Genomic DNA, 57,671 nt, shown 5'->3' on the forward strand with positions numbered 1-57,671 from the left:
GATATCGGCGAAACCGCGGCAATACGCAGCGGTATTCAGCAAATACCCACAACGCGGTTGACGTGGAATAACGGTTTCATTACGTTCGCCCGCTGGGAGTGCCGAACGTCATGACCCGTATGTAACGGCCGTGATTTTGGCGACTCAGGGTACGCGGAGGGGTCCGCCGTCCTGGGGTTGTAACGAAGTGGGGTGTTCGCGCTTGAGGGAGCGCATGGGGCTGGCGGCGGTTCGCAAGAACCGCCGTTCTCTTCGCTCGCGTCGTCGTCGTCATCTCCTCCAGTTCTTCTCCTAACCGGCGACAGGGGCCGGCTCGTCGTGCTCGCGCACGCTTTCGCGGGGTACGCGGTTCAGTACCGCGGTACACAATTGGAGGAGTCACCATGTCCACGTTGACACACGGCCGGAGCGGGCGTTCCTTCCGGCGTTCCGCCCTTGTCCTCGCCCTGGGGGCAGTTATTGCCAGCGGCGCCGCACTGGCCCAGAAAGCCACCGGGGAAATCTTCGGTCACGCAGGCGCTAATGCCAGCGTCACGATCGAAAACACCGATACTGGCCTGACGCGAGAGATCACCGCCGACGCCAGCGGTCGGTTCAGCTTCAGCCAGCTGCCGACGGGCCATTACCGGGTCACGAGCGACGGTGCGACAAGAGATGTCCAGGTCAAGGTAGGCACCGGCAGCGAGGTCAACTTCGCCGACAAGGACTCCCAGAAGCTGGAGGCCATCGAAGTCACGGGTAACGCCATCAATCCGATCGACGTGTCGTCTGTCGAGTCGTCAACGGTGTTTACGGCAGACCAGATCGCCGCGCTACCTGTCGCGCGCGACATTTCCTCCGTGGCGCTGCTGGCGCCCGGTACGGTCCGGGGCGACAGCGGATTCGAATCGCTCGGCGGTGGTCCTCTCGCGTCCTTTGGTGGTGCGTCGGTCGCCGAGAACGGCTACTACATCAACGGCTTCGACGTCACGAACATCCGCAACTTCACGTCCTTTGCGAACCTGCCATTTGAGGCGATCGGCGAGCAGCAAGTGAAGACCGGCGGCTATGGCGCGGAATTCGGCCGCTCGCTGGGCGGCGTGATCAATATCGTGACCAAGCGCGGCACGAATGAATTCAAGGGGGTGTAAGCCTCTACTGGGAGCCCAACTCACTCAGGGAGCAGGCGCCGGACGTTCGTGACGCCGAAAATCCGGACGACTACTACAAATACACCTCGCACGACACCGAAGACTCCATCACCTACAACATCTACGGCAGCGGACCGATCATCAAGGACAAGCTGTTCTTCTTCGCGCTCGCGGAAGGTCAAGACGTAGACCTGGGCAACTACGCAGCTGATGACATCGCGTCGCGGAATCGCTTCCGTCACAACGACAAGCCGCACGGAATGGTCAAGTTGGACTGGAACATTACGGACAGCCACATCGTAGAAGTCACCGCGATCTCCAACCGCAACTACTACGACACGGTGATTTACGAAAACGACGAGCCCTACAGCCTCGTCAATGCGACCCGGCTGGACAAGTACCAGCTTCGCTACGGCGGCGAAGTATACATGGCCAAATACACCGGCTATCTGACTGACAACTTCACGGTGAGTGGGCAGCTTGGCCAGCTGGAATACCTCAACGCGTCGCGTGTCGGGATTCCACCGGGTGCTGATTGTCCGCGCGTCCTCGACGGTCGTGCCGGCGGCGCCCTTGTCGAGCTGGGATGCTGGACCGCCGCAACGGTCGATGACGCCAACGCGCCGCCTGCCCGCGACCAGCGACGCGCCGGTCGCCTGGATGCCGAATGGCATGTAGGAGACCACGCTATCCGCTTCGGTTACGACAAGGAAAAGTTCAATTCCACCAATGTCGGAACGACACAGTCAGGCGGTGAGTACTGGCGCTATTTCGCGCGGCCGGCAAATGGGATGGTCAATGGTGCCGCGTTGCCGGCAGACGCCACAGCCTACGTGCGACGCTGGGTGCGCAATACCGTCAGCGGGGCCTACGACGTCCACAACACGGCCGCCTACGTCGAAGACAGCTGGCAGGCAACAGACAATTTTGTGGTCTATGCCGGTATCCGCGCAGAAACCTTCGATAACCGTAACGCCGAAGGTGAAAGCTTCGCCAAGGCCGACAATCAGATTGCCCCGCGCATCGGCTTCTCCTGGGACGTCAACAACGACAGCACCCTGAAAGTCTTTGGCAATGCGGGGCGCTACTTCATCCCGGTAGCCGCCAACACGAATATCCGGGCTGCCGCTGCGGAATACTTCAACACGGACTATTTCACCTTCACCAGCATTGATCCGGTGACCGGTGCGCCGGTGGGGCTCGGCCCCCAGTTGGGGCCGGACGTGCTTGCCAGCAGCGGGGTAGCGCCGGTTGCCGCGACCGTGACCGCCGCCAACCTGAAGCCGATGTACCAGGACGAGCTGATCCTGGGCGTGCAACGCGCATTCTCCGACTCGTGGTCGGGCGGTGTGCGTGGCGTCATGCGCGAAGTCAAGAATGGCATGGACGACTTCTGCTACGCCGGTCCGTTCGCAAAATGGGCGGAAGACAACGGATTTGATGACTTCGACTATCACACCGTCCCGGACTGCGTGATTCTCAATCCCGGCAAGGACGCAGAGTTCGCACTCGATCTGCAGGACGACGGCACTCTCACAAATGTCGTGATCCCGGCACGCTATTTCGGCCTTCCGCAGTATCGCCGCAAGTACACAGCCATCGAGTTCTTCTGGGAAAAGGTATGGGATGGAAAATGGTACCTGCAGGGGTCGTATACGATCGCGCACAGCTTCGGCAACGTGGAAGGCTATGTGAATTCAACGCTGGAGCAGGACGACGCCGGCCTGACACAGGACTTTGACTTCGCGTCCTTTACCCATGGCACCTACGGCAATCTGCCCAACGATCGCCGCCATGCCATCAAGCTGTTTGGCACCTACCAGCTGACCGATGACTGGCGCATCTCCAGCAACTGGATCTTCCAGTCCGGCCGTCCGCGCAGCTGCTACGGTTTCGTTCCGGATACCGTCCCCGATTTCAACGCTCCCGACGGGACAGCAGCCAACGGATCCGGCAGGTACACCTCCGCCTCCAGCCTGTACTGCCTCGACGAAAACGGCAATTCGGTTCTGCGTCCACGTGGTTCGTTCGGCACGACACGCTGGATCACACAGATCGACCTGTCAGTGGCCTGGACGCCGAAGATCGGCGAAGGCAACCTCATTCTCAAAGCTGATGTGTTCAACGTGTTCAACGCGAAGCGTCCGACGGATTACAACGAGATCGGCGATCGCACGCGCGCCACTCCCGAGCACAACCCGAACTTCGGATTGCCCGCGAGCTACCAAACCCCCCGCTACTTCCGCTTCACCGCCCGCTACGACTTCTCACTCTAGCGCGGGCACCCCGCGGTGGCAGACCCGCCGCGGGGCAGCAAAGCACTCTCCATTAGGCCGTCGCGGGATGCGACGGCCATTCTTTCCGGGTAGCGGCCTGTAGCCATCAAGGCACTCCGGCGTGCGACGGGAAGATGGCGCACCGGTGACAAAATGTCACGGGTTTGACGAATCCCTCTTCGACGACGCAGGTGGCCGCCGCGATGTTCAGCTGGCAGCTACTTAGCATCGCTGGGCCGAAGAGCCGGACAGGCGACATTGCTGCGATGTCGCGACCGTCTAACCCTGGAGGAGGGGAAAATGCAAGGACACAACAAAGGATCTGGTGCGCGCCGCACCGGAAGCGTCTGGTGCTGGGCGATTGCCGGGCTGCTCGCCGCGCCGCTCGCTACGACAGCGGCCACCAACGCCAGGCAAGGTTATCGCGAGGAAGCCACGCCGCACGTGCAGGTGGGAACCATCACGCCGGATCGCTTCGTACCACACACGCAATCGTTCGACGTCCATATCGACTACGACCTTCCGCCACCGGCGGTCGAGCGCAGCAGCCTGGCCTGCGACATCGCGCCGTTCACCACGGCCAGCGGCACGGCGCTGGTCGACCTGGTCAAGGCATCAGATGTCACCGGCTGTATCTACAGTCTCTTCGACCTCACTGGCACCACGGCCGGCCAGGTGTTCAACGAGGCCAAGATGATCACCGTCGCCAACGCGCTGACGGAGATCGCGCCGGCCTATCCGGGCAACAACACCACCAAGATGTGGCAGCTGGTGATGTTCCTGCGCGCCGGCTTCTATGTGCAATACAACAATGCCACGGCCGTCGGCAACTACGGGCCGTCGCTCGACCAGGCCGTGAACGCTGCCCTCGATGCGTTCGCGCTGACCGAACACCTCGACGCCATCAACGCCGAGAACGGCACGCAGCTGTATGAGCTTCTGGTTCTGGTCGACAGCGCCGATCTCACCGGACGCCAGTTCAACCTGTTCAAGCGCGTGCTCACGGACTACTCGCCGGCCTACCACCCCCAGGCGAAGATGGTGACCGCGGTCAATCGCGTGTTCACGGACCTCTACTATGGCCAGTACAAGCCCGGATTCCAGAGCGATGTCGAATCGGATCCGAGCATCATCACTGCGCTGAGGGCCTTCATCGAAACCAACACGGCCAACGCGGGCACGACCTATGAGTACCTGCTCGTCAACGCGACCAACGAGTTCGGCCGTTTCATCCGCTACCCGGGCGTGTACACGACGGTCAAGGAAAAGCTCAAGTCCATCCTCGATACCTATCCGATGATCGGCCTTGGCGGCGGCATCTGGATGGCGGCGGCCGGCATGGTCGACTATTACGACGGTGCCAACTGCGCGTACTACGGCGTCTGCAATTTCAAGCAGACGGTGATGGCGCAGTTGCTGACGATCACGCATCCGTGCAGCCCGACGCTGGCGCTGCGCGCGCAGAACCTGACCGCTTCGGAAATCGCCGACACCTGCGCCAAGGTGGCGGGCGAGGAAACCTACTTCCACCAGGTGATGCAGACCAACAACACGCCGGTCGCCGACGACCAGAACACGTCACTGACCATGGTCGTCTACGACAGCAGCTACTACTACAAGGCGTATTCCGGCGTGCTGTTCGGCCACAGCACCAACAACGGCGGCATTTACATGGAAGGCACGCCGTCCTCGGCGGGCAACCGTCCGCACTTCTACGCCTATGAACGCGCTGCGACGGCGAACTCACCCTGGGAGATCTGGAACCTCACCCACGAGTACATCCACTATCTCGACGGGCGCTTCGACATGTACGGCGGTTTCGGCAGCTACCCCACCAGCGCGCCAAACTCCGCGGTCTGGTACATCGAAGGCGTCGCCGAGTACTTCTCCTATACCTATCGCCAGCTGACCTATGCCGGTGCCGTCACCGAGGCACTCACCCAGCGCCTGCGCTTCCGCGACATGCCCGCGACGATCTACAACACGGACTACAACCGCATCTACGGCTGGGGCTACCTGGCGGTGCGGTTCCTGATGGAGCGCCATCGCGGCGATATCGACAGCCTGCTGGCCCTCTTCCGCCAGGGCAATTACGCGTCCTACCCGCAGTGGGTCAGCACGATCGGCGGGAACTACGACGTGGAATTCCGCCAGTGGCTCAGCTGCTTCGCCGGCCACAACGGCGATACGAGCCAGTGCACGGATCTGGACAAGCTGTTCGCCAACGGCTTCGAGAATCCGACGCGCCATTGATAGCCCCACGGCGTGCGGGAATGGCCGTTTCGCCGGCCATTCCCGCGTCCGCCCGTTCCGGCGGCCACCTTGCACGCGCCAGCGGCTACACTGCGTGTCGTTGTGACTACCCCGGCGTGCCGGCATGGCGTTGATTGAAATTCTCGCGGCGACGGCCGTCGTGCTGCTCCTGCTCGTGGTGATCCTGCAGGCGATGGCATTGCGGCGACACCAGGATTCGTCCGATATCCTCAAGCCCGCCATGGAGTCGCTGCGGTCAGACAGCGATCGCCTGGAGCGGGTCCTGCGCGACGAACACCGCGCAGCGCGCGGCGAGCAGTCGGTGGGCATGGAACAGCTGCGCGACAGCGTGCAGCATCAGTTCGCGCAGCTGGCGCAGGCCCAGCACCTGCGTATCGAAGGGTTTGCGCAACGTCTCGACCAACTCACCACGCGGACGGACTCGCGGCTGGAGTCCCTCCGGCTGGCGCTGCAGGAGGACGCGCGCAAGGCGCGTGAAGAGGGTGCGCAGTCGCTGGCGCGGTTCGGCGACCTGCTGCAACAACGCCTGGCTCAACTCTCCGAGCACAGTCAACAGCGCTTGGCTGAAGTGCGCGGCACGCTGGAGACGAAGCTGGCGGAACTCCAGGCCGACAACGCGCGCCAGCTCGACGCCATGCGCGTGACCGTCGACGAAAAATTGCATGCGACGCTGGAAACCCGGCTTGGCGAATCGTTCAAGCTCGTGTCAGAACGGCTGGAAATGGTCCACCGTGGCCTGGGCGAAATGCAGGGCCTCGCCGCCGGCGTCGGCGACCTCAAGCGCGTGCTGAGCAATGTGAAGACGCGCGGCATCCTGGGCGAGGTGCAGCTCGGCGCCCTGCTCGAACAACTGCTTACCACCGACCAGTACGCCAGCAACGTAGCCACTGTGCCGGGCTCGACGGAACGGGTGGAATTTGCCATCCGCCTGCCCGGCCGCGACACCGATGCGCCGGTCTGGCTGCCCATCGACGCCAAGTTCCCGCGCGAGGACTACGAGCGGCTGCTGGATGCGCAGGATCGCGCCGACGCCGAGGCCAGTGCCGCAGCGGCGGCCGCGCTGGAGCGCCGGGTACGTGAAGAATCCAAGCGCATCCGCGACAAGTACATCGCGGTGCCGGCGACCACCGACTTCGCGATCCTGTTCCTGCCGACCGAAGGGCTCTACGCCGAAGTGATCCGTCGTCCCGGATTGTTCGAGGCGCTGCAGCGGGATATGCGCGTTGTCGTCACCGGCCCCACGACGCTCAGCGCCACGCTCAACAGCCTGCAGATGGGATTTCGCACGCTGGCTATCGAAAAGCGTTCCAGCGAGGTCTGGCTGCTGCTGGGCGCGGTCAAGACCGAGTTTGGCAAGTTCGCCACTGTGCTGGAAAAAACCCGCAACCAGCTGGATACGGTGCGCAACAGCATCGACGCAGCCGGTGTGCGCACGCGTGCGATCGAACGCAAGCTGCGCAGCGTCGAGCGCGTATCCCAGGAGCAGAGCCAGGGCCTGCTCGGCGAGGGGGCCTTGGCCGAGCCGGACGAGGGCGTCAACGCCGACGCCTGAGACAGCGTTGGCGTCGGTCTGACGCACGGGCAGGCTACCATCGGGTGCCGACCCCGTTCCGGATGCTGGTCCGTTCCCAGCCCGTGCCTGACCCTGTCCGTTCCTGCCTGGGAGTCCCTATGCGCTACCTGCTCGCCTCTGCCATTGCTGCCAGCCTCAACGCGGTTGCCGCCGATGCCCCCGACTATTCGCTCACGGTCTACAGTTCAGCCCGGCCCGGGCAGGTGAACACCGAATCGCTGGCCAACTATGGCGGCAACTTTCCGGGCTTCGCCCTCGTGCGCGACAGCCGCAAGATGACCTTGCAGGCGGGCGCCGGCGTGCTGCGGTTTACCGATGTTGCCAAGCGCATCGATCCGACCACGGTCGCATTTGAAAGCGTCACCGATCCGGCGGGCACCCGGGTGCTCGAGCAGAACTACCAGTTTGATCTGGTCAACCGCGAAAAGCTGCTGGAGCGCTATGTCGGCCAGGCCATCACCGTCGAACAGGAGCGTGGCGACACGGTCGAACGCCTGTCGGGCACGTTGCTCTCGGCAGCCGACGGCACGCTGATTCTGCAGCGCGATACTGGGGAGGTGGTCAGCATCGGCGCCTACACGAATGTGCTGTTCCCCAGCCTCCCCGGCGGCCTGATCACGCGGCCGACCCTGGTGTGGCTGGTCAACGCCAAGCAGGCGGGTACGCATGACACCCGCGTCAGCTACCGCACAGGCGGCATGACCTGGTGGTCCGACTACAACGTCACCCTCCGCGAGCAGGGCGACAACTGCACGATGGACCTGTCAGCCTGGGTGACGATCGTGAACCAGTCCGGCGCCAGCTATCCCGCGGCGCAGCTCAAACTGGTGGCGGGGGACGTCAACCTGGCGCCGGGCCCGCAGGCGCCGGCCGCGCCGCGCAAGATGGTCATGATGGACCTGGCCGCCGCCGGTGCAGAGGCCGATGGTTTCCAGGAATCGCAATTGTTCGAATACCACCTGTATACACTGGGGCGTCGCAGCGACCTGCCGGATAACTCCACCAAGCAGCTGGAGCTGTTTCCGTCAGTGTCCAACGCGGCCTGCCGCAAGCAGCTGGTCTTCACGGCGGCGCCGCAACCGTGGGCGTTCTGGTCTTCGCCGATCACGGATCAGGGTTACGGCGCGACGACGTCGGGGACCGTCGGCGCCTATCTCGAATTCAAGAATGACGAAGCCAACAGGATGGGCATGCCGCTCCCCGCCGGGCGCCTGCGGGTGAACCAGGCATCGGTTGACGGGAATCTCGAGTTCGTCGGCGAAGACGTCATCAAGCACACGCCGCGCAACGAAACATTGCGCGTGAAGCTGGGCAACGCCTTCGACATCGTCGGCGAGCGCAAGCAGATGAGCTTTAACGTTGATTCCGGCGCCAAGCACATCGACGAGAGTTTCGAAATCAGCGTTCGCAACCGCAAGAAGACACCGGTCAAAGTGGTGGTCCGCGAATATCTGTATCGCTGGAGCCGCTGGGAAGTGACCTCAAGGAGCCACGAGTTCGCCAAGCGCGATGCGGCGACGATCGACTTCCCGCTCGACATTCCCGCGGACGGGGAGGTGACGGTGAAGTATGGGGTGCGGTATAGCTGGTGACCGCGTGATCCACATTCCCGGAGCCGGAGCGTTTCGCCTGTCCTTTGGCCAGCCGACCGCCCTCCTGGCCCTTGCACCAGGCGGGCGCACCTCCGTGTGCGTCCCGTTCGGGAGCCGATCTGCTAGCGCCTGACCGACTCTCATCGGATCAGAAGCGGCGCGTCATCTTTGCGCGCAGCAGCAGCAACGGCAACGGCAACGGATGCGTTGGTCCTGTACGGGGCTGTGCGGCATGCAGTGGGACGGATGTCCGGAACCGCGATTTCGACGGGTGGCACCAATTGCCATGGCCATACGGTCAAATTTGATGGCTGGCACCATTTCGTCGCGCGTGCGATTCGATGGTGGCACCAATTGCCATTGCCATACGGTCAAATTTGATGGCTGGCACCATTTCGTCGCGTGTGCGATTCGATGGGTGGCACCAATTGCCATTGCCATACGGCCCAATTCGATGGCTGGCACCAACCTCCCCGACCCCAACCTCCGTCCGGCACCAACCTCCTGATCCGGGCTGATGGCGCGCCGCCCGGGAGGACCTCAATCCGCGCTCGTATCCTTCATCGCCACGGCCTTGACACCGATTTCGACGAGCGACTTCTGTGCACTTTCCACATCGCTGGCACTGGTGTACGGGCCGACGCGGACGCGGTACCAGGTCTTGCCGTTGAGGTCGGCGGCCTGGATCTTGGCGACAAAGCCGGAAAGGGCGAGCTTGGCCTTGAGTTCCTCGGCGGACTTGGGTTCCGGATAGGAGCCTGCCTGGAGGATGTAGCGTCCGGCGGGAGCGACCGGTTCGGGCGGCGTGGTGGCACCAGGGTTCTGGGCGGCAGCCTGCTGGCGTTGCTGTTCGGCGCGTGCCTTGGCACTGAGCTCGGCATCGGGAATGGTGACTTCCTTCTCGGGCAGAACCGAGTAGAAGTCATAGGTCTTCTTGGCGCCGGACTTGCGCGCCTCGTCCGCGACGGCCGGGTCGCTGGCCTTGGGGGCGACGGCTTCGGCGTTGGGCTGGGGCAGGTTCGACTTGCGCAGTTCCGGCAGCCAGTTCTTCATCCACATCACACCTGCCAGGCCCAGGCCCAGCAGCACGCCGACGCCGACCCACACCCATGCGGGCCAGGCGCTGCTTCCGCCGCCGGTGCGTGTGGCCTGCTTGCGTTTGGCTGCCATTCTCTCGAACTCCACAATGCCGCTTTGTCGTCGTCGCCGGCTCCGGGCGACGCGATTACATGCTTTCCGGTGCGCTGACGCCGAGCAGGTCCAGGCCGTTGGCGATCACGACGCGGGTGGCCTCGGCCAGTGCGATGCGAGCATCGCGCACGTCGGCATCATCGACGATGAACTTGCTGTCGTCGTGGCGGCTGGCGTGGTACCAGCCGTGGAACGCCGCGGCCACTTCGCTGAGATAGGTCGCCACCAGGTGCGGCTCCAGATTGAGCGCTGCGGTATCGACCACTTCCGGGTAGCGCGACAGCATGACCATCATGGCCAGCTCGAATTCATTCTCGAGACGGTGCAGGTTGGCCAGCCCGTTCTCGTGATTCCACGCCAGGCCCTGATCCGCCAGCTGGCTGTGCACGCGGCAGACGCGCGCATGGGCGTATTGCACGTAGTAGACCGGGTTGTCGGTCGACTGGGAGCGCGCCAGGTCGATGTCGAAGGTGAGCTGGGAGTCGGTCTTGCGCGCGGCGAGGAACCAGCGCGTCGCGTCACGTCCGACCTCGTCGATCAGGTCGCGCAGGGTCAGGTAGCTGCCGGCGCGCTTGGAGAGTTTCACCTCTTCGCCGCCGCGCATCACGGTGACCATCTGGTGCAGCACGTACTCGGGCCAGCCCTTGGGAATGCCAATGTCCAGCGCCTGCAGGCCGGCGCGCACGCGCGTGACGGTCGAGTGGTGGTCGGCGCCCTGCTCGTTGATCACCCGCACATAACCGCGCTTCCACTTGGTGACGTGGTAGGCGACATCCGGCAGGAAGTAGGTGTATCCGCCCTGCGCCTTGCGCATGACGCGGTCCTTGTCGTCGCCGAAGTCCGTGGTCTTGAGCCAAAGGGCGCCGTCCTGTTCGTAGGTGTGACCGGCGGCGATCAGCGCCTGGACGGTGCCTTCGACCAGTCCGTCGGAATACAGCGATGACTCCAGGTAGAACTCGTCGAACACCACGGCAAAGGCACGCAGGTCCAGGTCCTGCTCGCGGCGCAGGTAGGCGACGGCGAAACGCCGGATTGCGTCGGCGTCTTCGGGATCGCCGGCCCCGACGACGTCTTTGCCGTCGGCGTGAACGGTGTCGCCGGCGAGGTAGCTCTTCGCCACGTCGAGGATGTAGTTGCCCTGGTAGCCGTCCGCCGGCCAGCCCGGTTCGCCGGGGGCGACGCCCTTGACGCGCGCCTGTACCGACAGCATGAGGTTTTCGATCTGCTGGCCCGCGTCGTTGTAGTAGAACTCCCGCGAGACCTTCCAGCCCGTCGCATCCAGCAGGCGGGCCAGGCTGTCGCCCACCGCGGCGCCCCGGCCATGGCCGACATGCAGCGGGCCGGTGGGATTGGCCGACACGAACTCGATCTGCACGGCCTTGCCGCCGCCGGTGTCGTTGCGACCGTATGCGCGGCCGGCGGCCAGGATGTCGCGCACCTGCGCGCGGTAGGCCTCGGGGCTCAGGAAGAAATTGATGAAGCCGGGACCGGCAATCTCGACCTTGGCAATCTGGTCGGTGGCGGGCAGCGCATTCACCAGGGCCTGGGCCAGGTCGCGCGGCTTCTTGCCGGCCGCCTTGGACATCAGCAGGGCCGCGTTCGCCGCGAAATCACCGTGATCCTTGCTTCGCGTGCGTTCAATGACGAACGCCGTGGAAACGTCGGTCGGCACCTGGCCGTCACGCTGCAGCGTTGCAACCGCCTGCAGCACCTGGTCGCGGAGAAAATCTTTCACGGGAATCGCCAGTGCGGATAAAGACCGGTCATTGTATGTCGGCCGTCGCCAAGCCCCAAATCAATCGCACCGGAAAGTGGGTGATGCGTTGCAACAATTCCTTCATGGACGATGCCTTGCCGGTCACAGCTGTCGCTGGCGACAGCTACATGCGCCAACGAATTGATGCGTGTCGGAAAATGCCGGGCTGTGGAGCGGCTTGTGGATAACCCTGTGTGCAATCGCCGCCGCCGAACCGGCGGTCCGCCTGAAGACCGGCCGGTGCTTTCGTAAAGCATGTGTCAAAATCATTCAAAAACAGTGACTTATGGCACGACTCCGGTCAGCGCAACGAAGTCGATGCAAGATCGCGGCACACCCCTGTCTCCATGTGAATAACTGCGCAAACGTACAGCTTGCGCGGGGGTGGAAACCGCGGATTTGCCGGGCCCGCCGGCCGGATGCTGTCGTGCAACTGTCATCTGTCGCTCGACGGCTTGTAACAGCCGGGGTCTACGCTTCCCCGGGTCACCAGCCGGCCACGGCGAGGCCGGAACCCTCCGCAAGGACCCGCGGTCGAGCCTATCCATTCGGTCGCTGACGCAGGATGCGGTACCCGGCACAGGGACGTGCCGCAAGGATGCAGCAAGGACAGAAGCAAGGCCCGGCGTGCGGGATGCGCACGGCGCGCCGCGGTGCACGGAAGCGCCAACATTCAGTGGCCCGGGCCGGAACAGGCGGCCCGGGCCGGACGGTCACGACGTGTTTGAAAGATTAGTCAGCTCGCGCTGGGCTTCGGCCAGAAAGGCCTTTTCCTTGCGGCGGTAATAGGCCGGTGACACCTTGGCCCGCTTCTGCATGCTTTCAAACACGTTGCGCGCCTCGGCCAGGCGACCCAGCCGCTTGAGCAACTGGCCATAGCGCAGACGCGCCTCCTCGCCCGGATAGCTCGTCGACAGTGCCTCGTACTCGCGCACCGCGCGATCGTTCTCGCCCAGCTCTTCCAGGCAGCGGGCCATCATGAAGTGCACGTCGACCGACTGGTGCTGCGGGTTGGACTGGATCAGCGTATCGAGCGTGTCGCGCGCACCGGCGTACTGCTCCAATCCGATCTGGGCCTGCGCCAGCGAATACAGAAACAGCGGATCTGTCGCGTAGAAACCCTTGAGGATGGAGCGATACAGCTCCGCGGCATTGGCGTAGTCGCCCAGGCGCAGGCTTTCCTCGGCCAGCCGGCGCCGATTCTCGACGGTGTCCGCCACTTCCAGTTCCTGGGCGATCCGGCGCCGTTCGCGCTCCGGATCGATGCGTCTGGCAACGTCGCGCACCATGCGGCGGCTGGACGGGTCGTTGCGCAGGTCCGGAATGATCTGGGTGATGATGTAGACGGCGGCCCCGAGGAACTGGCCCAGCATGATCAGCCAGATCCACCAGTAGGGACGGCCAGTACGCACCAGGTGGATCAGACAGACGAACTGCAGGGCGACCGAAATGGCGATCAGGAAAGGCATGGCACGGCGGAAAAACGGCGACGAGGCGCGTGATCTTGGCCGCCGTCGGCCCCGCACGCAAGCATAGGCGCACGGGGCCGGCGTACTGTTTACTTTTTCAGTGATGCTTCGCGGGCGGCGCGGAATTCACTGTCGGCCGACCACTGTGGCCAGCCCGTTTCCCCGGCCAGCTTCTTGCCGACGGCGTATAGCGCCTGCACGTCGGCGATCACGCCGTCGAGCGGCAGGTCGTCGCGGAATTCATCGCTGACCTGGTGGTAGCGGTTCTTGGTGTAGTCGTCGAACGCGACGCGGCCGGCACTGTCCCCGCCCTGTTCGAGGTCGGTGCCGCCCTTGGCGTAGAGTGCCGGTACGCCCTTGCGCGCGAAGTTGAAGTGATCGGAGCGGAAGAAGTGCCCCTTCTCCGGCGTCTCCTCGGCTGTGGCAACACGGCCCTGCGCCGCCAGCGCCTCCTTCATGTAGCCGTCGAGTTCCGATTGGCCGAAGCCGACGATGGTCATGTTTCTCGCCTTGCCGACCAGGTACATCGCGTCCATGTTGATATTGGCCACCATGCGCGCGGGCGGCACCGGCGGATGAGCCGCGAAGTACTTGGATCCGAGCAGGCCCGACTCCTCCAGCGTCACGGCGACGAACAGCACGGATCGCTCCGGCGGGGGCTGCTGACCACCGAAGGCTTCGGCGATTTCGATCAGTGCGGCAACACCCGTTCCGTTATCCACGGCACCGTTGTAGATCTGGTCACCCTGCAGCGAGGTGTCCTTGCCCAGGTGATCCCAATGCGCGCTGTAGACGATCGTCTCGTCGGCACGCTGGGAGCCGGGCAGCAGGCCCACGACATTTTCCGAGCTGCCTGTCGTGATGGTGCTGGTCAGGTTGACCGACAGTTTCGATTTGAGCGGAATCGCCTTGAAACCGCGTACATCCGCGGTCTTGCGGATCTCATCGAAATTGAGCCCGGACTTCTCGAACAATCGGTGCGCGCTCTCGTTGGTCAGCCAGCCGGCCACTTCCATGCGGGGCGCCGGATCTTCGCTGCTGGGCAGGTCGTGCTGCGGGCCGCTCCAGCTGTTCTCGATCACGCCCCATCCGTAACCGGCCCCGGCCGTCTCGTGCACGATGAAGGCGGCGGCTGCGCCGCGGCGGGCGGCTTCTTCGAACTTGTAGGTCCAGCGGCCGTAGTAGGTCATCGCACGGCCCTTGAACAGGTCCGGATCGTTATTGGCAAATCCCGGATCGTTGACCAGGATGATGACCGTCTTGCCCTTGAGAACGAGGCCGTGGTAGTCGTTCCAGTCCTGCTCCGGCGCGTTCACGCCGTAGCCGACGAAGACGATGTCCGAATCCTTGAGCGATACCTGCGGCTTGGCCGCCAGCGTACCGACCACCATGTCCTTCTTGAATGCGAATTTCTCCACGCCCGATGGCGTGGTCACGTCCAGGGTGAGGTCGGTGTTGGTGAGCCGCGTGGACACGGTTGGCACCGACTGGAACCAGGACCCATTGTTGCCGGGCTTGAGGCCGGCGCGCTCGAACTGGTCCTTGATGAACGCGGTGGTCAGGCGTTCGCCCAGCTCGCCCGGTTCGCGTCCTTCGAACTCATCGGAGGCGAGCTTCTTCAGGCGGGCACCAAAATCGGGTGCGGTGATCTCGGGGCTGTAGCGATGGTTGATCGCGTCCGGCGCCGGCGTCGGAGCGGGCTTGACCTCGGCTGTAGGAGCCGGTGACGGTGGTTCAGCCGGAGGCGGCGCCTCGTTGGTGCAGGCGGCGAGGAGCAGGGCGATCGCGCCCGCCAGTGACAAATGGCGCATGAAGCCTCCCAGGTCGAGCAAAAACTCGAGTGTAGGAGGCCTCGACGGGTGAGGCCAGACCAGAAGTCATGGCCTGGCCCAAAAGCGGGGCGACCCGGCGAAACGGGCCGCCCCGCGGAAAGCGCTTACTTGGGCGACGCACCGCTGAACGGCTTGGCGGTGGCGCCGCTGATCGCCCCCACCTTGGCAGTGTCGCTGACGTAGAGCTCGACTTCGCGGCGGAAATCCAGCCGTCCTTCCACCACCGCATTCGGCCCAATCACGATGCGCGGGGTCTTCTGCTTGCCCCAGTTGAAGCCGCTGGGCTTCTCAACCAGGATGCCGCCCTGGATGTGCGAGTCGGCGCGGATGTCGATGTCACCGGCGACCGTCTCCACGCGGCCCTTGACCCGCGCCGCGTCGATGTCGATATGGCCGTTGACGTTGCTGACATCGCCGCCAATATCGGCGCCGCGCCTGGCTTCGATCGAGCCGTTCACCGCCTCGACGCTGTGGCGGACCGTGGTGCGCTGGCCGATCGTGATGCCGCCATTGACGGTTTCCAGCGAGTCGGCGCTGGCGTCATCACCCAGGGTGACCTCGCCGTTGACGGTTTCGATGGCGTCTGCCTTGGCGTTGTCGCCCAGCGTGACCGAACCGTTGACGGTTTCCAGGTCGCCGCCGGCCTGGCCGGATTCGATGCGGATGGAGCCGTTGACCTTGTCGATGTCAGGCCCGGTCACACCCGCCATGGCGGCGGTCGACAGGGCGGCGGCAAGGGCAAGGACGAGGGCGCGAATGGTCATGGCGGACTCCTGCAGCAAGATGCGTTGGGTGTGGATCCGAACCGGCGGCGGCCAGTTCGGGTTGCAGCCTTCGATGCGCCCTTCGCCAAAAGGGTTGCAATGCGGCGCGCGGGATTTTCGTTACCATGCCTGATCCTTTCCCGCTGTCTGCCTGCCGTGACCACTCCCAAGCCGGTTCTTCTCCTGATTCTCGATGGCTGGGGCCATCGCGTCGAAGCCGATTACAATGCCATCGCGCTGGCCCGCTGCCCGAACTGGCGCCGCCTGGTCGCCACCTGCCCGCACGCCCTCGTCGACACCCACGGCCTTCATGTGGGGCTGCCGGATGACCAGATGGGCAATTCCGAGGTCGGCCACATGAATATCGGTGCCGGCCGGATCGTCTACCAGGACCTCACGCGCATCGACCAGGACATCCGCACCGGCGACTTTGCGCAGAACGAAGCCCTGGTTGGTGCCTGCACCGCCGCGCGCGCCGCGGGCGGAACGCTGCACCTGTTTGGCCTGGTGTCGCCGGGCGGCGTGCACAGCCACGAACAGCACATCCTCGCCATGATCGACATGGCGGCGAAGCAGGGCGTCGAGCGGATTGCGGTGCATGCCTTCCTTGACGGTCGCGACACACCGCCGCGCAGCGCCGAGCCATCGCTGCGCCTGCTCGAGGAACGCTGCGTGCAGACCCCGGGCGCGTCCATCGCGACCGTCAGCGGCCGCTACTACGCCATGGATCGCGACAAGCGGTGGGATCGCGTGCGGCTCGCCTTTGATGCGATCGTCGATGCCCAGGCGGAATTCCACGCGGCCTCGGCCGTGGGCGCGCTGGCGGCCGCCTACGGGCGCGGCGAGAACGATGAATTCGTCAAGCCGACCATTATCGGCAGTGGCGCGTCCTTCCGGGACGGCGACGCGGTCGTCTTCATGAATTTCCGCGCGGACCGCGCGCGCCAGTTGTCGCAGGTCTTCACCGATCCGGGCTTCGACGGGTTTGCGCGTACGCGCCTGCCGGTGCTCTCGGCCTTCGTGACGCTCACTCAGTACAGCGCAGACCTTGCCGTCACGGCCGTGGCCTACCCGCCGCAGTCGATGGCCAACACCCTGGGCGAATACCTGGCGGACCTGGGCAAGACGCAGTTGCGTATCGCCGAAACCGAGAAGTACGCCCACGTCACGTTCTTCTTCTCCGGCGGACGCGAAGCGCCTTTCCCGGGCGAGGAGCGCATTCTCGTGCCGAGCCCGAAAGTGGCCACGTACGATCTCAAACCCGAAATGAGCTGTCCGGAGCTGACAGACCAGCTGGTCGCCGCCATCCTTTCCGGGCGCTTCGACTTTATCGCCTGCAACATCGCCAACCCCGACATGGTCGGCCACACCGGCCTGCTGGACGCCGCGATTGCCGCCGTGGAAGCAGTCGACGTCGCCCTGGGACGGATTGAGGCGGCGATTCGCCAGGCTGGCGGCGCCCTGCTGATCAGTGCCGATCACGGCAACCTTGAACAGATGCTCGACGAGAACGGCCAGCCGCATACGCAGCATACGGTCGGACCGGTGCCGCTCGTCTACGTCGGGGCGGGCAACGCCCGGGTTGCCAGCGGCGCACTGCGTGATCTGGCACCCACCGTGCTTTCCCTGATGGGCCTGCCGCAACCGGCGGAAATGACCGGTCGCCCGCTCGTGACTTTTCAGTAGGAAACGTCGTGACGACGGACCCTGCGCTTGAGTCCGCCGGACCTGCGGGATGGCGCGCGTTGTCACGATCGCGCGAACAGCAGCCGGGCCCGCTGCCAAAAGGCGACAAAGTGGCGATTGTCGAGTCCGGTGTGCATCGCCCTTCACCCTGCGTCGACATGTCATCCGTTCACGAATCCCGACGGGGGAACGGCTCTTGCTTTCTCCTACGTGAAGGCCGCATCAACGTCATGAAATTGACACGGACGCTGGTGCTGTCAGCGCTAATGGTGATGGGCAGCTCGGTCGTGCTGCCGGTGCGGGCGCAAGATGGCACCGGAAGTGGCGCGTCAGCCGCGACGACATCGGACGATGCAGCGAGCCGCCAGCAGGAAGAGTCGCAGACGCAGCAGAAGCTGCAGGCCCTGCGCGAAGAGATCCGCGCACTGGCCGAGCAGCAGAAAGCAACGGAGGCGCAGAAAGGCGGCGTTGTTGCGGAACTGCGCGAAAGGGAAGTCCGCATAGCCGCAGTCGCCAAGGAAGTGCGTTCATTGGATGCACGACTGGGCGAACAACAGGCCGCCCTCGCCGTTTCGCAACAACAACGGGGAGAGTTGGAACAGAAATTGAACGTACAGCGGGACGCCTTGGCAACGCTGCTTCGATCAGCCTACGCGCTGGGACGGCACGAGGAGCTCAAGCTGATCCTGCAGCAGGATGAAGTATCGACCGCGTCGCGGGTGCTGGCATATCACCGCTACTTCCAGCGCGCACGCATCGATCGCATCCGGCAGTTGCTGGTGGACCTGGCTGATCTTGCCCGGGTGCAGCAGATGATCGAAGCGCAGACGGCAGCCATTGTCGCCACGCGTACGGAACGTGCGACGGAAACGTCCACCCTGCAGCGCGAGCGGGTTGAGCGCCAGGCGCTGATCGATCAGCTGGACCTCACGCTCAAAGGCCAGGCGGAACGGATCGCCGCGTTGGGCAAGGATGAAAAAGCCCTGGTGGAACTGCTCGAGCGGCTACGCGATGTCTTTGCCGATATCCCGAAGCAGCTGGCAGGAGCCGAACCGTTCGCCGACCGCCGCGGCCGACTGGCCTGGCCGGTGACGGGGAAGATCTCCACCGGGTTTGGCGCTGTGGACGACAGCGGCCGGGCTATCACGGGAATCGTCATCGCCGCGGGAAACGGCACCGAAATTCGCGCCGTCGCGCGAGGCCGGGTGGCCTACGCGGACTGGCTGAAAGGGTATGGCCTGCTGGTGATCCTGGATCACGGCGATGGCTACATGAGTCTGTACGGATATAACGAGACACTGCTCAAGGACGTGGGCGACTGGGTGGATGCCGGTGAGGCGATCGCCACCGCAGGCGCCAGCGGCGGCCGCAAGGCCACTGGTTTGTATTTCGAGTTGCGCAACCGGGGAAAACCGCTTGACCCGCGCGCGTGGCTAAAGACGGCGAGCAATTGAACTTTTGTATCGACGGCGCTTCTACAGGGACACCCGGTCAAAGGACACCGACATAGCGGTATAGTCAAATCGAGTCTTGGGGAGTTGTTTCAATGTTGTCCCGGTCCTTGCTCTTCGTGGCGCTGTCGTGCGCCGCCGTCGGCGCCAGCGCCGACTCCGTCCCCTCCGTCGAGGCGACCACGCTTCCGGTCGTCACGGCCAAGTCGGGCCTCACGATCGAAGACGTCCGCACCTTCACGTCGGTCTACAACCTCGTGAAACAGGCGTATGTCGAGGATGTGGGTGACAAGCAGCTGATGGAGGCTGCGATCAAGGGTCTGCTATCCGGGCTCGATCCCCACAGCGAATACCTCACCCAGCGCCAGCTCACCGAGCTGACCGAGGACACCAGCGGTTCCTACGCGGGTCTTGGTCTGGAAGTGCTGACGGTCGACGGTCTTCTGCGCGTCGTGGCGCCGATCGACGACACGCCGGCTGAGCGCGGCGGAATCAAGCCGGGCGACGTCATCACCCGCATCGACGGCAAGACAGTCACCGCCGAGAACGTCAACGATTCGGTCGATCTCCTGCGCGGCCATCCGGGCAGCAGCATCACGCTGACCGTGATGCACGAAGGCGCCGACGAACCGGCTGACATCACGCTCAAGCGCGAAACGATCAAGGTGTCGAGCGTGCGTGCCAACTGGCTTGAGCCCGGTTATGCCTACCTGCGCGTTGCGCAGTTCCAGGAAGACACCGGTGCGGAACTCAAGCGCAAGCTGGGCAAGCTCAAGGCCAAGCTCAAAGGAAAGGACGCGGCGCTCCGCGGCGTCGTGCTCGACCTGCGCAGCAACCCCGGCGGTCTTCTGACCGCGGCCGTGGAAGTGAGCGATGCCTTCCTGGAATCGGGCACGATTGTCTCCACGCGTGGCCGGCTCAATGAGAACGACCTCGCCTTCAGTGCCACCGCCGGCGACATGACCGACGGTGCGCCGCTGGTCATCCTGGTCGACAAGGGTACGGCGTCCGCGGCGGAAATCGTTGCGGGGGCACTCAAGGACAACCACCGCGGCGTGATTCTTGGCCAGCGCACCTTCGGCAAGGGCTCCGTGCAGACGGTCCTGCCGCTGGATGACGGCCATGCGGTGAAGATCACCACGGCGCGCTACTACACACCCAGTGGCACCTCGATCCAGGCCACGGGCATCGTGCCGGATATCGAGCTTCGCGATCTCAAACTCACCCTGCGCGATTCCGCGCCGACCTTGATCAGCGAACGCGACCTGCCCAATCACCTCAAGGGCGAGAACGAGTCGAGTGATGCCGAAGCGACATCGGACACCAAGCCGGCCTCGCTGGATGACTACGCGCTCAATGAGGCCATGCACGTGCTCAAGGCGATTGCCTTGCGGCCGGGCAAGACCACCAAGGGCTGATCAGTCGGACCGGCCCCTGCAAACCCTGCGGCCCGCCCTGTGCGGGCCGCAGTATTTCCGGTCACCGCGTGCCGGGCTTGGGCGGCATCGGGAAGAGCGCGACTTTCTCACCGTTGCTGGCGTCCCGGATTGCTGCCGGTCCACGCTTTTCCACTTCTTCAATCTTGACGATAGACTGGATCGGCAGGTGCAGCACCCGCGTCTGGCCGAATTCTTCGCGCAGGCGTTCTTCGGTCGGATCGACCACCAGCCCCTCGCCGCGCGACTCGAATACCAGATCGCTGATCTCGGTGAATCCCCACAACGCACTGGAGCCGACGCGCTCGGCGTAGAGCTCGTAGCTTCGTCCCTGGTTGATGAAAGTGATTTTGTAGAGCGTTTTCTTCGACATGTTCAGCAGTGGGGAAGTGACGGGACGAGGCTCGGCGCTCAGTTGCGCCAACGCCGGGCGATGGCCGGACGCGATACCAGGGCAAAAAGGACACCCAGCAGAAAGCCGCCGATATGGGTCCACCACACGACGGCCCCGAAGCTGGGGCCGACGTAGGTGAAGAGCAGCTGCAACAGCACCCAGAATCCGATCAGGAGTGGCGCCGGTACCTTCACGAACTCGAGGAACAGTCCGAGCGGCAGGACCAGGCCCAGGCGCGAACGCGGAAACAGGGCCAGATAGGCGCCGACGATGGCGGATACCGCGCCGCTCGAGCCGACGATCGGCGCATTGACGCTCGACAGCGTCAGCGCGCCGACCAGATTGGCCGCGGCGCCACCCAGCAGATACAACAGCAGGAAGCGTCGGGAGCCAAGGACGCGCTCGGCCGCCACTCCGAAAATCATCAGGAACAGCAGGTTGCCGGTCAGATGCAGCCAGTCGGCGTGGACGAGCAGTGCGGTGAACAGCCGGGCGGCGCGCAACTCCAGCAATTGGCGGATCAGGGGCGCGTCCGGATCGAACAACCGTGCCGGTACCGTGCCCCAGCGGTTGAGCAGCGCGAGGCGTTCATCGAGCGGCGCCGCCGCCAGCCACATGAAGGCCAGCACGCTCAGCACGATGATGCTGATGGTCGCCCAGGGGGACGTCGGGCGACGGCGCGACTCAACGTGGGTCAACAGGGGCATCGGGCGTCCTCCTGCGATGGCTTTGCCGTGGCGGTCGGTGGCGCGGAGTCGCGACCAGGCAGCTCCGCGGCATGGGCGTCAGGAACCGCCGCGCGGCAGCAGGAAGCGTTGGCCGTGAAATTCCAGCACCGCGCCGTCCGATCGAATCTCGACGAGCTTCACATCGGTGCCGAAGCTGTCACCTTCCACCTGACGCACACCGTTCACGACGACAAAGCGCTGCGCCGGCGTGGCGCTGTAGACATGCATCGACAGCTTCAACTCCGGCAGCTCGCGACGCACATCGAAGGGCAGCTGCCAATACATCGGCAGGCTTTCCAGCGGGGCCGCCGCCGGCGGATTCGCGGCGGCCGGCTGGCTCGCCTGGACTGCCGCGGGCGGTGGCGGTGCCGGTGCCGCAGCTGATGCTGGCGCCGCGTTCACTGGTGGCTGAGCGGGCGGTTGTGGCGGAGGCGGCGGTGGTGGCGCCGAGACCAGGGCGGGCTTGGTCGCCGCCGGTGGGCGGATCGCTTCGGTGGGAATGCCGTGCGGGCGCGGCTGCACCGCCGCCGGCAGCCGCGCGGCTTCCGGATGACCCGGAGCGAGCGGTGCGCTTGCGGACTGCCGGGCCTTCGCTGCCGATTTCGCCTGGACGGCGTCGGGATCGTCGATCGCGTCTGTCGCGGCGGGATCAGCCTGCGCCAGCATCGTCGGCGCGGATTCCCCCGGGGCCAGGGGATTGGTTCCGTCGGGGTGTGACTCGGATTCGCGTTCGGCCACGTCGCGCACCGTCGGTGCCTGGGGCGCAGGAGCCTGGTTGTGTACGGGCGGCGCCGGCGCCAGCGTGTCGACGACGTTCGGGTTCGGAACCGCCCCGGCCGCCATCACGGGTTTGCGCGACGCGGCTGTGCTTTCGGCCACAGGATTGGAAGGGCTCGCTGCCGGCGCCGCGGTGCCTTTGGTGGCCGGTGTCGCGGCTGGCGCCGCTGTGGTTGCGCTTTGCCTGGCGTCCGGTGTGGGCGGTGCGGGGACCCGGGAGGTCCACCAGCCGATGCCCAGCGCTGCCACGATGGCGATGGAAAGGAAGGGCAGCAGGGGCCGCCGGCGGCGACGCGTGGCGAAGGCCGTGCCCAGGGTCGGCGGTTCGCCGAGCTGGCGCTGCTGTTCTGCCTTCTTCAGGGCTTCGTGTATCAACGACATGGGTATGGTTGTCCGTCTATTCCACATTGCGAGCCAGATGCGGGCCCTCGGGCGACAGCGCGGCCAGCGCAAACAAGGTTTCCGGGCCGACGATGCCGTCGGCCGTCAAGCCGTAGGCCACCTGCAACTTGCGCACGCGTTCTTCCAGTGCCGCATCGAAGTAGGCTGGGCCGAAGTTGCCTTCGCCATGCCCATCCAGCCGCGCCAACTGGCCTTTCACCCAGGCGACGCCCGCGCCGGCATCACCTTGCTTGAGGCGTCCCGGCACGTCGGCCGGCAAGCGCCACGTCGCATAGAATCCGCCTTGCCACAGGCGCGTCACGGCGCTGCGATCGAGCGTATGGCTGGTGCCGGCGAAGTCTAGCTGAACCTTGTCGCCGGAAATCCCGCGCAGCAACGCCAATCCATGCTTGCCGCCTGCTTCCAGCTCCAGCAGCAGGGGGCGGTCGAAGCGGGCCAGCTGCTCCAGGGTGGCGCGGCCGCGCAGACAGTCGAACCCCGGGAAGATCTGCGGCTGGCAACGCGCGGCCTCGGCTACGCTCACTTCGCTCGAACTGACCTGCCAGCGGGAAAGAAGTTGCGTCCAGGCGGCAAGGTCGGTGGCCGCGCCGCCTCCCAGTTTTGCCACCAGTTCTTCGGAGGGATCGGCCTGCGTGGCGGCCGGAGCGACCGGGGCCAGCACCGGTGGCGCGGGTGCGGGAACCGGCCGGTTCGCCCACCATGCCGCCGCGCTGGCCGAGGCCACGGCGATACCCAGGGCGGCCCAGCGGCCGTAGCGGCGGACGTAGTACCGGGCGTGCCCGGGCAGCGTCTCGTCGGCCGCCAGGTCCACCAGGCGTTCACCGATGGCATCTGTCTCCCGGGCGAAACCGGCCATCAGCGAGCGATCGGCGATGATGTTGATCAACCGCGGCACGCCGCCCGACCGCTGGTAGAGCGCGCGCAGACCCAGTCGCGTGAAAGGCAGCTTGCGCGATCCGGCCACCGCCATGCGATGGCGCACATAGGCCTCGCACTCGTCGGCATCCAACGGCATCAGGTGGTAACGGGCAGTGATCCGCTGGGCGAGCTGGCGCAGATCCTGGCGTTCGAGCAGCGTGCGCAGCTCCGGCTGACCGAGCAGGATGATCTGCAGCAGTTTCTGGGTCGGCGTTTCCAGGTTGGTCAACAGCCGCACCTGCTCAAGCGACTCGACCGACAGGTTCTGCGCCTCATCCACGATCAGCACGACGCGCAGGCCCTGGGCGTAGGCATCGAGCAGGAAGGTATTGAGCGTGTCGACCAGCGCCTTGAGGCTGCCCCGCTTGCCCTCGATATCGAGCTTGAGCTCCTCGCAGACCGTCTCGACCAGTTCGACCGGGGAGACCTTTGGATTGAGCACCAGCGCAACGCGGGTGTTCTCCGGCAACTGCTCCAGCAGTAGCCGGCAAAGGGTCGTCTTGCCCGTGCCTACTTCGCCCGTCAGTTGGACGAATCCGCCGGATCCGCCCTTGCCGATGCCGTAAAGCAGGTGCGCCAGAGCGTCCCGATGGCGTTCACTGAGGAACACGTATCGCGGGTCCGGCGTGATGGAGAACGGGGACTCCTTGAGTCCGTACTGCTCCAGGTACATGCGGCGTGGTTCCTCGGTCGGCCCGGGCCGGTCTATCCGTACAGGACATGCAAGCTTAACCCATCGCGCGTTACGCACCGGTCGTGGGCCGGGACGCCGGGTTGCCGCCCCGGTCACCCGGTGGCGTCGCCGCCGGACGCGCTACGAAAAAACGAGCTGCGCCCGAATTGGGGCCAGCCACGAATTGGGGCCAGCCATGAATTGGGGCCAGCCACGAATTGGGGCCAGCCACGAATTGGGGCCAGCCATGAATTGGGGCCAGCCACGAATTGGGGCCAGCCACGAATTGGGGCCAGCCACGAATTGGGGCCAGCCACGAATTGGGGCCAGCCACGAATTGGGGCCAGCCACGAATTGGGGCCAGCCACGAATTGGGGCCAGCCACGAATTGGGGCCAGCCACGAATTGGGGCCAGCCACGAATTGGGGCCAGCCACGAATTGGGGCCAGCCACGAATTGGGGCCAGCCACGAATTGGGGCCAGCCACGAATTGGGGCCAGCCACGAATTGGGGCCAGCCACGAATTGGGGCCAGCCACGAATTGGGGCCAGCCACGAATTGGGGCCAGCCACGAATTGGGGCCAGCCACGAATTGGGGCCAGCCACGAATTGGGGCCAGCCACGAATTGGGGCCAGCCACGAATTGGGGCCAGCCATGAATTGGGGCCAGCCATGAATTGGGGCCAGCCATGAATTGGGGGCGCCACCGTTATGCCACCGGGCAATCGGTCAGTGCCAGGGAACGCTCACCACGCCTCGGGGCAATAGAGGGCGGTGCCAGCCATCAGGCCTCCAGGAAGCGTCAGGGTGAGCCGCCGTAACGACGTATTCGGCGGCGGTGTCGCAAACGGTGCCGCCGGTCCCGGTCAGCAAGGCTGCATGACAGGCGAGGATGGTGCGCACCTCGTCTGTCAGCCATTTCCGTGGCCGAGGTTCGGGAATCAGGCCGAGCCGGTTCATGGTGGCGGCGACGGCGGCGGGATCCTGTCCGAGTCCGCGGTGCAGGGCCACGAGCTGCTCCCGCAATGGCCAGGTCCAGGGATCACGCTCCAGCCCATTCGCGCCGATGGTGCAGCCGAACAACGCCACGGGCGTGCGCAGCCGCGAATCGGCCGGCATGACCAGGGGCTGACGTGCCCGTATCGGCGGGGTGGGCTCGATGAAGCAGGCGGGCAGGTCCAGGTAGGGCAGCAGCGGCGTCAGCGCAGCGGCCGACTCGACGCCGAAAACGGCGTCAGGCGCCAATGCAAGCAGGGCGTCAGCCCCCGTTTCCCGCAAACACGTGATGAGACGCGCACCGGCAGGGCGCCGCAGCAGGCCTCGCGTTCGGGGTGATTCGAGATCCGCCAGGCACTCGACCAGCCGCTGGTCAGTGCTGCGCGCAAACCGTCGCAGGCGGCGGGCGCCGTCCCTGGCCTCGTGCGCCGAGGGGGCGCAGACATAGCCGAGCAATCGCATGGAACTCCTTTTCCACGAACTCTTTCCCTTCCCTGGCGCACAATGCCATCAAAGCGCGGCCGACAGCGCAAATCAGAATTGGCACGATCGGTATTGCAACGCGAATTCGACGGGCGCTCACTCGCCCGAATCGCAATCCGGAATCGTATGGAAACGCGGCGGTACGGGATGGATCCGGCTAACTGCAATCGCCCGAAATACACACAAGTGGACATGTGTGTCTGTGTAGAAAATCAGTTGCCAATCTGAAATTGTCTGTAAAAACAATCAATTGTTGGCCATGGCATCGAAGCGCAGTGACAGAATCGGAATCCCCATCCCACCAGAGGGTGTGGCTCCCGGATGCGCCGTCGGAATGCCATGCAAGATCCAAAGCTGGACCCCAAATTCGCCCAACGATTGGACCAGGCTCTGACCGCAGCCGGCATACCGGCCGATCGTACCCGCGTACGTCGCGTGGCCGTGATGTTCGACGTGACCCGGGAAACTTCACGCCTCTGGACCAAAGGCCGCGTGCCAGGTCTGGAGACATTGCGCACCGTGGCCAGCCGGTTGCAGGTGTCGCTCGACTGGCTGGGAACCGGCCGCGGCTCCTCGACTCCGTCCAAGGTCAAGGACGACCACGAGATCTACAACGCCGATTCCACCGAGCTGGCGCTGATTGGAAAGATCCGCACCATGTCGGCCAAGCGACGCCGCGCGTTGCTCAATCTGCTCTCCGACGACTAATCACCCGCTCTGCCATCCCCCAAACGTCACCCTTGGCCCCTGGTGACCGTTACCCCATATCGACCCCCACGGCGTGATGATCAGCGGCGGGGATTGTCGTAAACATCGGTCACGCAGGATCGCCTACACTTCGGTCCATTGCGCGATATGGGGAGATCGCATTGAGCAAGTTCTTGCGTGCACTGCAGAAAGCGGGCCTGGTGGATCTGGAAGACGACACGCCCGTCGCCCCGACCGAGCCGGTCGCGGAAACGCCGTCTGAGCCGGTGGCCGAGCCCGCACCGCCGGAGGAACCCCTGCCGCCGCCGCCCGTTTCCGGCACTGGCGAACTGGTCGAGCAACGTCCTTTCGACGCGATCTACGCCGAACAGGCCGTGCCCGCTAGCAGTTTCCCGGCGGAAAAACTCCTGAAGATTCTCGACGGCCTCGGCGCGCTGGATCCCGCCGCGCGTATCGCGGCCGTCCGGGCGCTGGATGCCGCCGACGATTCCTGGACCATCGACGACGCCCTGCTCGACGCCGAGCGCAAGACCCGCGCCCTCGGCGCCGCCCGAGCCCAGCTGGAACAGCACGCCCGCACTGCGCTGGAGCAGGCCCGCACCGCGATCGCCGAGCGGGATCAGCGCCAGCAGGATGCGGTGACCCACATCCGCACGCAGATCGCGGAGCTCGAGGCCCTGCTGGAACGGGAGGTCACGCGCGCCACCGAGGAAAAGGCCGCCATCGAAGGCGCTGCCCGCGGCACCAAGGAAGCCTGCCTGCGCGAAGTCAGCCGGCTGGAGGGCGAGGTCGCGCGGCTGAAACGAATCGCCGAGATCTTCGGCAGCGCGGGCCCTGTCTCCGCGCCGCAATCCTGATTTGTCCTCGCCCACTGGAGCCCCCATGGCAAAGTTGACCCCGCTCGCTAAAGGTTTGATGACGCTGGTGATTCTCGGCGGAACCGCCGCCGCCGGCTGGCATTTGGGCCTGAAGGAGATCGTCCAGGGCAAGAAGGCCGCTGATCCGGCCAGCCCCGGCGTGACGCCGGCCGCGACCCCGTCGACGCCGGCCAAGCCGGGCGTGTCGCCCGCACCTTCGACCACCCCTGCGCCGCCTCCGGCCACGGCTTCGAACGCACCGCTGGGTTCAGCCGGCAATCCCTTGAAAGTCAGCCTGGTCAGCTTCCACGGCTACGCCCCGGCGCTGCTGGCCAACGGCAAGGCGCTCAAGACCCAGCCCGGTTCGCTGTTTGCGCAGCAGAACCTCTCGGTCGAGTTCGTCATCCAGGACGACATCCCCACGCTAGCCACCATCTTCGAGTCGAAGTCTGCCCATTGCGCCTGGCGCACTTCGGACTTCTGGGCGCAGGAACAGCCGAACCTGCGCAACGCGGGCCTGGACGGCCGCGCCATCATGGCAGTGGACAACACCCAGGGCGCGGACGCGATCATCGCGCGCGATCCGGCGATCCGCCGCGTGGAAGACCTGGCCGATCACAGCATTGCGCTGCTGCAGTACACCCCTTCCGACGGCATGACCATCGACGCCGTGGAGAACTCCAGCCTGACCGCGCGCAAGAAGAGTTCGCTGCGCTATGTCTACATCAATGCCGAGGAAGGCACTGCCGGCGTCCGCGCGGCGCTGGAATCGGGTAGCGTGGATGCGGCCGCACTGTGGGACCCGGACCTCTCGCTGGCCCTCAAGAACGTGCCGGGCGCGCACGTCGTGTATTCGACCAAGACGGCGACCAACCTGATCTACGACGTCATCGTCTGCGACAACCGCCTGCTCGGCGAGCCGGCGAACGAAGCGGCATTCCAGTCGCTGGTCGCCGGCTGGATGGCTGGTGTCGATGCCGCGCGCAAGGCGCCGGACGAAGCCGTCGACGCGCTGGTCCGGACCGAGGAATTCTTCACCCTCCTGGCGAAGGACCAGGGGCGCCCGTTCGTCAAAGCCCTGTTCGACAACCTCGTCTGGACCGGCCTTGAAGACAACGCCCGCATCTTCGGCCTCGTCGGCGGCACTAACCACTACGAGCGCGTCTACCGGCGTTTTGACGGCATCTATCGCAAGGCCGGCGCGCTGGCCAATCCCAATTCCCCGGTAATCGCCCCGCAGGATTCGGTCGACCTGCGCTTCATCCGCAACCTGCTGGCCAAGAACCAGGCCGCGCAACAGGCCGCCGCCAAGCCGGAATTCACCTTCACCGAGAGCGAACGCCAGCAGGTCGCGCGCAGCGAGCCCTCCGTCACCAAGCCCGTGCTCATCGGCTTTGCCAGTGGTTCGGCCGAGCTGACCAAGCGGGCGCAGAAGACAATCGACGATGAACTCGTACCGTTCATCGAGAACAATGGCTCGGCCTATTTCGAGATCTCCGGCAACACCGACTCCACCGGTGCCCGCGACACCAACATGCGGTTGTCGCGTCAGCGAGCGCAGGCAGTGGTGGACTATCTTGAATCGCAGTGGGAATTCAGCCGCGCTCGTTTCGTCGTCACGGGCAACGGACCGGACAAGCCGCTGTGCAACGAAGCCTCGCCGCAGAGCGAGAACCTGAGCCTGGAAGATTGCCGGGCAATGAACCGCACCACACGCGTGGCAGTGCTCAAGCGCTGAGGCGCGCGGCCGGCCCCGCCTGGCGGGGCCGGCGCCGTGCTGTGGAATCCGCCAGAGGGAAAGGATGAGGGCTGCGATGGCGTCTGAATCGTCGACATGGAACCCGTACGCGCCGCTGAGCGGCCGCGCGACACGGCAGCTTGGGCTCACCGCCGTCGCCGCCGTGCTGATCCTGTGGTCGCTGATCAGCGGCCTGGAACTGGTCGGCCCGAACAAGTTGCCGGCGCCCTGGCAGGTGGCCAAGGCGTTCGCCTACCTTGCCTGGGACGGCGAAAACGGCCGCAGCCTGCTGCTGAACGCGACGATGTGGTCCGTCGGTCGCGTGCTGGCGGCGGGTGCGCTGGTCGTCGCGATCGGCATTCCGATCGGCGTCCTGATGGGCGCATCACCGCGCGTGAATGCCGTGCTCTCCCCACTCGTCGACCCGTTCCGCTCCGCACCCGTGGTGGCGCTGCTGCCGATCATGGTGATGTGGTTCGGTATCGGCGAATGGATGAAGATCCTGTTCCTCTTCGTCGGCGCCGTGGTGTACCTCATTCCGATGGTGCGTGACGCGATGCAGGCGGTGCCCCAGGCCTACTGGATCAGTGCGCGTGACCTGGGCGCCACGCCATGGGAGGCCGTGCGGCACGCGGTGCTGCCGCTGGCCATGCCGCGCATTGCCGACGCGGTGATCGTTGGCGTGTCGGTGATGTGGACCTACATCACCGTTGCCGAATATGTGAACGCCCGCGAGGGGCTGGGCCAGCTGATCCAGAACGCCCGGCGATTCTCCGCCATGGACCAGGTGTTTGCCGGCATCATCGTCATCGTCGCGTTCGCCCTGCTGAGTTATCAATTGATGCGATATATCAAAAGCAAGATGTACCCATGGGAGACGAAGCTGTGAGCGCGGCGGCCACACCGGTGAGCGTGGAACTGCGCGACATCGTGCAGGAATACCCTGCGAAAGATGGAAACGGCGTCGTCCGCGTCGTCGACGGCGTCAGTATTTCGCTGGACCGCCCGGGCATCGTGATGCTCCTGGGGCCATCCGGCTGCGGCAAGTCCACCTTGCTGCACATGATGGGCGGTGTCCGTCCGATCGGTGTCCAGACTCCCAGTTCCGGCCAGGTCCTGGTCGACGGCCAGCCCTGCGTGGAAGCACATGACGACGCGGTCATGGTGTTCCAGCGCTACGCCAACCGGCCGGACCTCACCGTGGAGGAGAACGTCGCCTTCCCGTTCCGCCTGCGCCACTGGCGCACGCGTATCAGCGCCGCCGAGGCGAAGAAACGTGTCGACGAAACACTCGCAGCGGTCGGCCTGGACGCGCATCGGCGCCACCTGCCCTCGCAGCTGTCCGGTGGCCAGAACCAGCGCGTGGCGCTGGCGCGCGCCCTCGTCCTGCGGCCGCGCATCCTGCTGATGGACGAGCCCTTCGGCGCCCTGGACGCCCAGACCCGCGCCGAAATGCAGCAGCTCCTGGTACAGATCTACGAACAGAACCCCTGCCTGGTGGTTTTCGTCACCCACGATGTCACCGAGGCGCTGACCCTGGGCGACCGCGTCATCGTGCTGACCAGCCAGCCGGCGAAGATCGCCGACGACTTCTCCATCCTGGAGCCGCGGCCGCGTTCAGCCACCTGGCAGCGTTCAACCGAGGCGGTCCGGATGGAAGAACGCATCCTGGCCCAGCTGCACGCCAAGAGCCCGGGCCGCGCGTCGCTGCGCGTATCGGTCTGACGGGGGCCGCCGGTGACCGTTGACCCGAACTGGAATACAGGCCGCGAGGAAGACCAGCCTTCCTATCTGTGGGAGATGCTCACCACGCCGCTGAACATCAACCTGTTCCTGGCGACGCTGGCCAGCAGCACCATTCTCTCGATTCCCTACGGAGCGCCTGGCGCGATCCTGCCGGTGCTGGCATTCGCGGCCGGCGAGGCGATCGCGTCGATGTTCATTCCCTCGTCGCCCACCTTTCGTGCCAAGGTGGACCGGAAAATCAAGATCCGTCGCCGCGAAGCCGCAGCGCACCACCTGAGCGCAGAGATCCTGCGCCGTTCCACCCCCGGCGACGCGCGCTGGCAGATCTACGAGGGTCTGCGCGAGCGCGTGCTGTCGCTGCGCGAGATCGGTCAGCACCGGCGCAGCGCGATCAGCGAGCGCGACCTGGATCGCATTGAAGACACTGCCATCGATTTCCTCGGCCTGTGGCTGGCCGAACTGTCCATGACCGACCGGCAGGGCACTGTCAACGAACGCGACCTGGAGCGACGCATCGAAGACATCGCCCGCCGCATCGAGGAGGGCGCCGAGGACAGCCGCAGCCTGCGCAAGGCGCGCGCGGACCTGGAAGAACTCCTGTTGCGTCACCGTCGCCTTGCCAGCCGCAAGGCTGCCGTTGACGCGGCCCTGCTGTCGCTGCCGGACGCCGTGGAAGAGATCTACCAGGCCGTTATCACCCAATCCTCCACGGCCGAGGGGGGCACCCGGCTGACCGAGGCGATCGAACGCCTGCGCCTGGAGGAAGAGCTGGAAACCAGCTATGGCGCCGAGATCAAGGAAATCGTCAAACCCGAGGCCTCGCGCGCGATCGCCGCGGCGCGGCATGGAGTAAAAAAATGAACAAAGTCAGTCGGGGCGAGCTGGAAAGCCTGGTCAACTTCTCCGCGCAGGAGCGCCTGGTCAGGGACAGTTTGGCCGCGGCCTTGGCCGAGCCACTGTCGCGCCTGCGTTTCCTGGGGCGCTACACCAGCTGGAACGGCTTCTTCGGCTCGGGCGTCGCCGCGCTCGCCGGCAAGATCGGACGCAGCCGGCGGCTGTTCCTGGATCCCGACCAGCCGGTGCGTGCGGTCGCCGATCGCAGCGTCTACGTCGCCAGCTTCTTTTTCGACGCCGCGCGCGATGAATTCGATGATCACGACTCGGTACACCGCGACACCCACCGCTGCCTGGCACAGGCCACGCTCAAGGGACTGCTCGACTACGAGACACCGAACCTGCCGGCGCTGGCCGATCCGCGTGGCGTCAATGCGATCCTGGACGACCCGGAATGGCTGGCGGCGCTGAACGCGCGGGTTGCGGAGGGCTACGGCGCGCGCAGCAGCGACGACCTGCCGTCCATCTTTGCCGCGATCGGCTATCACCTGGGTTCGGAACTGCTGGCCGACCGCGAGTTCTCGATCATCGATGAAACCTTGCGTAACCAGGCGCCGGATCTCGTGCGACACCTGCTCACGACGCGCATCAGCATTGCCGGGCAGGAGCACGTGGCCTACCAGTGGATCGCCATTCATTCGGGCCATGGCGGCGGTGCCGAAGCCGACCACTTCGAGTGGGCGACGCAGGGCGCTCGCCTGGCTTTGCGGTTTGCGCCGCAGGACCAGCACGCTGCGCTCAAGCAGGAGCTGCATCGCGGTTTCATCGCATTCGCAGCTGATCATCGCCGCTTCTTCGAACACGTCAACCACGCCTGATTCGCTCTACGCCGTCGCTTGCGAGCGCCGGCGGTCATTCTCTCGCCAAGCTCCGGAGACCGATCTCATGTCCAGCATCAATTTCTTCGACCGCCTCGGCAACCTGTGGCGCGGCTTTGTCTCGCTGTGGATCGCCGACGTTGAGAAGAAGCATCCGGAAATCGCGTACGAAAATGCGATCAATGGATTAATCACTAAATATACCAAGCTCAAGACCGCCACCGCCGCGATCATCCGGCGGCGCGAGGAGATCGACAGTCGTGTCGACGCCGAGAGGCGCGCCCTGGCCGACGTCAACCGTGACCTGGAAGCGGCCCTGGCCACCAACCAGGACGACCTGGCGCTGGTGCTGCTGCAGAAGAAGAGCGCTGTGGAGGCGGAACTCGCGGGCCTTGGCACGGAAGCCGAGCAGTCCAAGGTGGACGCGGACGATGCAAAGAACGCGTTGCTCGCCGTCAAGGGCGAAATCGGCAAGCTCAAGGCCGAGCGCGACCGGATGCTCGCCAAGATGCAGAGCGCCCAGGCGCGCATCCAGATCCAGTCGCAGCTCGACGGCCTGTCGGTCGAAGCCGACGTGCAGGCGCTGGACAAAGTGCGCGACCACATCAAGAACACTATCGCCGAGGCCAATCTCGGCAAGGAACTGCGTGACTCGGACCTGGACGTTCGACTGAACAAGCTGCGCCAGGAGTCGGGCAACGTCACCGCGCGCGCGCAGCTGGACGAACTCAAGCGCCAGCGCGCCGCGCAGCAGGCTGCCGGCAAGCAGATGTAGGGAGCCGCCCATGGCCGCCGACGCCCGTGCCGCTACGCCCTTGCCCCGCTGGGCCGAGACGATCCGCCGCAAGTACCTCGGCGGGGAAGCCTCGATGTTCATCCTGCACCGCAATGTGTTTGATGAGATCCTGCACGGCGGCGAGTTCTATACGGTCGTGGAATTCCTGTCCGAGGTCCTGCTGAAGGACAACAAGGACACCATCATCGTGTACGACCCCTCCGCGGGTGTCCGCTACGCCAAGCGCAGCAGCAGCGTGGCGGCCGCGGCCGAGCCGATGGGCGCGAACAAGCCGCCGGAAGAAGCGCTGGCGCTGATCGAGCAGGAGATCCTGCTGCGCCACAGCGCCGCCTTGGTCATCACCTATGCCGGCAGCATTGCACCGCCGGGCGAGGAGCACTTCCTCGCCCACGCCGACCGGATGGCGGCGATCCGGCTGCATCGCTGGTCGATGAGCCCCGAGCTGGAAAGCAAGGACAATGTCGTCTTCCTGCTCACCGAGTCGCTGGCCGAGCTCAACGGCAAGCTGGTGGCCAATCCCCGTGTGGCGGCGGTGGAGATACCGCTGCCAGACAAGGATGAGCGCGCCGGTGTCATCCGCAAGGTGGATCCCTCCATCGATGCACAGCATGTCGCGCGCCTGGCCGAGCACAGCGCCGGCTTGCGCGCCGTCCAGATCGCGCAGCTCCTGACCCCCCGCCAGCAGGACACGGGCCTGGGCGACGAGCAGCGCCTGGCGTTGATCCGCTCGCTGCTGGGCAGTTCACCGGACGCCGTCGAGCGCGCCAACAAGCTCGCGGCCATCACCCGGGGCATGGACACCGAGGAAATCCGCCATCTGATCAATCCGGCGCATCCGTTGCCCGAGACCGATGCAGGTGATCCGTATGCGGAAGTGATCGAACTGGTGCACCAGCGCAAACGCGAAATCATCGAGAAGGAATGCGCAGGGCTGATCGAGTTCGTCGATGCCCGCCATGGCCTGGACGCCGTGGGCGGTGTCGCCGGCATCAAGTCCGAGCTGATGCAGGTCGCCGCTGCCATCCGCGCCGGTGACCGCCATCGCGTGCCCATGGGGCTGCTGTTTGTCGGTCCCATGGGCACCGGCAAGACGTTCATCGCCAAGGCGTTCGTGAAGGAATCCGGCCTGACTGCGGTGACGCTCAAGAACTTCCGCTCCAAGTGGGTAGGCTCGACCGAAGCCAATCTCGAGAAGGTCCTGGGAATGGTCAAGGCGCTGGGACCGATCATCCTCATCATCGACGAGGGCGACCGAAGCTTCGGTGGACAATCCGAAGACAGCGACGGCGGTACCTCCTCGCGCGTGATCGCCCGGCTCAAGGAATTCATGAGCGAGCCGGACAACCGCGGCCAGGTCCTCTTCATCCTGATGACCAATCGCCCGGACAAGCTCGATATCGATATCAAGCGCGCCGGCCGGATCGACCGGAAGATTCCCTTCTTCTATCCGGACACGCCGGAGGATGTCGAGTCGGTCCTGAAGGCGCTGTTCGGACGCTACAAATTAGGAAGCGCGATCGACTGGGTCGCCGAACGCGAGCGCACTTCCGCCCGGCTGGTCGGTTACTCCAACGCGGACCTGGAGGCATTGTGCCTGCTGGCCCTCAACCTGGGTGGCGAAGACAGCACCGTCACCGTGGAGCACTTTCTCAAGGCCATCGACGACTACGTTCCCGCCCGCGATGCCGGCATGCTGGAATATATGGAGATGCTGGCCGTCTTCGAAGCCTCGCGCCGCAGCATGCTGCCCGCGCGCTACCGTGACATGTCGCAGGATGAATTCAACCAGCGCCTGCGCCATCTCAAGAACGAACTGCGACTTTAAAGGAGTCTTGCCATGTCCCCGTTGCCCAGTGCCAGTCTCGAGCTGCACCACCTGCAGGCGATCGTCCGCGCCATGTACGATGTTGCCCGCACCGACGGCGTGCACGACGCCGAGCTCGTCATGCTGCGCGGCTTCTACGAATCGTGCCAGCGTGACTCCGGCGCCCTGGCCTCGTTCGACGATATCGTCGGCATGCCCTTCGATCTGGCCGCAATCGTGGATGATTTCGCCGCCGCCGAACGCAAGGCCGCCCTGATCCACTCCTGCCTGCTGCTGGCGCATGCCGATGGCGACTACTCGGCGGGTGAGCGGGCCAAGGTGGCGCAGTTCGCCACGGCGCTCGGCATGTCCACGGAAGAGCTCGCCCAGACCGAAGAGGCCGTCGCTGATCACCTGTTGCAGCAGATCTCCCGTATCAGCAACGTGGACGCCTTGCGCGAGGTGGCGCGCAAGCTCTGATGGCGGTACCCGGCTCGGTGCCGCGGCCAATTCCGGCGTGCATAACGCCAGAGGCTGGTCGTGCGATCGTGCAGACGACACGATGTCCGGAGTTGTAACTGATTGATTTTTCGAGGGTGCACGTTTGGCAGTCGTCTTGCTGCCAATCCCCCAAGCAGGGCATTTGGTGGTGCATGGACGCATCATCCAGGACGGCAGGGGCCAGGGAGGCAGGGACGGTGAGGCAATCGTGGCATTCGCCACCTGCCACAAAGGGCCGGCGTTCGCAGCCGGCCCTTTTTCTTGCACAGGTTCCCGGACACTGCGAACTGACGACCTGACAAGAAAAGAACGGCCGGTCCGATGCCGGACGGACGCGGGTGCAGCCGGAGAGTGAGAAACTGCATCCGCCAGGCAGCGTGTGGAGGTTGCAGGTGGGACGGGGCAATACAGACGACGAAGCCGCTTCGCAGGACGACATGGCCAGGAACGTCCAGGCAACGCAGGCCGCACTGACACAGGCGCAGCGCGCTCTGGCCAGCGCCGATGCCTTGCGGTTGGCGACGCTCGCCACGGTCAACGACGGGGTTCTCGTCACCAATGCCGAAGGTGGCATAACCGGCTACAACGACCGCTTTCTCGCCCTCTGGGGTCTTCCCGCCCACGTCATGGCGTTGGACAACCATTTCGACCTGCTCGAAGTCCTCCAGTCGCAACTGAAAGACCCTGTCGCCGCCATCACGCGGACGCGCGAGGTATACCGCCATTTTGGCGATCGCGGCATGGAGGTGCTTGAACTGGCCGACGGACGCGTTTTCGAACTCCGCACGCACGAGCAGCGCGTGGACGGCATCGTGGTCGGGCACGTGTGGGCCTACAACGATATCTCCGAGCGGGCGCATGCCGAGGCGGCGCTGCGCGGTGCGCTCAAGAGCCAGGAACGCCTGGTCGATGCCGAACGCGCGGCCCGCACCGAGGCCGAGCGCGCTTGCCGCATGAAAGACGAGTTCCTGGCCACGCTGTCGCACGAACTGCGCACCCCGCTCAACGCCATCGTCGGATGGTCGCAGATACTGCTTTCCGGTCGCGCGGAACCTGCACATATTCAGCAAGGGCTGGAGACGATCGCGCGCAACGCCAAGGCCCAGGCGCGCCTGATCGACGATCTGCTGGATATGAGCCGGATCGTGTCAGGCAAGGTGCGACTGGAGCTGCAGGAGCTGGACCTTCCCGCCGTGATCGACGCCGCCGTGGACGCTGTCCGCCCGTCAGCGGATCTCAAGAGCATCCGCCTGCGCAAGATCATCGACCCGGTGGCGGGCCCTGTCGTGGGCGATCCCAGCCGGCTACAGCAAGTATTGTGGAATCTGCTGGCGAATGCGGTGAAGTTCACGCCGGCCAATGGGAGCGTGGACGTCACGCTCGAACGGGTCAATTCGCACGTCGAAGTGGTGGTCAGCGACACCGGTGCAGGCATCGACCCGCAGTTCCTGCCGCATGTCTTCGACCGATTCCGCCAGGCGGACTCGTCAACGGTGCGCACCTACGGCGGCCTCGGGCTGGGGCTTTCCATTGTGCGGCAACTGGTGGAAATGCATGGCGGCAGCGTCTGGGCCAGGAGCGACGGGCCCGGCCGAGGCTCGCGGTTTGCCATGGTGCTGCCGCTCGCCCCAATCCGGCTGGCGGGCGTGGGACGCGATTCACCGCCGCCTGCGCGCGCAGTACAGCAGGACTACGCCGGCATTGGCCTTGAGGGAATCTCGGTACTCGTGGTCGAGGACGAGCCTGACACGCGCGAACTGATCCGGAGAGTCCTGCTCGATTGCGGAGCGCAAGTCACCACCGTACCCAGTGCAGCCGAAGGGCTGCACGCCATCCAGTCCAACAAGCCCGACATTCTGCTCAGCGACATCGGCATGCCCGACAAGGACGGGTACCAGTTCATCCGGGAAGTACGTCGCCTGCCATCAATGAACGGCGGCAAAGTCCCCGCCGTCGCGCTGACCGCCTTCGCCCGATCCGAAGACCGCACCCAGGCGATGCTGGCCGGCTTCCAGATGCACATCGCCAAACCCATCGAGCCGCGGGAACTGGTTGCCACTGTCGGATCGCTGGCAGGACGGACCGCGCGGTTGGACGACTGAGGCGTTTGCCGGGGGCTCGACGGAGTTGGTGCCACCCACGGAGTTGGTGCCACCCAGGAATTCGGTGCCACCCAGGAATTCGGTGCCACCCAGGAATTCGGTGCCACCCAGGAGTTTGGTTCCAGCCGTCATGCGCGCAGGAATTCGGTGCCACCCACGGAGTTTGCAGGAATTCGGTGCCACCCACGGAGTTTGCAGGAATTCGGTGCCACCCACGGAGTTTGGTGCCACCCACCCAGGAACTCGGTGCCACCCACGAGTTTGGTTCCAGCCGTCATGAGGAACTCGGTGCCACCCACGAGTTTGGTTCCAGCCGTCATGCGCGGGTGCTGCTTACCCAGGCGGAGAGCGCAACGCGGCTGATTCCCGGCAAAGGCTCCGATCGGGCTTGGTACCACCCACCGTATCCTTGACCCGGTGGCGAGTGATGCAGGTGCCCGGATAGTGCCAGCCATGATTCGCCACGGCGGAGCGTGAGTACGGATGGTCGGTGCCGGGTGTCGATCCACCAGACTGACGGCACGCCGCGTTCACGGCAGAGCCAATGGAGCCGGCCGCGGCGACTCGCCGCGGCCGGCCTGTTCAACTAGCGGCAGTATTGCTGGTACTCGTAGTAGCCCCGCGTCCAGTCGCCGTCCTCATATCCGCCGTTTCCGTTCGGATCGCAATAGCCGCCCGGAGAGGTCATCGGACACCCGGGGGTGCTTGGGCCGTGCTGGCAATAGTTGTCGGCGCGATTGCAGGGGCAGCTCGGATACGGATTGGTGCTACCGGTAGCGATTGACCAGGACTCGGTGGTGCCGAACCACTCGACGCCATCCCGAACCATGCGTACGCCGAAATTCGCCGCGCCGGATGCGGGGGCGGTGATGTTGAAGGTGAACGTGTGGCTGGCGCCGGGAGCGATCGAGAGATTGCTGCACAGGTAGGCGCGCGCGTTGGACGGCGAGACGTTATAGCCGCCGCAGCTCCAGCCGCTCCAGGTTACCGTGTTGTTTGACGTCGAACCCAGACGGTAATTGTTCGCGGCCGTCCAGGTGCTGGTCCCGGTGTTGGTGACGCGCACGGAGACCTGGCGCGTTTCATTCGGCGCCATGGTGGCAGGCACCGAAGAGGCGCTGCGCACGACAGTAGCGTTGTTGCTTGCGCCGCCACCGCCAGTCCAGTTCAGCGCCGCCGTCGCGCCGCCGCCGTTCTCGTAGTAATCCATGCGGATCGTGTGGTTGCCCGCGGCCACCCAATGCACGGCGGTAAACGTACTGGGCGCCTGGTCGCGCCACTGGTCAATGACCGGTACGTTGTCGACCCATACCCGAACGCCGTCGTCAGCTGTCGCTGTAAACGTATAGTTTCCGGATGTTGCGAAATTGGCAACACGCTCGAAGCGGATGGCGTAGTTGTCCGGTCCGGTGCAGTTGCTGGCCGCGCCATTGCCCCAGTTGTAACTGAAGCCGTTGGCTCCGACGGCCTCATGACGCACGTCGACAGGCGCGCCACTGAACTGTCGGTTGTTCCAGATCTGCAGCCGCCAGCGATCGCTGGGAATGGGCAGGGTGGAGGTCGAACAGGTCGGGGGCGTCGAACCGCGATTGGCGGGATTCCGGAACTCTTCCTTGATATCGGTCAACGCCTGTGGAATGTTGCGAAGCGCGAACCCCGGGAACCCCGTGCGCACGCGATCGGTAAACCAGCACAACGCGCGCACTTCAGGTAACGTACCGCGCGTGGCGTTGTAGTTGCGGATCTCCTCGTAGGCCTTGTTTGCCCAGTCGGCTTGGTAGTTCTGCTGCGGAACGGGATCAGTACCACCCGTGTAGGTATTGAACTCCGTGATATAGACCGGCTTGCGCTTCGCGGCCGGAATGGCGCTTATCACATCGCGGTAGTAGCGGAAGGCGCTGTCAAACCACCAGCTCGGAATCGCGCGGCAAGGTTGGCGCGGATCCGTGCAGCTGCCGCGGATACCGCCGGTGTGGATGGCAAAACCGTCCGAACCGGTCAGCGCGCCAGCCATGGTTCCCATCCAGGCGGGGTCTGTAAAAGGGGAGTTGAAGGTCGCGAGGAGTTGCACGCCGGCCGGCTTGGCGGCCCACAGATGATTGAAAGCCGCGGCGTACTGTCCGGCCGTGATGGGCTGCTGGTCGTAATCGAGATTCGGCTCGTTCCCCACGATAAACAGATTCGTGATCGACGCGAGCTTGCTGGTGCACTGGAAGAAGTCCGATCGCCACTGATTGTATTCCGCGGAATTCACCGGTACAGCGACCTGCCGACCGTTGGCCGACTTGTAGTCGACGCGGAAGATCACCTGCATGCCCTGATTCTTCGCTGCCTGCGCCATGGCTGCCAGGCCACTGACATCCCCACGGCAGGCATCTGTTGCATGTACCAGCTCCACCGCCCACCCGCGTTCGCCATGCGGTGCAGCAGGATCGACCATCGACGTGTCGCCGGAGAAGTCGTGCACGCCAACCAGTGAGTTGGCGGCGGTGGAGGGGCCCGCGGCCAACATCGCAGAAATACCCAGGGCAAGCGCGCTCGCGCCCGTCGACAACCATTGCAGTTTTCGCATCGTAGATATCCGTGACTGAGTGAGATTTCGCCAGACCGCACGACCAGCCACGCCCGCCCGCCGCCGGCGAACATTTAGCAGCCGCCGATACGCCAGTTTCGCGTCGTTTGTAAGGCCGTGCCTATTCGGCAGATCCCTGTCAGCTGCCGATGTCCGGAGTTTGCTGCGCGGCGTCGTTCGATGGTTCCGGTGCGTATCCGACGAGCCCCCGCCCTTGGTCGCGCAGCACCAAAATACACGATGTTATCGGTGGACAAAATGACAAAGCGCTCACATATCCCGTCGATTGCTCGACATTCTGGCGCCGTTGTTCAGAAACGAAATCCTTCGTCGGTCTTTAGAATAATCTTGCGAGACGGGACACGCTCATGCGAGAAAACGCGCGCAAACGTCGCATGCCGTTTCATCCGTATCGAAGGTGCTGCCCGGCGCCGGATGTGCTTGGCGCCTGCGTGTCCGGTGCCAGCCATGTATGCGCGGAAACGGTGCCATCCATGAATCGCGGCGCGGAAACGGTGCCATCCATGAATCGCGGTGCCGATGTGCTGTGCTCTGGCAATTGGGCGGGTGTCTTTCAACTCCGGCGGTGACGCATCGGGCGCAAAATGAAAATCAGATTATTCCGAACTAAGTTCGCGGAAATCGCCGATGCTCTGACAATGGCACGTGCGTGACGATGGCCGCATGAGACCATCCCGCTACCAGCTCGTCAGCGCACAATCGCCGCGCTTTTATCATTGCATCTCCCGATGTGTGCGCCAGGCGTTCCTGTGCGGGGTCAATCCGCTCACGGGCCAGAGCCTGTCGCACCGCCGTCGCTGGATCGAGGAGCGGCTGCTCGAACTGGCGGAGATCTTTGCTGTGGGGGTCTACGCGTATGCGGTCATGAGCAACCACGTCCACCTGGTGCTCTACCTAGACCCGACCGTGGCCATGGCGTGGAGCGCCGGTGACGTTGCGGAGCGCTGGGTACGCCTTTGTCCTGCTCGCAGGAACGGGCTGGTCGATATCGACGCGTGCCGCAACAAGCGACACCTCATTGCCACGGACGCCGGCCAGGTGGAAATCTACCGCAAGCGGCTGATGGACCTCGCTTGGTTCATGCGCTGCCTGAACGAACCGGTTGCCCGTCGCGCGAATGCGGAGGACGAGTGCACGGGCCGCTTCTGGGAAGGCCGCTACAAATGCCAGGCGCTGCTGGATGATGCGGCGGTCCTGGCGTGCATGACGTATGTCGATCTCAATCCGATCCGCGCGGGTATTGCAAAAGATCTGGCGGCTTCCGAATACACGTCGGCACGTCGGAGAATCCGCTCAGAGAAGGACGCGGATTCGCCGTTGCTGCCCCTGGGTGGCCTCGCGTGCGGCGGGCTGCCAGTCAGTCGTCGGGAATACATCGACCTTGTCGATTGGACCGGCCGGCAGCGTAGAGTCGACAAGCGCGGGCATATCAGCGCCACGGCTCCGCCGGCTCTCCTTCGGTTGAACGTCACCGATCGCTATTGGTTGCGCCAGGCTGGCGGGATGGAGACGCTGTACTGGCGAGCCGTTGGAGCGGCGCAGGCCCTTGCGGATATGGCACGTCTGATCGGCCAATGCTGGCTCAAGGGGGGCGGCAGGGATCAAGTGCCGCAGGCGTAGGCAACTTCGCTGATCTAAGGGAAAAGACGAACCGTGAACAGTACGGGTGCTCCCCGGGGCTCGGCCACGGCGGAGATCCAGCGGCCGGGAATGGCATGCCCCGGCTCGAGCCAGTTTCCCGACATTTTTGAATGCCCCGACGGCGACGCTCATCATCTCGCGCAGATGCGGTCTTCAGCTCGCCAATATCAGACGGTGCCAGCCACACAGACGGTGCCAGCCATATCAGACGGTGCCAGCCACGACGGAGCTGGTGGTGGTTGGCACCGGCCACCCACCGATCCACCGTGGCTGGCACTTTCCACCCGATCACAGGGTGCCAGCCATGGAAGCCAGTGCCGGCCATGAATACGACTGAACGTAAAGGCTGAAGGCCCCGCGGAGGCGGAAGCAGGAGGACCGAAGCTGACGGCTGCCTGTGGCGGCGACGATTGACCGGCGACGGGGCGCGGCAAGGTTGCGTCGGCGGTGATCTACCCTGGTTCGGTCGATGGCGGAACGGCCGGGCCGTTCCGCCGTTGGCACGGTTACTCGCCGAGCGTCAGCAGCGACGCGTTCCCGCCTGCAGCCGTGGTGTTGATCGTGACGGTCCGCTCGGTGACGAAGCGCGTAAGGTAGTGCGGGCCGCCGGCCTTCGGGCCGGTGCCGGAGAGTCCCTCGCCGCCAAAGGGCTGTACGCCGACGACCGCGCCGATCTGGTTGCGGTTGACGTAGCAATTGCCCACTTTGACATTTCTGGAGATTTTCTCGATCGTCGAGTCGATGCGGCTGTGCACGCCGAGCGTGAGGCCATAACCGGTTGCATTGATCTGGTCGATGATCTTCTCCAGATCCGCGGCCTTCCAGCGCAGCACGTGCAATACCGGGCCGAACACTTCGCGCTTGAGCTGGCACAGCGAGTTGATTTCGAAGGCGCGCGGGGCGAAGAAAGTGCCATGGGCGGCTTCCTCGCCCATCTTGGCGACCTTGATAAGGCGCGCTTCCTTCTCCATGCGGGCCGAATGCTCGTCGAGGATCTTCTTCGCGTCCTCGTCGATGACCGGGCCGATGTCGGTCGACAGCAGGCGCGGTTCGCCGATCTTGAGCTCATCCATGGCGCCGGCCAGCATCGCGATCACCTTGTCGGCGATGTCTTCCTGCACAAACAGGATGCGGGCGCAGGAGCAGCGTTGACCGGCTGAGTAGAACGCCGAGTTCACGGCATCCTTCACCACCTGTTCTGGCAGCGATGACGAGTCGGCAATCAGGGCGTTCTGGCCGCCCGTTTCGGCGATCAGTACGGCGATGGCGGCGTCTCGCGCAGCCAGGGCGCGATTGATGGCGCGCGCGGTTTCGGTCGAGCCGGTGAAGGCCACGCCGGCGACGCGCGGATCTTTGCACAGTGCTGCGCCGACGGTAGCGCCGTCGCCGGGGAGCAGCTGCATCACAGCTGCTGGAACACCGGCCTCGTGGAGGATCTGCGTCGCGCGGAACGCGACGAGGTTCGTCTGCTCCGCGGGCTTTGCGATCACGGCATTGCCGGTAACCAGTGCGGCCACCACCTGGCCCATGAAGATCGCCAGCGGGAAGTTCCACGGGCTGATGCAGACGAAGACGCCGCGGCCATGCAGGAACAGCTGGTTCGATTCGCCCGTCGGGCCCGGCAGTACTTCCGGATGACCCAGGAGCTTGCGCGCCTGATTGGCGTAATAGCGGCAGAAGTCGACGGCTTCGCGCACTTCGGCGATGGCATCGGGAATGGTCTTGCCGGCTTCGCGAACGCACAGGGCGATCAGCTCGCCACGGTGGGTTTCCAGCAGGTCCGCGGTGTGCTCAAGAATCTTGGCGCGGCCGGCGGCGGGCATGCGATCCCAGTCCGGCTGCGCGGCGGCGGCATTGCCAAGGGCTTTCTCGACCGTCGCGCTGTCGGCGGCCTGCCAGCTGCCAACCGTGCGGCGGCGGTCGGCCGGGTCGGTGACCGGCGTCGGTGTTGCGGACGAGGTCGCACCCGGTACCAGCGGCGTTGCCTTCCAGCTCTGCACGGAGGCGGCGATCGCGTCGGCGAGTGCCTTGATTTCGTTGTCGTTGCCGAAGTTCACGCCCATGGAATTCTTCCGTTGCTCCCCGAACAGGCCCACCGGCTGCGGAATGCGCGGGTGCGGCTTGGTGCTGAAGTTGCGCACGACCTCGATCGGGTCGGCGACCAGGTCGCGGATCGAGAGCGACTCGTCCACGATACGATTCACAAAACTGGTGTTTGCGCCGTTTTCCAGAAGGCGACGCACCAGGTACGGCAACAGGTCCTCGTGCGAGCCCACCGGCGCGTAGACGCGGCACGGCACGTTCAGGTTCTTCTCGCCGATGACTTCGGCGTACAGGTCGGCGCCCATGCCGTGGAGGCGCTGGAACTCGAACGGACGCCCTTTGGCCATGTGGTGAATGGCCGCGATGGTGTGCGCGTTGTGCGTGGCGAATGCCGGATAGAACAGCTCGCCGTAGTCGAACAGGCGCTGCGCGCAGGCAAGGTACGACACATCGGTGTTGGGCTTGCGCGTATAGACGGGATAACCCGAGTGGCCGCCCTCCTGGGCGCGCTTGATTTCCGAGTCCCAATAGGCGCCCTTGACCAGGCGCACACACCAGCGCTGGCCATTGGCGCGGGCGCGCTCGGCCAGCCAGTCGATCACGAACGGGGCGCGTTTCTGGTAGGCCTGTACGGCCAGGCCGAAGCCCTGCCAACCGGCCAGCGACGGGTGCGCGTGTACGGCGGCGATGATGTCGAGCGAGATCTCCAGGCGATCGGCTTCCTCGGCGTCGACGGTCAGACAGATGCCCTGGGCCTTGGCCAGCTGCGCCAGTTCCAGCAGCTTGGGTTGCAGCTCGGCCTCGACACGGGCGCGCTTGGCCACTTCGTAGCGCGGATGCAGGGCCGAGAGCTTGATCGAGATCGAGGGCGCGTCCAGCACGTTCGGGAACGGACCGCGGCCGCCCAGCGCCTTGATCGCATCGATGTAGGCGCGGTGGTAGCGCTCGCCGTCGGGCGTGGTGAGCGCGCCCTCGCCGAGCATGTCATAGGAATAGCGGTAGGCGCGGTTGTCTTTCTCCTGCGCGCGGTCCAGGGCTTCCTTGATGGTGCGGCCCATCACGAACTGGTGACCCATGATGCGCATGGCCTGGCGCACGGCCAGCCGGATCACCGGCTCGCCCGCGCGTCCGACCAGGCGCTTGAGCGCGCCCATGAAATTGCGCTGGGTTTCGTCGGCGAGGGTGACCAGCTTGCCGGTCAGCATCAGGCCCCAGGTGCCCGCATTGACCAGGACGGAGTCGCTCTTGCCGAGATGGGATTCCCAGTTGGCGTCGCCCAGCTTGTCGGAGATCAGCTTATCGGCGGTCTCCTTGTCGGGGATGCGCAGCAGCGCCTCGGCCACGCACATCAGGAGCACGCCTTCCTCGGAGGACAGGTCGTACTCGCGCATGAAAGATTCAACCGCGGATTTCTGGTCGGCCTTGGCGCGTACCCGGGCGACCAGCTCGCCGGCGCGAGCCAGCACCAGGTCGCGTTCGGCGGGCGGCAGCGCCGCCTGGGCGACCAGTTCGTTGACGGCTTCGGTTTCGTCGCGGCAATAGGCCGCGGTCATGCGCGCGCGGGTCGCATCGGCCGGCGCGGGCAGTTCGGGGCTGAGAATGTCGGTCACAAAGGCTCTCTGGGTTGGCGTCCCGGTGACCCGACCGGCGACGCAGGGAGCCGGATTGTAGAGGTGGGGCTCTAAAGCGGCCAAGTGACATAAGCGCACGTGGCGAGGGATGCGACATCCGGTCGCCGCGTCCGCCCAGTCGCCGGACAGGCATGCAGCGGGCGTTCGGGCGCGGTCCTCGGCCGGATCAGCGGGATGACAGGGCGCCGGGGGCCAGTTGGTGAGGTCTGCCAGTTCGATCCGGGCCGCTTCACGACAGGCTGGCCGTCGGATTGGCGAGGGGCCGGGATTCTGGCCGATCCGGCGATCGGGGAGGGCCGGGCCATTGGCTGCGGCCGATCCGGCCGGGCGACACCGGTGGCCTCGCGGCGCGCTCCGCCCTGTCGTGACAACGGTCGCCGGCCCTTGCGATGGCGTGGTTCCATCGGGAAGCGGCACGTCTTTCGGGGCTGTCCGCGATCTTGCGGCGGGTTCCGGCGGACCGCGGCGAGGCGTTTGCCGGGGGCCAGAGAGCCCTCGTCCTTGCTGCGAAGTCCCTCAGTGACTATCATTTTACGGTTTCACGCACCGCGTCAGCGACGATCCCAGCCCAGTCAGGCTGTGAACGGTGCCGTACCGGCGTTTCCAGCGCCGCGTCCGGTCCCGGCCATGGCGGACTGGACCGTCCACGATGCGGGCGCGTGTGTTTGCGATGGTCTCTCGACGTCCCTTGAGCAGTGATGGCAGCCGCGCCCTCGCCTCGCGCGGTTGCGATGTCGTCCCAGCAGCAACGTCGAGCCGCCCGAACCACCGAATTCAAGGTTGCAACGAGTGATGGCAATGAAGTCTTTGACAACTACGCGTATCGGACGAGCCGTCGCTGCGGTGTCGCTGGCGCTGGCGACAGGCATCGCGAACGCGGCCGGCGGCCTCCCGGCGCGCTGGCAGCTCAACATGGACCCGGGCGTCACCGAGACAGCCCAGAATGCCTATCGCATGCACATGATCGCGCTGTGGATCTGCGTGGTCATCGGCATCATCGTGTTCGGCGCGATGGCGTGGGCGATGTTCAAGTTCCGCAAGTCCAAAGGCGCCGTTGCCGCGCAGTGGAGCCACAATACGACCGCCGAGGTGATCTGGACCATCGTCCCGATCGTCATCCTGGTGGCCATGGCCTTCCCGGCGACCAGCATGCTGGTCAAGCAGGCCGATACCTCCAACGCCGAGCTGACGGTCAAGATCACCGGTTACCAGTGGCGCTGGGGCTATAACTACATGGAATATCAGAACAAGCCGGTCGGTATTTCGTTCATTTCCAAGCTGGATGCCGACAGTGACAAGACGCGCCAGCTGAAGTCGGGCCTGGACCCGAACGCCGTCAAGATCGGCGAAGAAGCCACCTATCTGCTCAACGTCGACAAGCCGCTGGTGCTGCCGACCAAGACCCGCGTGCGCTTTGTCATTACCGCCGATGACGTCATCCATGCCTGGTGGGTGCCCGCGCTGGGCTGGAAGGTTGACGCGATTCCGCGCGTAATCAACGACGCCTGGACGGAAATCAAGGAGCCCGGCACCTACCGTGGCCAGTGCGCCGAGTTGTGCGGCATGGACCACGGCTTCATGCCGATCGTCGTCGTCGCCAAGCCGAAGGCCGAGTTCGAACAGTGGCTCGCCGGCCAGCAGGCCGCCACGGCTGAAGCCTCCGCCCCGAATGCCCATGCTGCTGCGCCGGCTCCCGCCGCTGCGCCGCAGGGCTAAGTCATAACGTTGTAGAGGTCGAAGCCCATGGCTACGCACGCCGCCACCGATCATAACGATCACCACGACGACCACGATCACAAGCCCACGGGCTTTTTCGATCGCTGGGTCTTCACCACCAACCACAAGGACATCGGTACCCTGTACCTGGTGTTCGCGTTCATCATGTTCTGCATCGGTGGAGCGATGTCGGGCGTGATCCGCGCCGAACTGCTCAAGCCGGGCCTGCAGCTGGTCGAGCCGTATTTCTTCAATCAGATGACCACGGTGCATGCCCTGGTCATGATCTTCGGCGGCGTCATGCCGGCCTTCGTGGGCCTGGGCAACTGGATGATCCCGCTGATGATCGGCGCGCCGGACATGGCGCTGCCGCGCATGAACAACTGGTCCTTCTGGATCATGCCGTTCGCATTCAGCCTGTTGCTGTTGACCCTGTTCCTCCCGGGTGGCGCGCCGGCCGGCGGCTGGACGCTTTACCCGCCGCTGTCGCTGCAGGGCGGTGCGTCGATCTCCTTCGCGATCTTCGCCATCCACATGATGGGCATCAGCTCCATCATGGGTGCGATCAACATCATCGCCACGATCCTGAACATGCGCGCGCCGGGCATGGACCTGCTCAAGATGCCGCTGTTCGTATGGACCTGGCTGATCACCGCGTTCCTGCTGATCGCCGTGATGCCGGTGCTTGCCGGTGCGGTGACGATGTTGCTTACCGATGCCTACAACCTCACCAACTTCTTCAATACCGAAGGTGGTGGCGACCCGGTCATGTTCCAGCACGTGTTCTGGTTCTTCGGTCACCCCGAGGTCTACATCATGATCCTGCCGGCCTTCGGCGTGGTGTCGGAAATCATCCCGACCTTCAGCCGCAAGCCGCTGTTCGGTTACCAGGCGATGGTGTACGCCACGGCCTCCATTGCGTTCCTGTCGTTCATCGTGTGGGCGCACCACATGTTCACGGTTGGCATGCCGCTGGGTGGCGAGCTGTTCTTCATGTACGCCACGATGATGATCGCGGTGCCGACCGGCGTGAAGGTGTTCAACTGGGTCTCCACGATGTGGAAGGGCTCGCTGACCTTCGAAGCGCCGATGCTGTGGGCGATCGCCTTCGTCATTCTCTTCACGATCGGTGGCTTCTCGGGCCTGATGCTCGCGATCGTGCCGGCCGACTTCCAGTACCACGACACCTATTTCGTGGTGGCGCACTTCCACTACGTGCTGGTGACCGGTGCCCTCTTCTCGATCATCGCCGCCGTGTACTACTGGTGGCCGAAGTGGACCGGCAAGATGTACAGCGAGCCGCTGGCCAAGTTCCACTTCTGGTGGAGCACCATCTTCGTCAACGTCCTGTTCTTCCCGCAGCACTTCCTGGGCCTGGCCGGCATGCCGCGCCGTATTCCGGACTACAACGTCGCCTTTGCTGACTGGAACTTCGTCAGCTCCATCGGCGCCTTCGGCATGCTGTGCTCGCCAATCATCATGTTCTACGTGCTGTGGCACTCCAAGAAGTACGGTGCCAAGGCGACGACGCAGGTGTGGGAAGGCGCGCATGGCCTGGAATGGACGGTACCGTCGCCGGCTCCGCACCATACCTTCACCGAACCGCCGGTCATCCACGCGTCCATGCTGGCGCATGGTGATCCGACGCACTGATGATCCGATGCCCGGAGCCGTCGTCTGACGACGGCTCCCGAGCCGGCAGCTGACCCATGAGCCCGCAATCGCCCTCGTTCGATCCCAAAGACCGCCGCGCCGGTGTGCGCCGGACGGCGTGGATCATTGGTGCGATCGTGCTTCTGATCTATATCGGCGGCTACATTCAGCGCATGGTGGCGGCATGAGCAGCGGGTTTGGCTGGCAGCGCAATGGCTGGGTTATCGCCGGCATCGCCTTCGCGTTTTGCTTTGCGCTGGTGCCGCTCTACAACATCGCCTGCGAGCATGTCCTGGGTATCAAGATGGACCAGGGCGCTACCGACGCGTCGGAAGTCGCCGGCATGCAGGTGGACACGTCGCGCTGGGTGACAGTGCAGTTCATCGCCAACACGCATAGCAAGCTGCCCTGGCGCTTCAACGCCGAGAAAGTGAGCATGCAGGTGCATCCGGGCGAGTTGTCGGAGGCGTTTTTCGACGCCACCAATACGTCCGATCGTGCCATCGTCGGCAATGCGGTACCGAGCGTCGCGCCGAACACGGCCTCGCTGTATTTCAACAAGACCGAGTGTTTTTGCTTCACCGAGCAGCTCCTCAACGCCGGTGAAACGCGCCGCATGCCGGTGCGGTTCATCATCGATCCGAGGCTGCCAAAAGATATTGGTACCGTCACGCTCGCGTACTCCTTCGTGGAGAACGACATCGCGACGAAGAAACTTGCCGAATCCAACCAGGCCGCCGTACCGGCGACCTGAACCAGCGTTCCAATCCGGGGTTTTTGATCATGGCAGCAGCACAAGGCAAGCACATCTACTACGTGCCACATGGCAGCAAGTGGCCGATCGTAGGTTCTATCGGCCTGTTCATTACCATGTTCGGTGCGGCCAACTGGCTCAACGAAGCCAGCATCGGCAAGCCGGTCTTCTTCGTCGGAACGGCCATCATGCTCTACATGATGTGGGGCTGGTTCGGCGACGTGATCCGCGAATCGATCAAGGGCTTGTACAACAAGCAGGTGGACACCTCGTTCCGCATGGGAATGATGTGGTTCATCTTCTCCGAAGTGATGTTCTTCGCGGCGTTCTTCGGCGCGCTCTACTACGCACGCAGCTTCGTGGTGCCGTGGCTGGGCGGCGAGGGCGACGGCGCGCTGACCAACTTCTATCTGTTCCCGCAGTTCGCCACGGCGTGGCCGACCAACGGACCGGGTGCGCTCGGCGGTGCCTATGAGACTGTTTCTGCCTGGGGCTTGCCGCTCGTCAATACGCTGATCCTGCTGACCTCCGGCGTCACGATCACGATCGCCCACCACGCCCTGCGCGCCGGTCACCGCAAGCAGCTGCTGGTCTTCCTCGGCCTGACCATTCTCCTCGGCGCGATCTTCCTGTACTGCCAGGCCTACGAGTACATGGAGGCCTATCACCATAACCTGACCCTGTTCTCGGGGATCTACGGCGCGACGTTCTTCATGCTGACCGGCTTCCACGGCATGCACGTCACGCTCGGCACCATCATGCTGCTGGTGATCTGGTTTCGCTGTGCGTTTGGCCACTTCGACAAGGAACACCACTTCGGCTTCGAAGCCGTTGCCTGGTACTGGCACTTCGTCGACGTCGTGTGGCTCGGCCTGTTCGTCTTCGTGTACGTGCTGTAAGCGCCGTCGCGCGAAGTGCCCGCACTTCGCGCATTGGCTGCACCTGCCTTGCGACAGAGCCGCCGTGTGCGGCTCTGTGCGTTTATTGACCTACGCCGTGCGGCTGGATCCAGCCCAGCTTGATACCGATGATCACCAGGATGATCAGCGTCACGGACAGCGCAATGCGCCACGTGAGCGCCTTGACCGTCCGGTCGGTGGCGCCCTTGTCGACCATCATGTAGTACAGCCCGGCGCCGAGGTTGTAGAGGATCACGATCAGGAACGCGATGATGATTATCTTGCCGGCCATGGAATTCTCGAAGGCATGCGCAGGAGGCTTGGTCGTGAAGTATAGGCCGCAGCCACTGTGACCAGGCGCTGGCACCGCCCGTCCTGGTTTGCCCTGCTGCTATTCGCCGCAGGCCTTGCGCTCTTCCTGGCGCTGGCACGCTGGCAGTGGGCCCGGGCGGAGGAGAAGGAGGTCCTGCTGGCCGCCTACGCGGCGTCCGCCACGGCACCTACCCAGTCGTTGTCCCCCTCGACAGATGCATTGCCGGCCGAGGTGCTGCCCCGCGTCCGCGTCAACGGACGCTATCGAACCGACCGAGGGTACTGGCTCGTGGATCAGGTGCGTGACGGCAGGAACGGGCGTTACGCCATCGGCGTGTTCACGCCGAATGGCGAGGCGGCCGATCTACTGGTCAACCTTGGATGGGTGGCCAGCCCGGCGGGAGTGACGTTGCCTGCGTTTCCCAGCCTGCCGGCAGACGATCGGATCCTGGAAGGCATCTATGCACCGCCGCCGGGCGGTGGTCTGCGCATGGGGGGCGATGCGCTGCCGCGGCAGAAGTCCTGGCCGAAGGAAACCATTTTCCTGGACCAGGCGGCCATCGCGGCTGACCTGGGAAGTGCATTGCGTCCACGCCTGCTGTTGCTGGACGCCGAATCCGGTTCGCCGCTCAGGCGTGAGTGGACCCCGGCCATCATTCCGCCGTCACGCCACCGCGGGTATGCCTTTCAATGGTTGTCATTCGCCGTCGCGGCGGTGGTGATCTTCGTGGTGCTGCATTGGCGAAAAGATCAAAAAGGACATCGCACATGAATCCACAACGTCGCAAACGCCTGCAATTGATCGCGGTGATGCTGATCTTCCTGGCGCCGATGGTGGTGGCCTTCACCCTGCACCTGCTGGACTGGCAGCCGGGTCAGACACGAAATTTCGGAAAGCTGGTGCAACCGCCCGTGGATATCGCCGACGACCCGGCCACGGTGACGGGCGGGCAGCCCTATGCGTGGAAGGACATCGAGTACCGCTGGACACTGGTGCTGATCGCCGGACCCGGCTGTGCGAAGAATTGCCAGGCGCGTCTGGGCGAAGCGGAGAAACTGTGGTCCGTGATGACTCAGAAGGCGCGGCGTCTGCGCTTGGCCGCGATCCAGTTTCCATCAGATCTGCGTCCAGCCGACGCCAAGACCCGCATCCAGTTCGTCGACAGCAAGGCACAAGCGCTGCTGGGGCTGGCACCTGCGCAGCTGGACAGTGTGGTCGCGGCGATTGTCGATCCCGCTGGCAAGCTGATGCTTCACTATGACGCCAACTATGACGCCGCTGCCGTGCGGCAAGACCTGTCCAAGCTGATCCGTTGATATGAGCGCTTCCTCCGTGCTGGTTCGCCGTCTGTCGTGGTTCGCCGTTGCGTTCGCGCTGCTGGTGATCGTGTTCGGCGCCTTCGTGCGTCTTTCCAATGCGGGTCTGTCGTGCCCGGACTGGCCGACCTGCTACGGCAAGATCACCTGGCCCAAGCACGAGGCCGAGATCAGCACGGCGAATGAGGCCTTTCCGGAACGGCCAGTGGAATCGCACAAAGCCTGGCGCGAGCAGGTGCACCGCTTCCTCGCCGGCTTCCTGGTGCTGCTTACCTTTACCCTGGCCGCGCTGTCGTTCCGCCGACGGACGCAGCTGGGGACCGAATCGCGTGTGCTGCTGGTTACCGCCGCGGTCATCGTGTTCCAGGCACTGCTGGGCATGTGGACGGTGACCTGGAAGCTCAAGCCAATCGTGGTGATGGCGCACCTCGTCGGTGGCATGCTGACATTTTCCCTTCTCGCTTTTGTCGCGTTGCGACTGACCCTGGGCGCGAGCGGAACCGACGAAACCGCCAAACTGCGACGAATGGTGATCGTCGGCATCGCGCTGGTCGCCATCCAGATCGCGCTGGGTGGCTGGACCAGCGCCAACTACTCGGCCCTGGCCTGCGGCATGGATTTCCCGACCTGCGCCGGAAAGTGGTGGCCTGCGACCGACTTCCGCGAGGCCTTCGTGCTGTGGCGTGGAATTGGCGTGAACTACGAAGGCGGTGTGCTTGACGCGGATGCGCGCACGGCGATCCAGCTCGTCCACCGCATCGGTGCCGTAGTCGTCACGGGCCACCTCATCGGCGTGATCATGGTTGCGTTCCGCCGCCGACTTGGCGCGTGGGGGCTCGCGCTGCTCGCCGCGCTCGCGGTGCAGATTGTCCTGGGTATCAGCAACGTCAAGCTGGGTCTGCCGCTACCGGTGGCCACCGCGCACAACGGCGTGGCGGCGGTACTGCTGTTCGTGTTGCTCGGGATGATGGTGCGGCTGCGCAGGTCAGCCTAGCTCGGCCATCCGCGGAATGAGGGGTGGCACCGAATTGGTGGGTGGCACCGAATTGATGGGTGGCACCGAATTGGTGGGCGGCACCGAATTGGCGGGTGGGCACCGAATTGGTGGGTGGCACCGAATTGGTGGGTGGCACCGAATTGGTGGGTGGCACCGAATTGATGGGTGGCACCGAATTGGTGGGCGGCACCGAATTGGTGGGTGGCACCGAATTGGCGGGTGGGCACCGAATTGGTGGGTGGGCACCGAATTGGTGGGTGGCACCGAATTGGTGGGTGGCACCGAATTGGTGGGTGCCACCGAATTGGTGGGTGGCACCGAATTGGTGGGTGGCACCGAATTGGTGGGTGGCACCGAATTGGTGGGTGGCACCGAATTGGTGGGTGGCACCGAATTGATGGGTGGCACCGAATTGATGGGTGGCACCGAATTGATGGGTGGCACCGAATTGATGCCCGCGTACCGCGGTGGCTGTTGGTGCTGGTGCGCCGGTGCGCAGTGCAAAGCAATGGAACCAATCCGGAAGTCGGGACTCACGGTCGTGGCGGAGGTACCGGCATCGGATTTTCCCGCATGAAGGCCGCGGTCGTTTCGCCCAGCGAACGGCACCAGGCCTCAGGCCCTTCGCACAGTACCGCGTACCAATTTCGTGCGACGTTGCCTTGCCTTGCCGCGCGCATTCTGACGATGGCGTTGCCCGGATAGTGCGGCGCTTCGTAGGAGACCCAGACTCGACCGTCACCGCCCTGCAGCGTGAAGAACTTCACGTCCTTCGAGCGTGAGAAATCGGCATTCACGTCTGATCGTGCCCGCAACGCGGCGGCACCCTCTTTTGCGGTGGCGAACTCCATGGGCTCCTTGTCGGCCAGCACTTCGACATCCTGATCGCGTGCGGCTGTCGGTGGCGGATCACCAGCGTCTGTGGGCGATGGGGCCGGCCCAGAGCCAGCCATTTCATCTGGTCCATACCTGAAGGGAATCAAGGCCCAGGATTCCTGTGGCTTGCCATCGCAGTGCGTGGGTACGAATCGCCACATGTTCGCTGCTTCGACGGACGCGGCGTCCAACTGTTCATAGCCGCTGGATACCTCCACCTGGATTTCCCTGGGTTTGCCATCCGTATCGACCAGCACACGGAGCACCGTCGTGCCGCTGACCGGTTTCGCTTTCAGCGCTTCCGGGTACTTCGGTGGTTTCGCTTCGGTGTACCGAAGTTGCGTGCAGGATTCCGCCTTGGCAGGGACAACGATGACACTCGCGAGTGCAAGCGCGGCAAGAAAGTACTGCATGGGGAAAGAATCCGGCGAGGTCCAATCAGGAATCGTTGCGCAATCGGGGCCGCGCATCAATGCCATGACACGTCAGATGCCGACGCTCGAAGTCGTCCGCGCATAATCGAAACGGTCCAAATGATGGGTGGCACCAAATTGAAACGGTCCAAATGATGGGTGGCACCAAATTGGATGGGTGGCAACAAACTGGATGGGTGGCACCAAACGCACCAAACGCGCACCAAACCTGATTCTGTGCGCGCCGCAGTGCCCTGCGGCACTGCGGCGCCTGCTTGGTGCACTCAGTGCTGGTGGCGGCGATTACCCTTCGGGCAGTGGCAGGGCGCCGTCGGGCCGTATTCCATGCCGAAGGTGCGGCCGTCGCGGTGGCGCTGCCAGTAGAACGTCGGTGCCGGGCGTTGCTTGCCGCCGACTTCGGCCATGTCGGCGTCGACGTCGAACAGGCGGCCGTTCACCATCACGTAGCGCGTGTCGACTGTGGCCTGGATGTTTTCCAGCGGGTTGGTGTTGAGCACGACGAGGTCAGCGCGCTTGCCGGGGGTGAGCGAGCCGAGTTCCTTTGACATGCCGAGCATGTCGGCGCCGTCGAACGTCGCGGCGCGCAGGGCTTCGTGGTTGCTGAAGCCGCCCTGGGTCAGCATCCAGATTTCCCAGTGCGGCGCCAGGCCTTGCAGCTGGCCGTGCCCGCCGATCTGGATGCGGATACCGTTGTCGCGCAGGTGCTTGGTCGCCTTGGCGACTTCGATGTGATGATAGTCCCATTCCGGTGCCGTTTCGCGGCGTACCGAGCGTTCCTCCAGCGTCTCGCGCGGGAAGAAGCGCTTGAGCTTCTTGTCTTCCCAGATATTGCTGCGGGCATACCACCAGTATTCGCCCGAGAGGCCGCCATAAGTCACCACCAGGGTGGGCGTATTGCGCACGTCGGTCTGCTTCCACAGGTTTACGACATCGCCGTACAGCGGCGCGACGGGGATGTTGTGCTCGATGCTGGTCGCGCCGTCGAGAATCATCGGCAGGTTGTGGTTGAAGGTCGAACCGCCTTCCTCGACAACCAGCATGCCAAGCTCGCGTGCGGCCTGGTTGATCTGCTGATGCTGTTCGCGGCGAGGCTGGTTGTAGCTCTTCACGCTGAATGCGCCGTTCGCCTTCATGCGTCGCAGGTGGGCGCGCGCGTCGTCCAGCGAATTGACCACGGCCTTGAAGTCGCCATCGGCGCCATAAAGGATGGTGCCGGTGGAAAACACCCGCGGACCAACCAGGTCTCCGCTCTTCACCAGTTCCGCCTGGGAAAATACGGTTTCCGTCGTCGCGGAAGGGTCGTGCATCGTGGTGATGCCGAAGGCAAGGTTGCTGTAATACGCCCAGTTCGCCTGCGGCACGACGCCCGTGCTGAAGTGATTGGCATGCGCATGGACGTCCACATAGCCCGGCACGATCGTCTTGCCGCTGGCGTCGACCACGCGCGCATTGGATGGAACGGCAATATTGCGCCCCAGTGCCTTGATCGTGTCACCCTCGACGACGAGCGTACCGTCCTCGATCACCTCCTCGCCGTTCATCGTGACGAGGCGGGCATGGGTGAAGGCGACCACCTCCGTCGGCTTGTCGACGGCTGTCGTCAACCCGAGATCAATGCCCTTGAGCGATTCAGGCTTGGGCAGCGTGGCCGGCGCGCCCGGCACGAACGCGAAAGCGTCTTTCAGTTCGCGGGTGAAATAGCGGTTGCCGACCATCCAGTGCAGGCTGCGGCTGTCGCCACCCCAGTGCAGGTAGGAGCCGACGTCGGCGGAAACCTTGGTCACCGGAATGGCCGAGGAGTCCTTGTTCAGCTCGATCACGCCGCCGGTCTGCGGCATGGGCGTGACGTAGGCATTGAACAATTCAGTGAAGGCGACCCACCGGCCATCGGGACTGATCGACACGGAATCGACGTATTTGAGGTCAAAAATCTCGCGCGGCTCCTCACCATTGAGGCCGACGCTGGAGATCTTCTTCTTCAGATCGCCGCCGGTCAGGAAGATCACGCGCTTGCTGTCGCCGGAAAAGCGCGTCTCGACGCCTTCCTTGGCCACGCGCACCGGCTTTCCGCTGTCGATCGCCATGACGTAGACGCCGGTCTCGCCGCTGTTGAGCGAGCCTGTCAGCGAGCTGCCGGATTGCTTGGACCACACAACGTACTTGCCGTCTGGCGAGAAGGCCGGCGAATAGTAGAAACCCGGTGCGCTCGTGAGCGTCCGTTCACTGCCCGAGCGCAGGTCGCGCTCGACGATGGCGCCCTGCTTTTCGTCAGACCAGGTCGTATAGAGCAACTTCGAACCGTCGGCGTTGAAGCGCGGCTGGTATTCGAAGATGTCATTGCGCGTCGCAAGGCGCTGCGGTTTGCCGTCCGGCAAGGATTTGGTCCACAGATGCCCCAGCGCGTGGAAGACCACCGTCCTGCCGTCGGGACTCGTAGCGACGTCGCGGATCATCCGGGGTGCGAAGTGGTCACGGTCGAGCGGTTGTTCGAAGCGAAGCGGGGCGGCCACCGTCTGGTCCACTGCCGCAGAGAACGGAATGGCCGCCGGCTTGCCGCTCGCCGCGTCCACGCGCCACAGCTTGCCCTGGGCCCAGATGACGATGCTGCGCGAATCCGGCGTCCAGGCGAAGTTGGCATAGGGTCCGAAGATGGCCCAGGCTTCCTGCATGTCGTGGGAGAGGCCGTCCCAGAGTGGCGTCACTTCATTGGTGGAAAGGTCTACCTTGTGTAGAACGGATTTTTCCCGCACGCGTTTGACGAAGGCGAGCGACTTGCCGTCTGGCGAGGGCTGCGGTCGCACCGCGCCGCCCGGGGAGGAAACGACGTCGACGATATCGCCGGTCTGGCGATCCAGCCGCTTGATGGCGTAGATCGTGCCGTGCGGGTTCTTGTTGTACTGGAACGAGGGGCCCGGCGAGACATCTTCCGAGAAATACACATAACGCCCGTCCGGACTGACTGCCGGTTCGCCCAGGTCCTGCTGGTCATTCTTCTTCTTGGTCAGCTGCAGACCTTCGCCACCGGCGGTGTGGTACAGCC

44 protein-coding genes (1 of these 44 running past the window's edge) are annotated in these 57,671 nt (G+C 64.5%); 29 read left to right on the forward strand and 15 right to left on the reverse strand.

The genetic code is table 11. The features are described 5' to 3' along the window. The first annotated feature begins 383 nt into the window (after positions 1-383). The 5 genes from N4264_RS02900 to N4264_RS02920 all read left to right on the forward strand — a co-directional run bounded on the left by N4264_RS02900 (position 384) and on the right by N4264_RS02920 (position 8,845). On the forward strand, positions 384-1,130 hold the full coding sequence (locus N4264_RS02900; RefSeq protein WP_261695573.1) for a TonB-dependent receptor: 747 nt from the start codon (positions 384-386) through the stop codon (positions 1,128-1,130). Between the two features lie 260 nt (positions 1,131-1,390). After that, on the forward strand, positions 1,391-3,406 hold the full coding sequence (locus tag N4264_RS02905) for a TonB-dependent receptor domain-containing protein (protein ID WP_261695574.1): 2,016 nt from the start codon (positions 1,391-1,393) through the stop codon (positions 3,404-3,406). Between the two features lie 300 nt (positions 3,407-3,706). Continuing rightward, positions 3,707-5,659, forward strand: coding sequence for a collagenase (locus tag N4264_RS02910; RefSeq protein ID WP_261695575.1), 1,953 nt, complete (start codon positions 3,707-3,709; stop codon positions 5,657-5,659). Between the two features lie 124 nt (positions 5,660-5,783). After that, positions 5,784-7,232, forward strand: a complete 1,449-nt coding sequence (locus N4264_RS02915) for a DNA recombination protein RmuC (RefSeq protein ID WP_261695576.1) — start codon at positions 5,784-5,786, stop codon at positions 7,230-7,232. A 119-nt stretch (positions 7,233-7,351) separates the two neighbouring features. After that, positions 7,352-8,845, forward strand: a complete 1,494-nt coding sequence (locus N4264_RS02920; RefSeq protein WP_261695577.1) for a DUF4139 domain-containing protein — start codon at positions 7,352-7,354, stop codon at positions 8,843-8,845. 540 nt (positions 8,846-9,385) lie between these two features. Here N4264_RS02920 and N4264_RS02925 read toward each other — a convergent pair. The 5 genes from N4264_RS02925 to N4264_RS02945 all read right to left on the reverse strand — a co-directional run bounded on the left by N4264_RS02925 (position 9,386) and on the right by N4264_RS02945 (position 15,857). Beyond that, positions 9,386-10,015, reverse strand: a complete 630-nt coding sequence (locus N4264_RS02925) for an SPOR domain-containing protein (protein ID WP_261695578.1) — start codon at positions 10,013-10,015, stop codon at positions 9,386-9,388. Positions 10,016-10,070: 55 nt separating this feature from the next. After that, the gene (gene argS / locus N4264_RS02930) at positions 10,071-11,771 is read right to left on the reverse strand and encodes an arginine--tRNA ligase (RefSeq protein WP_261695579.1); all 1,701 of its coding nucleotides are present in this window, start codon (positions 11,769-11,771) and stop codon (positions 10,071-10,073) included. A 734-nt stretch (positions 11,772-12,505) separates the two neighbouring features. Continuing rightward, a complete protein-coding gene (locus N4264_RS02935; protein ID WP_261695580.1) occupies positions 12,506-13,261 on the reverse strand; it encodes a tetratricopeptide repeat protein in 756 nt (251 codons plus the stop codon). Positions 13,262-13,350: 89 nt separating this feature from the next. Then, complete coding sequence (locus N4264_RS02940; protein ID WP_261695581.1) at positions 13,351-15,072, reverse strand: M28 family metallopeptidase; 1,722 nt, start codon at positions 15,070-15,072, stop codon at positions 13,351-13,353. Between the two features lie 125 nt (positions 15,073-15,197). Continuing rightward, a complete protein-coding gene (locus N4264_RS02945; protein WP_261695582.1) occupies positions 15,198-15,857 on the reverse strand; it encodes a DUF4097 family beta strand repeat-containing protein in 660 nt (219 codons plus the stop codon). A 156-nt stretch (positions 15,858-16,013) separates the two neighbouring features. Between N4264_RS02945 and gpmI the strand changes: the two genes are divergently transcribed. The 3 genes from gpmI to N4264_RS02960 all read left to right on the forward strand — a co-directional run bounded on the left by gpmI (position 16,014) and on the right by N4264_RS02960 (position 20,412). Further along, the gene (gene gpmI / locus N4264_RS02950) at positions 16,014-17,543 is read left to right on the forward strand and encodes a 2,3-bisphosphoglycerate-independent phosphoglycerate mutase (RefSeq protein ID WP_261695583.1); all 1,530 of its coding nucleotides are present in this window, start codon (positions 16,014-16,016) and stop codon (positions 17,541-17,543) included. Positions 17,544-17,773: 230 nt separating this feature from the next. Beyond that, the gene (locus tag N4264_RS02955) at positions 17,774-18,997 is read left to right on the forward strand and encodes a murein hydrolase activator EnvC family protein (protein ID WP_261695584.1); all 1,224 of its coding nucleotides are present in this window, start codon (positions 17,774-17,776) and stop codon (positions 18,995-18,997) included. A gap of 92 nt (positions 18,998-19,089) precedes the next feature. Next, positions 19,090-20,412: a S41 family peptidase gene (locus N4264_RS02960; RefSeq protein WP_261695585.1), complete on the forward strand. Its 1,323-nt coding sequence runs from the start codon at positions 19,090-19,092 to the stop codon at positions 20,410-20,412. 61 nt (positions 20,413-20,473) lie between these two features. On the opposite strand, the gene N4264_RS02965 is transcribed toward N4264_RS02960, so the two are convergent. The 5 genes from N4264_RS02965 to N4264_RS02985 form a co-directional block, all read right to left on the reverse strand. Further along, complete coding sequence (locus tag N4264_RS02965) at positions 20,474-20,803, reverse strand: DUF1820 family protein (protein WP_261695586.1); 330 nt, start codon at positions 20,801-20,803, stop codon at positions 20,474-20,476. A gap of 38 nt (positions 20,804-20,841) precedes the next feature. Then, positions 20,842-21,525 (reverse strand): rhomboid family intramembrane serine protease, encoded by a 684-nt coding sequence (locus N4264_RS02970; protein ID WP_425508330.1) that lies wholly within the window; start codon positions 21,523-21,525, stop codon positions 20,842-20,844. Positions 21,526-21,609: 84 nt separating this feature from the next. After that, positions 21,610-22,710 carry a general secretion pathway protein GspB gene (locus N4264_RS02975; RefSeq protein ID WP_261695588.1) on the reverse strand — a complete coding sequence of 367 codons (1,101 nt, stop codon included), beginning with the start codon at positions 22,708-22,710 and terminating at the stop codon, positions 21,610-21,612. A gap of 16 nt (positions 22,711-22,726) precedes the next feature. Continuing rightward, positions 22,727-24,322 (reverse strand): ExeA family protein, encoded by a 1,596-nt coding sequence (locus N4264_RS02980; RefSeq protein WP_261695589.1) that lies wholly within the window; start codon positions 24,320-24,322, stop codon positions 22,727-22,729. 729 nt (positions 24,323-25,051) lie between these two features. Next, positions 25,052-25,780 carry a hypothetical protein gene (locus tag N4264_RS02985; protein WP_261695590.1) on the reverse strand — a complete coding sequence of 243 codons (729 nt, stop codon included), beginning with the start codon at positions 25,778-25,780 and terminating at the stop codon, positions 25,052-25,054. A 360-nt stretch (positions 25,781-26,140) separates the two neighbouring features. On the opposite strand from N4264_RS02985, the gene N4264_RS02990 reads away from it, so the two are divergent. The 11 genes from N4264_RS02990 (at position 26,141) to N4264_RS03040 (ending at position 37,765) form a co-directional block, all read left to right on the forward strand. Beyond that, positions 26,141-26,509 carry a hypothetical protein gene (locus tag N4264_RS02990; RefSeq protein ID WP_261695591.1) on the forward strand — a complete coding sequence of 123 codons (369 nt, stop codon included), beginning with the start codon at positions 26,141-26,143 and terminating at the stop codon, positions 26,507-26,509. 173 nt (positions 26,510-26,682) lie between these two features. Next, positions 26,683-27,366 (forward strand): hypothetical protein, encoded by a 684-nt coding sequence (locus tag N4264_RS02995; RefSeq protein WP_261695592.1) that lies wholly within the window; start codon positions 26,683-26,685, stop codon positions 27,364-27,366. Between the two features lie 25 nt (positions 27,367-27,391). Next, the gene (locus N4264_RS03000; RefSeq protein ID WP_261695593.1) at positions 27,392-29,104 is read left to right on the forward strand and encodes a phosphate ABC transporter substrate-binding/OmpA family protein; all 1,713 of its coding nucleotides are present in this window, start codon (positions 27,392-27,394) and stop codon (positions 29,102-29,104) included. A 76-nt stretch (positions 29,105-29,180) separates the two neighbouring features. Continuing rightward, complete coding sequence (locus N4264_RS03005; protein WP_261695594.1) at positions 29,181-29,993, forward strand: ABC transporter permease; 813 nt, start codon at positions 29,181-29,183, stop codon at positions 29,991-29,993. Next, on the forward strand, positions 29,975-30,829 hold the full coding sequence (locus N4264_RS03010; RefSeq protein ID WP_261695595.1) for an ABC transporter ATP-binding protein: 855 nt from the start codon (positions 29,975-29,977) through the stop codon (positions 30,827-30,829). Before N4264_RS03005 ends, N4264_RS03010 begins: the two co-directional genes overlap by 19 nt. Before the next feature lie 12 nt (positions 30,830-30,841). Then, a complete protein-coding gene (locus tag N4264_RS03015; RefSeq protein ID WP_261695596.1) occupies positions 30,842-31,711 on the forward strand; it encodes a hypothetical protein in 870 nt (289 codons plus the stop codon). Next, positions 31,708-32,562: a hypothetical protein gene (locus tag N4264_RS03020; RefSeq protein ID WP_261695597.1), complete on the forward strand. Its 855-nt coding sequence runs from the start codon at positions 31,708-31,710 to the stop codon at positions 32,560-32,562. Before N4264_RS03015 ends, N4264_RS03020 begins: the two co-directional genes overlap by 4 nt. Before the next feature lie 67 nt (positions 32,563-32,629). Beyond that, positions 32,630-33,337: a PspA/IM30 family protein gene (locus N4264_RS03025; RefSeq protein WP_261695598.1), complete on the forward strand. Its 708-nt coding sequence runs from the start codon at positions 32,630-32,632 to the stop codon at positions 33,335-33,337. Between the two features lie 10 nt (positions 33,338-33,347). Beyond that, entirely contained in the window at positions 33,348-35,183 is a 1,836-nt protein-coding gene (locus N4264_RS03030; protein ID WP_261695599.1) for an ATP-binding protein, read from the forward strand. Positions 35,184-35,195: 12 nt separating this feature from the next. Next, complete coding sequence (locus tag N4264_RS03035) at positions 35,196-35,642, forward strand: TerB family tellurite resistance protein (RefSeq protein ID WP_261695600.1); 447 nt, start codon at positions 35,196-35,198, stop codon at positions 35,640-35,642. A gap of 458 nt (positions 35,643-36,100) precedes the next feature. After that, a complete protein-coding gene (locus tag N4264_RS03040) occupies positions 36,101-37,765 on the forward strand; it encodes a hybrid sensor histidine kinase/response regulator (protein ID WP_261695601.1) in 1,665 nt (554 codons plus the stop codon). Between the two features lie 586 nt (positions 37,766-38,351). Here the strand turns inward: N4264_RS03040 and N4264_RS03045 are convergent. Further along, positions 38,352-40,337: a PA14 domain-containing protein gene (locus tag N4264_RS03045; RefSeq protein ID WP_261695602.1), complete on the reverse strand. Its 1,986-nt coding sequence runs from the start codon at positions 40,335-40,337 to the stop codon at positions 38,352-38,354. Positions 40,338-41,021: 684 nt separating this feature from the next. On the opposite strand from N4264_RS03045, the gene N4264_RS03050 reads away from it, so the two are divergent. Beyond that, positions 41,022-41,978, forward strand: coding sequence for a transposase (locus N4264_RS03050; RefSeq protein ID WP_261695603.1), 957 nt, complete (start codon positions 41,022-41,024; stop codon positions 41,976-41,978). A gap of 527 nt (positions 41,979-42,505) precedes the next feature. Here the strand turns inward: N4264_RS03050 and putA are convergent. Further along, a complete protein-coding gene (putA, locus tag N4264_RS03055; RefSeq protein ID WP_261695604.1) occupies positions 42,506-45,652 on the reverse strand; it encodes a bifunctional proline dehydrogenase/L-glutamate gamma-semialdehyde dehydrogenase PutA in 3,147 nt (1,048 codons plus the stop codon). Between the two features lie 813 nt (positions 45,653-46,465). Between putA and coxB the strand changes: the two genes are divergently transcribed. The 5 genes from coxB to N4264_RS03080 are packed head-to-tail and all read left to right on the forward strand — an operon-like array spanning position 46,466 to position 50,695. Further along, positions 46,466-47,389 (forward strand): cytochrome c oxidase subunit II, encoded by a 924-nt coding sequence (coxB, locus tag N4264_RS03060; protein ID WP_425508305.1) that lies wholly within the window; start codon positions 46,466-46,468, stop codon positions 47,387-47,389. A 27-nt stretch (positions 47,390-47,416) separates the two neighbouring features. Then, positions 47,417-49,042 (forward strand): cytochrome c oxidase subunit I, encoded by a 1,626-nt coding sequence (gene ctaD, locus N4264_RS03065; protein WP_261695606.1) that lies wholly within the window; start codon positions 47,417-47,419, stop codon positions 49,040-49,042. Positions 49,043-49,098: 56 nt separating this feature from the next. Beyond that, entirely contained in the window at positions 49,099-49,230 is a 132-nt protein-coding gene (locus N4264_RS03070) for a hypothetical protein (protein WP_261695607.1), read from the forward strand. Further along, on the forward strand, positions 49,227-49,796 hold the full coding sequence (locus N4264_RS03075) for a cytochrome c oxidase assembly protein (RefSeq protein WP_261695608.1): 570 nt from the start codon (positions 49,227-49,229) through the stop codon (positions 49,794-49,796). The genes N4264_RS03070 and N4264_RS03075 overlap by 4 nt, the downstream gene beginning before the upstream one ends. Before the next feature lie 29 nt (positions 49,797-49,825). Next, a complete protein-coding gene (locus N4264_RS03080; RefSeq protein WP_261695609.1) occupies positions 49,826-50,695 on the forward strand; it encodes a cytochrome c oxidase subunit 3 in 870 nt (289 codons plus the stop codon). Positions 50,696-50,777: 82 nt separating this feature from the next. On the opposite strand, the gene N4264_RS03085 is transcribed toward N4264_RS03080, so the two are convergent. Next, positions 50,778-50,987: a twin transmembrane helix small protein gene (locus N4264_RS03085; RefSeq protein WP_261695610.1), complete on the reverse strand. Its 210-nt coding sequence runs from the start codon at positions 50,985-50,987 to the stop codon at positions 50,778-50,780. Positions 50,988-51,044: 57 nt separating this feature from the next. Here N4264_RS03085 and N4264_RS03090 point away from each other — a divergent pair, with 57 nt between their 5' ends. The 4 genes from N4264_RS03090 to N4264_RS03105 all read left to right on the forward strand — a co-directional run bounded on the left by N4264_RS03090 (position 51,045) and on the right by N4264_RS03105 (position 53,898). Beyond that, positions 51,045-51,779, forward strand: coding sequence for an SURF1 family protein (locus N4264_RS03090; protein ID WP_261695611.1), 735 nt, complete (start codon positions 51,045-51,047; stop codon positions 51,777-51,779). Beyond that, entirely contained in the window at positions 51,776-52,324 is a 549-nt protein-coding gene (locus N4264_RS03095; RefSeq protein ID WP_261695612.1) for a redox-active disulfide-containing membrane protein, read from the forward strand. Before N4264_RS03090 ends, N4264_RS03095 begins: the two co-directional genes overlap by 4 nt. Before the next feature lies 1 nt (position 52,325). Beyond that, positions 52,326-53,318, forward strand: a complete 993-nt coding sequence (locus N4264_RS03100) for a COX15/CtaA family protein (RefSeq protein WP_261695613.1) — start codon at positions 52,326-52,328, stop codon at positions 53,316-53,318. Positions 53,319-53,559: 241 nt separating this feature from the next. Next, positions 53,560-53,898 carry a hypothetical protein gene (locus N4264_RS03105; protein ID WP_261695614.1) on the forward strand — a complete coding sequence of 113 codons (339 nt, stop codon included), beginning with the start codon at positions 53,560-53,562 and terminating at the stop codon, positions 53,896-53,898. Here N4264_RS03105 and N4264_RS03110 read toward each other — a convergent pair. Continuing rightward, entirely contained in the window at positions 53,855-54,610 is a 756-nt protein-coding gene (locus tag N4264_RS03110; protein WP_261695615.1) for an energy transducer TonB, read from the reverse strand. The genes N4264_RS03105 and N4264_RS03110 overlap by 44 nt on opposite strands. Positions 54,611-54,894: 284 nt before the next feature. Beyond that, positions 54,895-57,671: the 3' portion of an amidohydrolase family protein gene (locus N4264_RS03115; protein ID WP_261695616.1), read on the reverse strand. The gene runs 496 nt beyond the window's last position; the window shows 2,777 of its 3,273 coding nt (coding positions 497-3,273); its start codon lies off the right edge, out of view; it ends in the stop codon at positions 54,895-54,897.

The sequence above is a fragment of the Tahibacter amnicola genome (genome assembly GCF_025398735.1).
GTDB classification, from domain to species: Bacteria; Pseudomonadota; Gammaproteobacteria; order Xanthomonadales; family Rhodanobacteraceae; genus Tahibacter; species Tahibacter amnicola.

What these genes read in the sequence shown, in the direction of transcription:
- N4264_RS02900 (WP_261695573.1), top strand. Translation starts at nt 384, where the DNA reads ATGTCCACGTTGACACACGGCCGGAGCGGGCGTTCCTTCCGGCGTTCC.
- N4264_RS02905 (WP_261695574.1), top strand. Translation starts at nt 1,391, where the DNA reads ATGGTCAAGTTGGACTGGAACATTACGGACAGCCACATCGTAGAAGTC.
- N4264_RS02910 (WP_261695575.1), top strand. Translation starts at nt 3,707, where the DNA reads ATGCAAGGACACAACAAAGGATCTGGTGCGCGCCGCACCGGAAGCGTC.
- N4264_RS02915 (WP_261695576.1), top strand. Translation starts at nt 5,784, where the DNA reads ATGGCGTTGATTGAAATTCTCGCGGCGACGGCCGTCGTGCTGCTCCTG.
- N4264_RS02920 (WP_261695577.1), top strand. Translation starts at nt 7,352, where the DNA reads ATGCGCTACCTGCTCGCCTCTGCCATTGCTGCCAGCCTCAACGCGGTT.
- N4264_RS02925 (WP_261695578.1), bottom strand. Translation starts at nt 10,015, where the DNA reads ATGGCAGCCAAACGCAAGCAGGCCACACGCACCGGCGGCGGAAGCAGC.
- N4264_RS02935 (WP_261695580.1), bottom strand. Translation starts at nt 13,261, where the DNA reads ATGCCTTTCCTGATCGCCATTTCGGTCGCCCTGCAGTTCGTCTGTCTG.
- N4264_RS02940 (WP_261695581.1), bottom strand. Translation starts at nt 15,072, where the DNA reads ATGCGCCATTTGTCACTGGCGGGCGCGATCGCCCTGCTCCTCGCCGCC.
- N4264_RS02945 (WP_261695582.1), bottom strand. Translation starts at nt 15,857, where the DNA reads ATGACCATTCGCGCCCTCGTCCTTGCCCTTGCCGCCGCCCTGTCGACC.
- N4264_RS02955 (WP_261695584.1), top strand. Translation starts at nt 17,774, where the DNA reads ATGAAATTGACACGGACGCTGGTGCTGTCAGCGCTAATGGTGATGGGC.
- N4264_RS02960 (WP_261695585.1), top strand. Translation starts at nt 19,090, where the DNA reads ATGTTGTCCCGGTCCTTGCTCTTCGTGGCGCTGTCGTGCGCCGCCGTC.
- N4264_RS02965 (WP_261695586.1), bottom strand. Translation starts at nt 20,803, where the DNA reads ATGTCGAAGAAAACGCTCTACAAAATCACTTTCATCAACCAGGGACGA.
- N4264_RS02975 (WP_261695588.1), bottom strand. Translation starts at nt 22,710, where the DNA reads ATGTCGTTGATACACGAAGCCCTGAAGAAGGCAGAACAGCAGCGCCAG.
- N4264_RS02980 (WP_261695589.1), bottom strand. Translation starts at nt 24,322, where the DNA reads ATGTACCTGGAGCAGTACGGACTCAAGGAGTCCCCGTTCTCCATCACG.
- N4264_RS02985 (WP_261695590.1), bottom strand. Translation starts at nt 25,780, where the DNA reads ATGCGATTGCTCGGCTATGTCTGCGCCCCCTCGGCGCACGAGGCCAGG.
- N4264_RS02990 (WP_261695591.1), top strand. Translation starts at nt 26,141, where the DNA reads ATGCAAGATCCAAAGCTGGACCCCAAATTCGCCCAACGATTGGACCAG.
- N4264_RS03000 (WP_261695593.1), top strand. Translation starts at nt 27,392, where the DNA reads ATGGCAAAGTTGACCCCGCTCGCTAAAGGTTTGATGACGCTGGTGATT.
- N4264_RS03005 (WP_261695594.1), top strand. Translation starts at nt 29,181, where the DNA reads ATGGCGTCTGAATCGTCGACATGGAACCCGTACGCGCCGCTGAGCGGC.
- N4264_RS03010 (WP_261695595.1), top strand. Translation starts at nt 29,975, where the DNA reads ATGGGAGACGAAGCTGTGAGCGCGGCGGCCACACCGGTGAGCGTGGAA.
- N4264_RS03020 (WP_261695597.1), top strand. Translation starts at nt 31,708, where the DNA reads ATGAACAAAGTCAGTCGGGGCGAGCTGGAAAGCCTGGTCAACTTCTCC.
- N4264_RS03025 (WP_261695598.1), top strand. Translation starts at nt 32,630, where the DNA reads ATGTCCAGCATCAATTTCTTCGACCGCCTCGGCAACCTGTGGCGCGGC.
- N4264_RS03030 (WP_261695599.1), top strand. Translation starts at nt 33,348, where the DNA reads ATGGCCGCCGACGCCCGTGCCGCTACGCCCTTGCCCCGCTGGGCCGAG.
- N4264_RS03035 (WP_261695600.1), top strand. Translation starts at nt 35,196, where the DNA reads ATGTCCCCGTTGCCCAGTGCCAGTCTCGAGCTGCACCACCTGCAGGCG.
- N4264_RS03040 (WP_261695601.1), top strand. Translation starts at nt 36,101, where the DNA reads ATGGCCAGGAACGTCCAGGCAACGCAGGCCGCACTGACACAGGCGCAG.
- N4264_RS03045 (WP_261695602.1), bottom strand. Translation starts at nt 40,337, where the DNA reads ATGCGAAAACTGCAATGGTTGTCGACGGGCGCGAGCGCGCTTGCCCTG.
- N4264_RS03050 (WP_261695603.1), top strand. Translation starts at nt 41,022, where the DNA reads ATGAGACCATCCCGCTACCAGCTCGTCAGCGCACAATCGCCGCGCTTT.
- coxB (WP_425508305.1), top strand. Translation starts at nt 46,466, where the DNA reads ATGGCAATGAAGTCTTTGACAACTACGCGTATCGGACGAGCCGTCGCT.
- ctaD (WP_261695606.1), top strand. Translation starts at nt 47,417, where the DNA reads ATGGCTACGCACGCCGCCACCGATCATAACGATCACCACGACGACCAC.
- N4264_RS03070 (WP_261695607.1), top strand. Translation starts at nt 49,099, where the DNA reads ATGAGCCCGCAATCGCCCTCGTTCGATCCCAAAGACCGCCGCGCCGGT.
- N4264_RS03075 (WP_261695608.1), top strand. Translation starts at nt 49,227, where the DNA reads ATGAGCAGCGGGTTTGGCTGGCAGCGCAATGGCTGGGTTATCGCCGGC.
- N4264_RS03080 (WP_261695609.1), top strand. Translation starts at nt 49,826, where the DNA reads ATGGCAGCAGCACAAGGCAAGCACATCTACTACGTGCCACATGGCAGC.
- N4264_RS03085 (WP_261695610.1), bottom strand. Translation starts at nt 50,987, where the DNA reads ATGGCCGGCAAGATAATCATCATCGCGTTCCTGATCGTGATCCTCTAC.
- N4264_RS03095 (WP_261695612.1), top strand. Translation starts at nt 51,776, where the DNA reads ATGAATCCACAACGTCGCAAACGCCTGCAATTGATCGCGGTGATGCTG.
- N4264_RS03100 (WP_261695613.1), top strand. Translation starts at nt 52,326, where the DNA reads ATGAGCGCTTCCTCCGTGCTGGTTCGCCGTCTGTCGTGGTTCGCCGTT.
- N4264_RS03110 (WP_261695615.1), bottom strand. Translation starts at nt 54,610, where the DNA reads ATGCAGTACTTTCTTGCCGCGCTTGCACTCGCGAGTGTCATCGTTGTC.